This is a genomic window from Bacteroides sp. D20, from assembly GCF_003436255.1.
Classification (GTDB): domain Bacteria; phylum Bacteroidota; class Bacteroidia; order Bacteroidales; family Bacteroidaceae; genus Bacteroides; species Bacteroides uniformis.
In genome coordinates this window covers 288357-346027 of the sequence record NZ_QSOO01000002.1, presented here as the reverse complement: position 1 = coordinate 346027, position 57671 = coordinate 288357, and the positions used below count along the sequence as shown (strand labels likewise).

47 protein-coding genes and 1 pseudogene (2 of these 48 cut by a window edge) are annotated in these 57671 nt (G+C 44.8%); 9 read left to right on the top strand and 39 right to left on the bottom strand.

The window, feature by feature from the left end; all coding sequences use genetic code 11:
• Positions 1 to 1758, top strand: partial view of an ATP-binding protein gene (locus DXD78_RS03300; protein WP_034528742.1) — the 3' portion only. It extends 933 nt beyond the left edge of the window; the window shows 1758 of its 2691 coding nt (coding positions 934-2691); its start codon lies beyond the left edge, outside the window; its stop codon occupies positions 1756 to 1758.
• A 23-nt stretch (positions 1759 to 1781) separates the two neighbouring features.
• Here DXD78_RS03300 and DXD78_RS03295 read toward each other — a convergent pair whose 3' ends face one another.
• On the bottom strand, positions 1782 to 3557 hold the full coding sequence (locus DXD78_RS03295) for a biotin/lipoyl-binding protein (RefSeq protein ID WP_025835515.1): 1776 nt from the start codon (positions 3555 to 3557) through the stop codon (positions 1782 to 1784).
• A gap of 144 nt (positions 3558 to 3701) precedes the next feature.
• The gene (locus tag DXD78_RS03290; protein WP_005828302.1) at positions 3702 to 4205 is read right to left on the bottom strand and encodes an RNA polymerase sigma factor; all 504 of its coding nucleotides are present in this window, start codon (positions 4203 to 4205) and stop codon (positions 3702 to 3704) included.
• 272 nt (positions 4206 to 4477) lie between these two features.
• Between DXD78_RS03290 and DXD78_RS03285 the strand changes: the two genes are divergently transcribed.
• On the top strand, positions 4478 to 7381 hold the full coding sequence (locus tag DXD78_RS03285; RefSeq protein ID WP_009036945.1) for a pitrilysin family protein: 2904 nt from the start codon (positions 4478 to 4480) through the stop codon (positions 7379 to 7381).
• A 191-nt stretch (positions 7382 to 7572) separates the two neighbouring features.
• Here DXD78_RS03285 and DXD78_RS03280 read toward each other — a convergent pair whose 3' ends face one another.
• On the bottom strand, positions 7573 to 8199 hold the full coding sequence (locus DXD78_RS03280; protein ID WP_034528739.1) for a trimeric intracellular cation channel family protein: 627 nt from the start codon (positions 8197 to 8199) through the stop codon (positions 7573 to 7575).
• Between the two features lie 189 nt (positions 8200 to 8388).
• Between DXD78_RS03280 and DXD78_RS03275 the strand changes: the two genes are divergently transcribed.
• The 5 genes from DXD78_RS03275 (at position 8389) to DXD78_RS03255 (ending at position 15794) form a co-directional block, all read left to right on the top strand.
• A complete protein-coding gene (locus tag DXD78_RS03275; protein WP_009036943.1) occupies positions 8389 to 9483 on the top strand; it encodes a UDP-N-acetyl glucosamine 2-epimerase in 1095 nt (364 codons plus the stop codon).
• Positions 9484 to 9782: 299 nt separating this feature from the next.
• The gene (locus DXD78_RS03270) at positions 9783 to 12368 is read left to right on the top strand and encodes a DUF5686 and carboxypeptidase-like regulatory domain-containing protein (protein WP_008663243.1); all 2586 of its coding nucleotides are present in this window, start codon (positions 9783 to 9785) and stop codon (positions 12366 to 12368) included.
• 12 nt (positions 12369 to 12380) lie between these two features.
• Positions 12381 to 13652: a replication-associated recombination protein A gene (locus DXD78_RS03265; protein ID WP_009036942.1), complete on the top strand. Its 1272-nt coding sequence runs from the start codon at positions 12381 to 12383 to the stop codon at positions 13650 to 13652.
• Between the two features lie 90 nt (positions 13653 to 13742).
• Complete coding sequence (locus tag DXD78_RS03260) at positions 13743 to 14699, top strand: D-2-hydroxyacid dehydrogenase (RefSeq protein WP_005836435.1); 957 nt, start codon at positions 13743 to 13745, stop codon at positions 14697 to 14699.
• A gap of 9 nt (positions 14700 to 14708) precedes the next feature.
• Positions 14709 to 15794, top strand: coding sequence for an endonuclease/exonuclease/phosphatase family protein (locus DXD78_RS03255; RefSeq protein WP_009036941.1), 1086 nt, complete (start codon positions 14709 to 14711; stop codon positions 15792 to 15794).
• Between the two features lie 99 nt (positions 15795 to 15893).
• Here DXD78_RS03255 and DXD78_RS03250 read toward each other — a convergent pair whose 3' ends face one another.
• From DXD78_RS03250 to DXD78_RS03075, 36 genes and pseudogenes are all read right to left on the bottom strand, one after another.
• Positions 15894 to 19295, bottom strand: a complete 3402-nt coding sequence (locus DXD78_RS03250; RefSeq protein WP_009036940.1) for a TonB-dependent receptor — start codon at positions 19293 to 19295, stop codon at positions 15894 to 15896.
• A gap of 108 nt (positions 19296 to 19403) precedes the next feature.
• Positions 19404 to 21680: a HAMP domain-containing sensor histidine kinase gene (locus tag DXD78_RS03245; RefSeq protein WP_009036939.1), complete on the bottom strand. Its 2277-nt coding sequence runs from the start codon at positions 21678 to 21680 to the stop codon at positions 19404 to 19406.
• 192 nt (positions 21681 to 21872) lie between these two features.
• A complete protein-coding gene (gene nhaA, locus DXD78_RS03240) occupies positions 21873 to 23192 on the bottom strand; it encodes a Na+/H+ antiporter NhaA (protein WP_005828276.1) in 1320 nt (439 codons plus the stop codon).
• A 39-nt stretch (positions 23193 to 23231) separates the two neighbouring features.
• Positions 23232 to 25013, bottom strand: a complete 1782-nt coding sequence (gene lepA, locus DXD78_RS03235) for a translation elongation factor 4 (RefSeq protein WP_005828274.1) — start codon at positions 25011 to 25013, stop codon at positions 23232 to 23234.
• 124 nt (positions 25014 to 25137) lie between these two features.
• Positions 25138 to 25338, bottom strand: coding sequence for a winged helix-turn-helix domain-containing protein (locus DXD78_RS03230; RefSeq protein ID WP_005828272.1), 201 nt, complete (start codon positions 25336 to 25338; stop codon positions 25138 to 25140).
• Between the two features lie 150 nt (positions 25339 to 25488).
• Positions 25489 to 25959: a C-GCAxxG-C-C family protein gene (locus DXD78_RS03225; protein WP_022401337.1), complete on the bottom strand. Its 471-nt coding sequence runs from the start codon at positions 25957 to 25959 to the stop codon at positions 25489 to 25491.
• A complete protein-coding gene (locus DXD78_RS03220; protein ID WP_005828268.1) occupies positions 25956 to 26720 on the bottom strand; it encodes an exodeoxyribonuclease III in 765 nt (254 codons plus the stop codon). The genes DXD78_RS03225 and DXD78_RS03220 overlap by 4 nt, the downstream gene beginning before the upstream one ends.
• Positions 26721 to 26749: 29 nt before the next feature.
• A complete protein-coding gene (locus DXD78_RS03215) occupies positions 26750 to 28015 on the bottom strand; it encodes an Nramp family divalent metal transporter (RefSeq protein WP_008663224.1) in 1266 nt (421 codons plus the stop codon).
• A 126-nt stretch (positions 28016 to 28141) separates the two neighbouring features.
• The gene (locus tag DXD78_RS03210; RefSeq protein ID WP_005828266.1) at positions 28142 to 28387 is read right to left on the bottom strand and encodes a TIGR03905 family TSCPD domain-containing protein; all 246 of its coding nucleotides are present in this window, start codon (positions 28385 to 28387) and stop codon (positions 28142 to 28144) included.
• Positions 28387 to 29124, bottom strand: coding sequence for a YebC/PmpR family DNA-binding transcriptional regulator (locus DXD78_RS03205; RefSeq protein WP_005828265.1), 738 nt, complete (start codon positions 29122 to 29124; stop codon positions 28387 to 28389). The genes DXD78_RS03210 and DXD78_RS03205 overlap by 1 nt, the downstream gene beginning before the upstream one ends.
• A 45-nt stretch (positions 29125 to 29169) precedes the next feature.
• Positions 29170 to 31632, bottom strand: coding sequence for a phenylalanine--tRNA ligase subunit beta (pheT, locus tag DXD78_RS03200; protein ID WP_117652505.1), 2463 nt, complete (start codon positions 31630 to 31632; stop codon positions 29170 to 29172).
• Positions 31633 to 31785: 153 nt separating this feature from the next.
• A complete protein-coding gene (locus tag DXD78_RS21000; RefSeq protein WP_005828262.1) occupies positions 31786 to 31881 on the bottom strand; it encodes a smalltalk protein in 96 nt (31 codons plus the stop codon).
• Positions 31882 to 31913: 32 nt separating this feature from the next.
• On the bottom strand, positions 31914 to 32414 hold the full coding sequence (locus DXD78_RS03195) for an HU family DNA-binding protein (RefSeq protein ID WP_005828259.1): 501 nt from the start codon (positions 32412 to 32414) through the stop codon (positions 31914 to 31916).
• A 473-nt stretch (positions 32415 to 32887) separates the two neighbouring features.
• Positions 32888 to 34138 carry a DegT/DnrJ/EryC1/StrS aminotransferase family protein gene (locus DXD78_RS03185; protein ID WP_117652504.1) on the bottom strand — a complete coding sequence of 417 codons (1251 nt, stop codon included), beginning with the start codon at positions 34136 to 34138 and terminating at the stop codon, positions 32888 to 32890.
• Between the two features lie 106 nt (positions 34139 to 34244).
• On the bottom strand, positions 34245 to 34868 hold the full coding sequence (locus DXD78_RS03180; protein ID WP_233534005.1) for an MBL fold metallo-hydrolase: 624 nt from the start codon (positions 34866 to 34868) through the stop codon (positions 34245 to 34247).
• Positions 34834 to 35445 carry a sugar transferase gene (locus DXD78_RS03175; RefSeq protein ID WP_117652502.1) on the bottom strand — a complete coding sequence of 204 codons (612 nt, stop codon included), beginning with the start codon at positions 35443 to 35445 and terminating at the stop codon, positions 34834 to 34836. Before DXD78_RS03175 ends, DXD78_RS03180 begins: the two co-directional genes overlap by 35 nt.
• Before the next feature lie 12 nt (positions 35446 to 35457).
• Positions 35458 to 35667 (bottom strand): DapH/DapD/GlmU-related protein, encoded by a 210-nt coding sequence (locus tag DXD78_RS21245; RefSeq protein ID WP_227741087.1) that lies wholly within the window; start codon positions 35665 to 35667, stop codon positions 35458 to 35460.
• A 217-nt stretch (positions 35668 to 35884) separates the two neighbouring features.
• Complete coding sequence (locus DXD78_RS03165; RefSeq protein WP_117652501.1) at positions 35885 to 36130, bottom strand: acyl carrier protein; 246 nt, start codon at positions 36128 to 36130, stop codon at positions 35885 to 35887.
• Positions 36131 to 36144: 14 nt separating this feature from the next.
• Positions 36145 to 37545 (bottom strand): AMP-binding protein, encoded by a 1401-nt coding sequence (locus tag DXD78_RS03160; protein WP_117652500.1) that lies wholly within the window; start codon positions 37543 to 37545, stop codon positions 36145 to 36147.
• 17 nt (positions 37546 to 37562) lie between these two features.
• Positions 37563 to 38306 carry an SDR family NAD(P)-dependent oxidoreductase gene (locus DXD78_RS03155; RefSeq protein ID WP_117652531.1) on the bottom strand — a complete coding sequence of 248 codons (744 nt, stop codon included), beginning with the start codon at positions 38304 to 38306 and terminating at the stop codon, positions 37563 to 37565.
• Positions 38306 to 38935 (bottom strand): acetyltransferase, encoded by a 630-nt coding sequence (locus DXD78_RS03150; protein WP_117652499.1) that lies wholly within the window; start codon positions 38933 to 38935, stop codon positions 38306 to 38308. Before DXD78_RS03150 ends, DXD78_RS03155 begins: the two co-directional genes overlap by 1 nt.
• A gap of 3 nt (positions 38936 to 38938) precedes the next feature.
• A complete protein-coding gene (locus DXD78_RS03145) occupies positions 38939 to 40090 on the bottom strand; it encodes a glycosyltransferase family 4 protein (RefSeq protein ID WP_117652498.1) in 1152 nt (383 codons plus the stop codon).
• A gap of 6 nt (positions 40091 to 40096) precedes the next feature.
• Positions 40097 to 41188 carry a glycosyltransferase gene (locus tag DXD78_RS03140; protein ID WP_117652497.1) on the bottom strand — a complete coding sequence of 364 codons (1092 nt, stop codon included), beginning with the start codon at positions 41186 to 41188 and terminating at the stop codon, positions 40097 to 40099.
• Between the two features lie 36 nt (positions 41189 to 41224).
• Positions 41225 to 42475, bottom strand: coding sequence for a flippase (locus tag DXD78_RS03135; protein WP_117652496.1), 1251 nt, complete (start codon positions 42473 to 42475; stop codon positions 41225 to 41227).
• Between the two features lie 2 nt (positions 42476 to 42477).
• Positions 42478 to 43728, bottom strand: coding sequence for an EpsG family protein (locus DXD78_RS03130; RefSeq protein WP_117652495.1), 1251 nt, complete (start codon positions 43726 to 43728; stop codon positions 42478 to 42480).
• A gap of 284 nt (positions 43729 to 44012) precedes the next feature.
• A pseudogene (locus DXD78_RS03125) lies at positions 44013 to 44825 on the bottom strand (transposase); the annotation flags it as partial.
• Positions 44826 to 44926: 101 nt separating this feature from the next.
• Positions 44927 to 45265 (bottom strand): hypothetical protein, encoded by a 339-nt coding sequence (locus DXD78_RS21240; protein WP_117652494.1) that lies wholly within the window; start codon positions 45263 to 45265, stop codon positions 44927 to 44929.
• 104 nt (positions 45266 to 45369) lie between these two features.
• Positions 45370 to 46428 (bottom strand): sugar-transfer associated ATP-grasp domain-containing protein, encoded by a 1059-nt coding sequence (locus DXD78_RS03115; RefSeq protein ID WP_117652493.1) that lies wholly within the window; start codon positions 46426 to 46428, stop codon positions 45370 to 45372.
• 39 nt (positions 46429 to 46467) lie between these two features.
• Positions 46468 to 47733, bottom strand: coding sequence for a nucleotide sugar dehydrogenase (locus DXD78_RS03110; RefSeq protein ID WP_117652492.1), 1266 nt, complete (start codon positions 47731 to 47733; stop codon positions 46468 to 46470).
• A gap of 8 nt (positions 47734 to 47741) precedes the next feature.
• Positions 47742 to 48755, bottom strand: a complete 1014-nt coding sequence (locus tag DXD78_RS03105) for a RimK family alpha-L-glutamate ligase (RefSeq protein WP_117652491.1) — start codon at positions 48753 to 48755, stop codon at positions 47742 to 47744.
• 30 nt (positions 48756 to 48785) lie between these two features.
• Complete coding sequence (locus DXD78_RS03100) at positions 48786 to 49334, bottom strand: serine O-acetyltransferase (RefSeq protein ID WP_117652490.1); 549 nt, start codon at positions 49332 to 49334, stop codon at positions 48786 to 48788.
• A 4-nt stretch (positions 49335 to 49338) separates the two neighbouring features.
• A complete protein-coding gene (locus DXD78_RS03095) occupies positions 49339 to 50307 on the bottom strand; it encodes an SDR family oxidoreductase (protein WP_044468978.1) in 969 nt (322 codons plus the stop codon).
• An 82-nt stretch (positions 50308 to 50389) separates the two neighbouring features.
• A complete protein-coding gene (locus DXD78_RS03090; RefSeq protein WP_044468927.1) occupies positions 50390 to 51481 on the bottom strand; it encodes a Wzz/FepE/Etk N-terminal domain-containing protein in 1092 nt (363 codons plus the stop codon).
• 37 nt (positions 51482 to 51518) lie between these two features.
• Positions 51519 to 53939 carry an SLBB domain-containing protein gene (locus tag DXD78_RS03085; protein ID WP_117652489.1) on the bottom strand — a complete coding sequence of 807 codons (2421 nt, stop codon included), beginning with the start codon at positions 53937 to 53939 and terminating at the stop codon, positions 51519 to 51521.
• 413 nt (positions 53940 to 54352) lie between these two features.
• A complete protein-coding gene (locus tag DXD78_RS03080; protein ID WP_044468914.1) occupies positions 54353 to 54847 on the bottom strand; it encodes a UpxZ family transcription anti-terminator antagonist in 495 nt (164 codons plus the stop codon).
• A 50-nt stretch (positions 54848 to 54897) separates the two neighbouring features.
• Positions 54898 to 55434, bottom strand: a complete 537-nt coding sequence (locus DXD78_RS03075) for a UpxY family transcription antiterminator (protein ID WP_044468913.1) — start codon at positions 55432 to 55434, stop codon at positions 54898 to 54900.
• 1163 nt (positions 55435 to 56597) lie between these two features.
• On the opposite strand from DXD78_RS03075, the gene DXD78_RS03070 reads away from it, so the two are divergent.
• The gene (locus tag DXD78_RS03070) at positions 56598 to 56945 is read left to right on the top strand and encodes an SH3 beta-barrel fold-containing protein (protein ID WP_022401485.1); all 348 of its coding nucleotides are present in this window, start codon (positions 56598 to 56600) and stop codon (positions 56943 to 56945) included.
• A 40-nt stretch (positions 56946 to 56985) separates the two neighbouring features.
• Positions 56986 to 57671, top strand: partial view of a DUF4373 domain-containing protein gene (locus DXD78_RS03065; RefSeq protein WP_117652488.1) — the 5' portion only. It continues 154 nt past the right edge of the window; only the first 686 of its 840 coding nucleotides appear in the window; its start codon is at positions 56986 to 56988; its stop codon lies beyond the right edge, outside the window.

The following is a 57671-nucleotide window of genomic DNA, read 5'->3' as shown; positions in this document are numbered from 1 at the left end:
GCCAACCGTGTCAAACGTGGAGAGACGAACCACGGATACATCGTCTACCATCCGCTGCCCAAGCGTCCGGAAGTACTCGCCATTGAAGGAAACGCTTATTGGGTGACAAGCGACAAAGGGGAAGGAACCATCTGGACATTCGGAAGAGACGTATCGACACGCATCCGGCATGAGCAGCAAATCAAACAGTTCAACCAGATTTTGGACAAAATCATCGAAAACCTCCCGGCAGGCATTGTTGTGAAGGACATCAACAACAACTTCAAGTACCTCTACCGCAACCGCGAATCGTATAACCGCGAAATCCCCATACAAGAGGCATTGGGAAAGGACGACTTCGATTTTTATCCTCTGGAGACTGCTCAGGAAAAGAGGGCGCAAGACATCGAAATAGCCAGAACCGGCAAAAAGATGCACTGGATTGCGGAAGAACGCGACGGAAACGGAAATCCCATCTATCTGGACAAACGGAAGATGAAGATTGAAAGCAACGACTTCTCCCCCATCCTGCTGAACATCGAATGGGACATCACGGAAATGGAACAGATGAAACGGGAACTGCTCGTAGCCAAGGAGAAAGCCGAGACCTCCGACCGGCTCAAATCTGCCTTTCTCGCCAACATGAGCCACGAGATACGCACACCGCTCAATGCCATTGTAGGCTTCTCACGAATTATTGCCGAAAGTACCGACGAGGAAGAACGGCTAGGCTATTACGAAATAGTGGAATCGAACAACGAACGCCTGCTCCAGCTCATTAACGAAATCCTCGACTTATCAAAAATAGAATCGGGCATCGTGGAGTTCACCATCACGCCCGTACGCCTCCATCCACTCTGCAAGGAGATACATGACGCACATATTTTCCGCTGTCCCGAAGGAGTGGAACTGATATACGAACCCTCTGACGAGAATATCGTGATTGACGGAGACAAGAACCGGATTTTCCAGGTCATTTCCAATCTGATAGGCAATGCCTTCAAGTTCACCACCACCGGGCACATCAGTTACGGGTATCGCCGGGAAGGCAAGTATGTAGCATTCCACGTCACCGATACGGGTATGGGCATTGCACCGGACAAGGTGGACCGGGTATTCGAACGTTTCGTCAAGGTGAACAACTTTGCCCAGGGCACCGGATTGGGACTTTCTATCTGCAAAACCATCATCGAACGTCTGGGTGGCAACATATCCGTCACTTCAGAGGTGGGTAAAGGCACCACATTTACTTTTGTTCTCCCGCTGGAATCCACCAGCAAAACAGAGGCGGAAAAGAAAGAAGAGGACAACCAGGAAACGACAGCAGAGACACACTCCACAGAGCAGAGGGGCAAAAATGCAGCCCCCGGAGATTCCCCGAAGAATGAAGAGGTCGGAGCACTCCCTACCCCTCCTTCCAAGACCATCCTGATTGCCGAAGATACAGAAAGCAACTTCATCCTAATTAACGCCATTTTAGGCCGACTCTATCGGCTGAAACATGCCAAAGACGGCATGGAAGCCGTAACGATGTTCGAGGAAGTCCACCCCGACCTCATCTTGATGGACATGAAAATGCCCAACCTTGGCGGAATCGACGCCACTCGCATCATCCGTGAACTGGTACCGGACGTCCCCATCATCGCCCTTACAGCCTATGCCTACGAGCACGACAAGCAAGCTGCCCTGGAAGCAGGTTGCAACGACTTCCTTACCAAACCCTTCACTCAAGAAGTGCTGAAGGAAACCATCAAGAAATGGCTGGATGATAAAGGATGACTGAAAAACAGTCATCCTCCACTTTATGCAAAAATATCACTTCGCTGGATATAAGCAATCACATCCCCTTTATTGACCACATCCCCTTGCTTGGCACAGACTTCCACCACACGTCCGGTAAATCCGGTCCATATCTTCTCGTATTCGCCCCACGGCGTAGAGATGTAGCAGAACACCTCATCATGCTGGTACTTGCGTCCGATGAAAGGAGCAGAAGAAGGACCTTCGACGGAAACCTCCCAAAGCACTTGCCCCTTGGAAGGCGCGATTATCGGGTCTGCCTTGGCACGCTTCAGCTTCTTGATTTCTTCTTCCGAGTATCCGTTTTTGGCCATCGCCGCATCCTTGGCACGCTGCAGGTCATCCTCAAAACGTTTCTTGGCAACGCCGGATTTATAGTCGCGATACTGTCGGTCGTGCATGGCAAGCTCGAAGAGTTCCTCGTCATCATCGCCATATTCCCAACCGTTTTCGTCCATCTCTTTCCGGTATGTATCCAGAGCATCCGGGTAGTTCAGCTGTGGGTCCGTATCCACGAACTCAAAGCCTTTGGACTTGGCCAGTTCCACTATCTCGGGCGCTAAAGTACCGGGGAGGCGTCCGCTCTTGCCCAGAATCATGTCCCACGTATGGTTGTCTATCATCGTCCAACGCTCCTCTCCCTTTACCTGCTGCATGAGGTTCATCAAAGCCACATTCTTCACATACTGGCTGAAAGGAGTCACCAAAGGAGGATAACCCAGCTTGGGCCATACATATTCCACTTCGTCGAACAGCATGACGAGCAGGTCGTCCAGACTGAGTTCCGGCTCGTTCTTACCGCGCAGTATCATGTTGATGCCGGAATGCACTCCCTTCAAGTCGGCCATCATGGAGCCCATCATGCCACCCGGCAAACCGCACTTCAGCAAGAGTGAGGACATATGTTTATTGGTGGGGTCCATGAAATAACCCAAGAACTCGTCAATGAACTCCTGCGTCATGGCACGGGCTTTCATGTAGGCTTTCATGTTTATGTCGGGCACTTGGAAACCCAGGTCTTTCAGCATGGCCTGCACGGAGATGATGTCCGGATGAACCTTGCCCCACGACATGGGTTCCATCGCCACATCGATGATGTCGGCACCGTTCTCACAGACTTCGAGAATGGAAGCCATGGAAAGTCCGGGACCGCTATGCCCGTGGTATTGTATCAGCACATCGGGGTGCTTCTCCTTAATGGTTCTGACAAGCTGTCCCAGCATACCCGGACGTCCGATGCCCGCCATATCCTTCAAGCAGATTTCAGGTGCCCCGGCTTCAATCAACCGGTCGGCAATACTGGCATAGTATTCCACCGTATGGACGGGAGAATACGTGATGCAGAGCGTAGCCTGCGGTATCATGCCCGCTTCCAGAGCATATTTGATAGAAGGAATTATATTCCGCGTCTCGTTCAATCCGCAGAAGATACGGGTAATGTCCACACCCTGGGCATGCTTCACCTTGTACATCAGCCGGCGCACATCTGCCGGAACGGGATACATGCGCAGTGCATTTAGCCCGCGGTCGAGCATATGCGTCTGTATGCCTGCTTCCCTAAAAGGTGCGGTAAAGGCGCGTACAGCCTTGTTGGGATTTTCACCATACAGAAGGTTTACCTGCTCAAAAGCTCCTCCGTTTGTTTCAACGCGTGCAAAACAACCCATTTCAACTATCAACGGAGCAATACGTACCAACTGGTCTACCCGGGGTTGATACTTACCGGACGACTGCCACATGTCCCGGTAAACAAGACTGAATTTAATTTCCTTTTTCATCATAGTCAATAATAAGAGATTTTCCTTCGGTTAACTTAACATATACAAATATAAAGGATTATTCTGACATATAGTCAAGAATAACCCTTAAAAATTCATCATAAGCAATATGTTATATATCATATTGCTACTATCAAATTATTATCAGATGAAATCTTTCAATTCATCCTGCAACTTCTGGCGCGTAAAGAAGATGCGGCTTTTCACCGTTCCGAGCGGAAGGCCGAGGCGTTCGGCAATCTCGCGGTACTTGAAACCGGACACATGCATGGAGAAAGGGACTTTATAGTCGCGTGGAAGGGCATTGACGATGCGATGCATTTCTTTCAGGTCGTAGGCACCCTCGGTACTGGCAAAACCAGAGTCCTGGGGCATGCTGAGGTGATACTGATTGTCCGTCTGGTCCACAAAAGTCTGTTCGCGAACTATTTTCCGGTAATTATTGATAAAGATGTTGCGCATAATGGTATACATCCAACCTCTGAAATTGGTGTCGGGTTCAAATTTGTCTTCGTTATCCAAAGCCTTGAGAGATGTCTCTTGCAACAAATCATTCGCTTCTTCCCGGTCGGCTGTCAACTTGTATGCAAAGCGAAGCAGTTCTTCTTGCACTGCAAGCAAATCTTTTCTAAAACTGTAAGTATTCATACTTTGCTCAATTTTTAAATAGTTAATAATGGTTTAGGTTTTACGATTGCAAGTATAAGGAAAATTTGAAGCCCCGGGGGACGGAATACGGTTTTTATTAGGGGTGAAAACTATCATTTGACAGTTTACACCCCCCTCTCTGATAGTTTACGGGTGATATTATATGCTGAAAACCATCATTTTTCCGAAGATTTCGTAAATGTTACGTGATTTTTTTATAGCTTTGCCTACATATAGGAAAACACTTTTATTACATAAAAACACTTTATTTTATGAAATCATTTCAATTTAAGTCACTTCTTCTGCTGACTACCCTTATCATTTCCCTGCCCTCCTTTGGACAAGGACTGAAGGCGTTCAAGCTGAAGAACGGTCTTTCCGTATATATATGGGAAGATGAATCCAAATCGGACGTGTTCGGACTGGTAGGCGTACGTGCCGGTTCCATCAACGACCCCGAAGAGTACACGGGACTTGCACACTACCTGGAGCACGTCATGTTTAAAGGAACAGACAAGATAGGCGCGCTGAACTGGACGGAAGAAGAACCGATCTACAAGGAAATCATCGCCAAGTACGACCAGATGGCCGAAGAAGCCGACCCGGTAAAAAAAGAAGCCATCAGCAAGGAAATCAATGAGCTGACCGTCAAGGCCGGAAAGCTGGGGCTTCCCAATGAATACTCCAACCTGATGGAAAGCATGGGCGCCAAAGGGGTAAATGCAGGAACCTACTATGACTGGACCTTCTATCACAGCTCCTTCCCTGCCTATCAGATAAACAAATGGCTGGAGATTTCCTCACAACGTTTCCTGCATCCCGTATTCCGTTCCTTCCAGTCGGAGCTGGAAAACGTGTACGAAGAATATAACCGTTCACAAGATGACCAGGGACGTGCACAGAACCAGTTCGTGATGGAGAAAGCTTTTGAGGGACATCCTTACTCCCGTTCCATCATCGGCCTGCCCGAACATCTGAAGAATCCCCGCCTGAGCAAGCTGATTGAATTCTACGAACAATGGTATGTACCCGAAAACATGGTACTGGTACTCGTAGGAAACATCAAAGCCCAACAAATCAGCGGACGCATCAATGCTGCCTTCGGACGTCTGGCTGCTAAGCCCGCACCCGAGCGCAAGGTCTACCAGAACCTCGAAATAAAGGGCCGCAAACAGTATTCGGCTAAAGTGGGATTCTACCCGCAAGTGGCAATGGTATTCAATGGAGTACCTGCCGGACATCCCGACGAAGACGCTCTGAACATCGCCCTGGCACTGCTGAACAACAACAGTCAGACCGGAACTATGGACAAGCTGGTACTGGACGGTGAACTGACCAGCGCCGGAGCCTACACCCGTACTTTCCGCGAACAAGGACGCGCCATCGTAGCGGCCATTCCCCTCTACGACGAAAACCAGCGCCGTTTCGAGTCTACCAAGAGCGCCGAAAAGAAAGCTTTGAAAGCCATCCAGCAAATCGCCAACGGAGAATTCGAGGATTGGAAAATTGATGCCATCAAAGCCGAGAAATGCCGCCAGTTCGACCTGGAAATGGAGTCGAACGAGGACAAGGCCATGATACTGATGAACGCCTTCTACAACGAGCAGGATTTAGGCGACATACTCAACTACAAGGACAAGATTATGGCCATCACTACTGACGACATCAAGCGGGTAGCCAAGAAATACCTGTCGGACAACTACCTGGCCCTATATATCGAAAAAGGGAAACCTGACAAAAACGCCAAGATTGAGAAGCCGGGGTACAAACCCGTAGAACCTCCGGTAGGCAAGGAATCGCTTTATGCAACGCAATTCAAGAACCTGCCCATCGGACAGATGGAAGAGAAATTCGCAGACTACGGCGAAGTGCAAATCAAGCAGCTGAACGACCGTTCCAAGATGTACTACACGCCCAACAAGGAGAACAACGTATTCCAGTTGGTTGTACAATACGGAGCCGGTGAACGCGAATTCCCAAAACTTGGCTATGCCGCCCAGTTGATGAACAACGCAGGCATCATGGGGGCCTACGAACCGCAAGAGTTGAAAGAAGAACTCAGCAAGCTGAACGCAACCTGCCACGTGACAGCCGATGATGACAACCTCTACATCATCATGGAGGGCTACGAAGCCACCCTGCCGCAAGCCTGCCAGCTACTTTCACGCCAGATTCTGATGCCGAAATTGGACGAAAAGCAACTGGCACGTCTGAAAGGTTCGGCAATGGGTATGCGCCAGCAGCGTAAAGACAACGTCAGCATCCTGAACGAAGCGCTGCGCCAGTACATGCTCTACGGAGAGAAATCAGACTACATCAAGGAGCTGACCGACAAGGAGATTTACGAATTGCAGATTTCAGAACTGACGGGCGACATCAACCGTGCCTCCAACTACGAGGCAAAGGTATTCTTTACCGGAACACTCCCCTTCGACCAAGTATACGACATCCTGAGCAAGAACCTCCCGTTGGTAGCCAACGAACGCCCGTCCAACTCCCCGCAGGCAAAGGAGATGATGCCGGTAACCGAAAACACCGTCTACTTCCTGCCTAACAACGATGCAGAACAAGCCCAAATCCACCTCTACATCCCGATGCAGAAGGCTGACAAGAAGGACGACGTGCTGCGTAGCGCATTCAACCAGTACTTCGGTCTCGACTTCACCGGCATCGTTCTGAACGAAATACGCGAAAAACGCTCCATGGCCTATACAGCCTACGCATTCGTCGGCACGCAAGGCATAGCCGGAAAAGCAAGCTACCTGCGCGGCTACATCGGTACCCAGAACGACAAGGCAAACGATGCATTGGACGTACTGATGAGTCTCGTCAATGACATGCCGAAGAATCCGGAACGTATCGGCAACATCAAGAGCTACCTCCGCCAAGCCATGCTGACCAGCCACCCCAGCTTCCGCAACAAAGCTATGGAACTGGTAGACTTGGGCTACAGAGGCTACACGGACGACCCAGCCAAAGAAAACCTGCCGAAAGTAGATGCACTGACCTTTGACGACATCGTGAAGTTCTACGAAGAGAACATCAAAGGCAAACCTTACTGCATCTCCATCATGGGCAACCCGAAGGACATCGACCTGAAGCGGCTGGAGAAATTCGGCAAGGTAGTGAAACTGAACGAACGCAAGCTCTTCAACACGAAGGATGCATTGTTCTAACCTAGTCTTATCTCTTTAGCAATCCTATCCTCGCTCCCTTTAATAAGGGGAACGAGACATATGAAAAATTCCCCGACATTTCGGTTTGAAAATGCCGGGGAATCTTATTTTAAAACATCTGGGAAGTGCTTCTCCGGAATGTCCGAGTTTCACCGGAAAATCCCTGAGGTTTTCAGACTGCAAACAACGGACTACATTTCCTGCTCCTCTTCATTACCCGAAAGGATAGGAAGGCAAATCCTATACTTTACTGCCAGTATACGGGTAACGAACACCGTCACACCACCCACAATCTGGCACACGAAAGACTCCATCCCCAAAAGGTGGCACATCCAGTAGAAGGTTCCTCCCACCACACAAGCCATCGCATAAATCTCCTTCCGGAATATCAGCGGAATTTCGTTGATGAATACGTCACGTATCACACCTCCCGCAGCCCCGGTAATGCTGCCCATGATGATGGCCACCCAGAAGGGATAGCCCAGCGCGATGCTCTTGCCCACACCAACGACCGTGAACAGTGCCAGGCCGATACTGTCGAATATGAAGAATGTATTGTGCAGATGGATGAGATGCTTACCGAAGAGGATGACCCACAACAAGGCCAGTCCGGTACAAATCAAATAAATAGGGTCCGTCATCCAACCCGGGGTGACGTCCAGCAGCAGGTCGCGTATCGTACCGCCTCCGATGGCCGTCACAAAACCCACCACATACGCTCCAAACCAGTCGAACCGCTTGGCCGAGGCCAGACGTATGCCACTAATGGCAAAGGCAAATGTGCCAATGAAATCGAGTATCTGAACAAATGTTGGCATTATCACTTTGAGAATTAAAAATTAAAAATTAAACAAGTGCTTCGAGTATCCAAAATTAAATCCGAGTATCCAAAACCGAAAAAGATAATACATATTTCAACAGACACTCTGAAAATAATAGGCAAAGTAACAAATAATTTCCCTAAGAAAGCGTATTTTTGTATCGACATTTTTTTACCAATTACGACAATGAAAATAACAATCGTATCGGGCGCACGCCCCAACTTCATGAAAATAGCCCCCATCTGCCGCGCCATCGACGCCGCCAGAGAGGCAGGAAAGAACATCTCCTACCGCATCGTCTACACCGGTCCGCAGGATGACACCAGCCTGGATGCCTCGCTCTTCTCCGACCTCTCTATGAGGAAACCGGATGCCTGCCTCGGCGTCACCGGACATGACCACTCGCAGGTGGCAGCCTCCATCATGCTTGCCTTCGAGCGCGAGTTGGACGGGCACCCAGCACAAGTCGTACTGGTGGTAGATGACATGACCGCCACCATGAGTTGCTCCATCGTCGCCAAGAAGCGCGGGCTGAAGGTGGCGCACGTCATAGCAGGCACGCGCTCCTTCGACATGAACATGCCTCGCGAAGTGAACCGAACCATCGTGGACGCCATCTCCGACTATCTCTTCACTGCCGGCATGGTGGCCAACCGCAATCTCAACCAAGAGGGTATGATACCCGACTATATCCACTACGTGGGCAACATACTGATTGACACCATCCGCTTCAACCGCCACCGCCTGGTGCAGCCCATGTGGTTCTCCAGCCTCGGCCTGCGGAAAGGAAACTACTTGCTACTCACCCTCAACCGCCGTGACCTACTGGAGAAGAAGGCAGTGCTACACTCCCTGCTCCAGACCGTCATCGAAAAGGCCGACGGCATGCCTATCGTCGCCCCTCTGCACCCCTATGTACAAAAGGCAGTGAAGTCACTGGGACTGGATGCCCCTAACCTGCACATCCTGCCTCCACAGAGCTACCTGCACTTCGGATTCCTCATCAACCAGGCACGGGGCATCGTCACCGACTCGGGAAACATCGCCGAAGAAGCTACCTTCCTCGACGTCCCCTGCATCACCCTCAATACCTATGCCGAGCATCCCGAAACCTGGCGCATCGGTACCAACGAGCTGGTAGGCGAAAATTCCTTCGCTCTCTCCGCCTCGCTCGACAAGCTGCTGCACGGAGAATGGAAGCACACCACCCTGCCCGACCGCTGGGACGGACGAACGGCGGAACGCATCGTACAGACACTACTGAACGGCAACAATTCATAATCCTCCATAAATTCTATCCCAAGCTTGCAAACGTCTATCCCAAACCTACGGACGCTTATCCCAAGCTTGGGTCTTTCTATCCCAAGGCTTGGGATAGAACTTTCTCCATACGTTGTGCAACTTTATCCTTTATATCCGGCAACTTTTCTATAAGGATTCTGTACGTTTTTTATCTGTATCCGGCAAACAAGACATACGACTTTCACGTTCATTTAACCATATCTCCCGTTTCTTTAGTCTATATTTGCTTCTTGATTAACCTTAATTTGTTAACTTTGCGCCCGAATTATCTGTAACTTATGAAGCAAAGATATACAATTTACGCCCTTTTCCTGCTGTCACTGTTCGTCTCCATCAGCGCATCCGCCCAGATAAAGGGTGTCATCACAGACTCCCTCACGAACGAACCGCTGATGTACATCACCGTACAGTATGAAGGGAAAGGTGTAGGCGGCATCTCCAACGCAAACGGTGAATACCAGGTGGAAACCCGCAAAGGCTGGGATGAGCTGACGTTCTCCGCCGTAGGCTACATCACCAAGAAAGTAAAACTGAAACCCGGCACCCGGGTGCTGAACGTCAAACTGCAATCGGATGACATCATGCTCTCTGAAGTCGTGGTGAAGCCCAAAAAGGAGAAATATTCTCGCAAGAACAACCCCGCCGTGGAGTTCATGAAGAAGGTCATCGAGAATAAGAAGGCACTGAAACTGGAAGAGAACGACTACTACCAGTACCAGAAGTACGAAAAGATGAAGATGTCGCTCAACGACGTCACCCCTGACAAAATGGAGAAAGGCATCTACAAGAAATTCTCCTTCTTCAAAGACCAGGTGGAGGTATCGCCCAAGACCAACAAGATGATTCTACCCATCTCCATCAAGGAGACGGCCAGCAAGACCATTTTCCGTAAAAGCCCCAAGAGCGAAAAGACCATCATCGAAGGTATGAACTCCACCGGTATCGAAGAGTTCTTCAACACCGGAGACATGCTGGGGACCATCCTTACGGACGTATTTTCCGACATCAACATCTACGACGACGACATCCGCCTGCTGCAACGCCGCTTCGTCAGCCCCATCGGCCGCGGAGCCATCAGCTTCTACAAATACTACTTGATGGACACGCTCATGGTGGATAGGCAGGAGTGCGTGCACCTCACCTTCGTTCCCCAGAACCCACAGGACTTTGGTTTCACGGGGCACCTCTACGTGGTGAAGGACTCCACCTATGCCGTGAAGAAATGTACCATGAACCTGCCCAAGAAGACGGGTGTCAACTTCGTGGAAAACCTCGACATCGTGCAGCAGTTCGAACAACTGCCCGACGGAAACTGGGTGCTGACCGATGACGACATGACCGTGGAACTGCACTTTGTGAAAGGCATCCAAGGCCTGGAAGTACAGCGGACCACCAAGTACAGCGACTATCAGTTCACAGAGATAGAACCCCGCCTCTTCCGCCTGAAAGGAAATGTCATCAAGGAGGCGAACATGCTTGCCAAGAGCGACGAGTATTGGGCGAAAGTGCGCCAAGTGCCTCTCACCAAGAAGGAGAGCACGATGGACGTATTCATGAACCGTATCGAACAGATTCCCGGCTTCAAGTACGTCATCTTCGGAGCGAAAGCCTTGATTGAGAACTTCGTGGAAACGGGCAGCAAGAAACATCCCAGTAAGTTCGACTTCGGTCCTATCAACACAATGATAACCAGCAACTACGTCAACGGCACCCGTTTCCGTCTGAGCGGTATGACAACCGGTAACCTCGACCCGCATTGGAGCCTGAGCGGTTACGGCGCCTACGGAACCAAGGACAAGAAATGGTTCTACTCCGGGCAGGTGGCCTACTCCTTCAACAAACGCGAATACGTATTGTGGGAGTTCCCGAAGCACTACATCGCCTTCAAGTACACCTACGACGTGATGTCTCCCATGGACAAGTACCTCGCCACGGACAAGGACAACTTGTTTGTCGGCTGGAAATGGACTACGGTAGACCAGATGTCCTACATGCGCGACGCCACGCTGACCTACGAGCTGGAGACCAATACCGGCTTCTCCGTACAGGCCATGGCACGCCACCGCAACGACCAGCCTGCGGGGCAACTGCAATACTGGAAGAACAACGGAGAAACACCCGGACAGTGGGATGAAAAGAATACGCTGGTGCACGACATCACCACTACCGAGCTGGGTGTGACCCTGCGTTACGCTCCCGGTGAAACCTTCGTCAACACCAAACAGCGCCGCGTGCCCGTATCGTTGGATGCGCCCACCTTCACCCTCTCCCACACCGCCGGATTCAAGGGCGTGCTGGGTGGAGAGTACAACTTCAACTTGACGGAAGCCAGCATCCGGAAGCGCTTCTGGCTCGGCTCGTGGGGCAAGCTGGACGTAACGGCACGTGCCGGTGCGCAATGGAACACCGTTCCCTTCCCGCTGCTGAACCTACCGATGGCAAACCTCTCGTACATCACGCAGAACAACGAGTCCTTCAACCTCATCAACAACATGGAGTTCCTGAACGACCGTTACGCCTCCCTCAACCTAAGCTACGACATGAACGGAAAACTCTTCAACCGCATCCCGCTCATCAAGAAGCTGAAGTGGCGCGAGATGTTCCGCATCCGTGGTCTGTGGGGCACGCTGACGGACAAGAACAACCCATACAAGAGCAACAATCCCGACTTGTTCCTCTTCCCCATGCGCGACGGTGTACCCACCAGCCACGTCATGGGCAAGACTCCCTATGTGGAAGCCAGTGTAGGTATCTACAATATCTTCAAGCTGCTCCACATAGAATATGTACGCCGACTGACCTATACGGATATACCGGGAGTGAAGAAGGGCGGTATACGCTTCATGATATTAATGATTTTTTAAGAGTTACATACTATGCAACCATTAGCAGAACGGCTTAGACCAAGAACATTAGATGAATATATCGGTCAGAAACATTTAGTGGGACCGGGTGCAGTGCTACGTAAGATGATTGATGCAGGACGTATCTCTTCGTTTATCCTATGGGGTCCTCCGGGAGTGGGAAAGACAACCTTGGCGCAGATTATCGCCAACAAGCTGGAAACTCCTTTCTATACGCTCAGTGCCGTGACCAGCGGCGTGAAGGACGTGCGCGACGTGATAGAGCGCGCCAAGAGCAACCGTTTCTTCTCGCAAGCCAGTCCCATCCTCTTCATTGACGAGATACACCGCTTCAGCAAATCGCAGCAAGACTCACTGCTGGGAGCCGTGGAGCAAGGCACCGTGACGCTGATAGGCGCCACCACGGAGAACCCTTCGTTCGAGGTCATCCGCCCGCTGCTGTCCCGCTGCCAGCTCTATACCTTGAAGTCACTGGAGAAGGACGACCTGCTGGAACTGCTGCAACGCGCCATCACCACAGACACCGTGCTGAAGGAACGGAAGATAGAACTGAAAGAGACCACTGCCATGCTCCGCTTCAGCGGAGGAGACGCCCGCAAGCTACTCAACATCCTCGAGCTGGTGGTAGACTCCGAAGCCGCAGACCCTGTCCTCATCACCGACGACATGGTGACCGAACGCCTGCAACAGAACCCTCTTGCCTACGATAAGGACGGCGAGATGCACTACGACATCATCTCCGCCTTCATCAAATCCATTCGCGGCAGCGACCCGGATGGCGCCATCTACTGGCTGGCACGCATGGTAGAAGGCGGTGAGGACCCTGCCTTCATAGCCCGCCGCCTCGTCATCTCCGCCTCCGAAGACATCGGACTGGCCAACCCCAACGCGCTGCTGCTTGCCAACGCCTGCTTCGACACGCTGATGAAAGTGGGATGGCCCGAAGGACGTATCCCCCTGGCAGAAGCCACCATATACCTCGCCACCAGTCCTAAGAGCAATTCAGCCTATATGGCCATCAACAATGCCCTGGAACTGGTACGCGAAACGGGCAACCTCCCCGTCCCCCTGCACCTACGCAATGCGCCCACCAAGCTGATGAAGCAGTTGGGCTACGGCGAGAAGTATAAGTACGCCCACGACTACCCCGGCAACTTCGTCAAGCAGCAATTCCTGCCCGACGAACTGAAAGACCGCCGCATCTGGGAACCACAACTCAACCCTGCCGAGCAAAAGCATAAGGAACGGATGCAGCAACTCTGGGGAGAGGAAAAGAAATGGTAAACTATCAATTCAAATTAAAAATTAAAAATTAGAGATTAAAAGTCGGATACAGAAAATCCCCACAACAAATAACTCATAACTCATAACTCCATGAATATAGTAGTATTAGACGGCTATGCCGCCAACCCCGGCGACCTCTGCTGGGACGAATTGCAAGCCTTGGGCGAGTGCACCATCTACGACCGCACCGCCCCTGCGGAAGTATTGGAACGCGCTGCTGGTGCAGAAATCCTGCTGACCAACAAAACTGTACTCACCGCTGAACACATGGCGGCACTGCCCGAACTGAAGTATATCGGTGTGCTGGCCACCGGATATAACATCGTAGACACCACTGCCGCCAAAGAACGCGGAATCATCGTCACCAATATTCCCGCCTACAGCACCGACTCCGTAGCCCAAATGGTCTTTGCCCACATCCTAAACATCACCCAGCAAGTGCAACACCACTCCGAAGAGGTGCACCGGGGCCGCTGGACAGCAAGCAAGGACTTCTGTTTCTGGGACACGCCGCTCATCGAACTGCGCGAAAAGAAGCTCGGAATCGTAGGCCTGGGCCACACCGGTTTCACCACCGCCCGCATCGCCATCGGCTTCGGTATGAAGGTATGTGCCTACACCTCCAAGACCAACTTCCAGCTTCCTCCCGAAATCCGCAAGATGGAGCTGGACGAGCTGTTCCGCGAATGTGACATCATCAGCCTGCACTGTCCCCTCACCGACTCCACCCGCGAGATGGTAAATGCAGAACGGCTCCGACTGATGAAGCCCACCGCCATCCTCATCAATACCGGACGCGGCCCGCTCATCAACGAACAAGACCTTGCCGACGCACTTAACAACGGTACCATCTATGCCGCCGGCGTAGACGTACTCTCGCAAGAACCTCCCCGTGCCGACAATCCGTTGCTCTCCGCCCGCAACTGCTACATCACTCCGCACATTGCCTGGGCAAGCACCGCCGCGCGCGAACGCCTCATGCAGATTATGCTCGAGAACATCAAGGCCTACCAAGACGGCAAGCCGGTGAACGTAGTGAATAAATAAGCAAACAACATGGGAAAGTCCGCCGTAAAAGGTCTGTTCTACATCTGTCTGATAGCAGCGACATTCGTCTTGGCCACCATCACCATAGTGGCAGCCTTCTCAGGAAATGTAGCTCCGGTCGATTCCGTCATCATGCCATTACTGGGGCTGGCAGTGCCCGTACTCCTGATTGTCAATCTGATAACGGCACTCTGCTGGGCATTGGCCCGTAAGCGCTGGGCACTGGTTCCGCTGGTGGCATTCTTCTGCAACTGGGGATATCTGACGTCTGTCTTCCAGCTCCACCTGCCGAAAGACAAAACCCCGGCAGGCAAGTATCTGAAGATAGCCACCTACAACATACACAACTTCGGAGGTGAGATTACCGGTTATTCCTGCAAGGAGATAGCCCGGTACATGCAGCAGGAAGGCGTGGATGTGCTGTGCTTCCAGGAGTTCGGAGACAACAGCGACTTCCCCACAGACAGCATACGGCGCGTACTCTCGCATTGGTCACACGCGCTCATCCCTTCTGAAGACTCCGTCAAGGGCGTACTGCCTATCGCCGTATTCAGCCGCTATCCATTGGCGAACCACCGTTTCATCACTTACCAGCAAAGCTCCAACTGTAGCATGATGTGCGATGTAGCGATGGGTACGGATACCATACGTCTGATAAACAACCACCTGCAGACCACCAGCGTCAGCCAGAAGCGCAGGAAGTGGGAACGCGAGCTGGCCACCGACGACACCCGCCGCGAAGTCCAGGCAGCCAAAGATGCCGCAGGCACCCTGCACGAAAACTTCATGAAGCGGGCCACGCAGACTTACGTCATCAGCCACTACGCCAAGACCAGCCCCTATCCCGTGCTGCTATGCGGCGACTTCAACTCAATACCTTCCTCCTACACCTACCATCATTTGAGGAAAACCCTCAAAGACGGATTCCGCACTGCCGGAAACGGATACATGTACACCTACCGCTATGCCAAACGCATGTTGCGTATTGACTACATCTTCCACTCCCCCAGCCTGAAGGGTATTGCATACTACTCTCCAGACCTGGATTTGTGCAGCGACCACAATCCAGTGATTATGGAGGTTGAAATACAATAAAGTAAAGAAAGCCAAAAACAATAAGGGCTGTCCCGGAAATCCCGGAACAGCCCTTGCCTTATCATATTCTGCCATTCAACGGAGGTTATCTGCACCCGATTAGTTGAACACGTAACGGATACCGACTTGCAACTTCCAGCATTCGCTGTAGTTCTGATAGGTGTCGTAAGTCTTGGTAGGATATTCACCGTTCACCTTATACATGGAGAATACCGGAGTCAGGTCAGTGGCGCTCTTCACCCCTTCATACTTCAGGATTCGGTTGCTGTTGGAAACGGTATTGGTCTTGGAGATACCCCATTTGGAGTTGATGAGGTTACCCACGTTCATGATGTCAAAACTCAACTGGAAGCAATGCTTGGTCTTGCCAATCTTGAATTCGAAATCCTCCAGCAGACGGAAGTCAAAGCGGTGCACCCACGGAGCGCGGGCAGCATAAGCCTCGGCATACTGTCCTTTGTGATTCTTCAAGTACGAATCCTGCTCTACGAATTTCCAGAAGGCAACGCGGTCTTCCTCTGTCTTGAAGTTGATTTCACTATCGTCCTTCGGAATGTACATCAAGTCGTTGTTGATACCATCGCCGTTCATGTCGTTGGTGTAGCAGAAGCTGTAACCGCCGGAAGAATAGCCGGAATAGAACAGATTCAGGTGTGTGCCGCGAAGCAGGCCTTTGTGTCTGAAGGGGATGTAGTAGCCCACAGAAGCAATCACCTTATCGGGAACCACATACTGTGACCGTTGTGCATCCACATAATTGGAACCATCAATCGTGTTCAATCCCTGCCAAGTGGAGATAGGGTCGCTGCCCGGAAGACCGGAAACTTCTTTGGACTCCGTGTGCGTATAGGCCAGCATCAGCATCAAGTCATCCACCGGCTGGGCATTCACCGTGATGTTTGCCGTATAGCCGTAGCCTTTGGATGTATTGTCGAGTACCACGGCATTCTTGCCATTGTAATGCACGAAGTCGCCTGCATATTTCACATTCTTGTCGGGGTTGTCATAAAGAGAATAAGAGTACACCATGCGGTTATCCGCACCATTGAAACGTTGCATACCCGTATGCAACAGTTCCGTAGTTGTCACGTCTTTTCCATCAGCGCCCTTGACGGTGGTCAGCTTATTGTACTTCCATTCGTCGGGGTTCTTGATATTGATGTTGTTGATGGTAACGGCATTCACATTCTTCGTGAACATGAACTCTCCCGTCACGGTCAAGGGGAAAGATACGGGTACCTGATAGTCCACCGCGATAGACGACTTCCACACCTGCGGCATCTTGAAGTCCTGAGCCACACCGGAAATCTTGCTTCCCGCCACGTGTTTCTCAATCGTGGTGGGGAGGTTGAACTTGTCGATTATCTGGTTCATGTCCGTAATCATGCCGCCTGCCAACTGGTCCAGACGGGAATCATGGCCCACCACCTTTCCATTGTCATATTGGGTCTTAAAGGTAACGGAGTTCTGTACCATAGAAGCATTGGTCGGCATATTGGTGAAGAAAACCAACGGCAGACGTCCGGTAAACACACCCGTACCTCCACGTACTTTCAGCGACTTGTCCTTGAACACGTCCCAAACGAAACCTATACGGGGAGAAATCTGCCATCTGGAATCCGGCCACTTGCCAGTGTCGATGTGCTGCCCGTCGAAGTCAAGCTCATAGATGGCATCGTTTCTCTGGAGGTCGTCGTTGTCGAACATCAAGTTGTCGAAACGGATACCGTAGGTCAGTTTCAGACTGTTGCCGAGGTTCCATTCATCCTGGGCATAGAAACCAAGCTGGTTGAAGGTAACCTGAGCATTGGGGTTGGCCACACCGTTGAAGCCATAAGTCAAAGCGAATGATTCGGGAGCTGCGCCACTCAGGAAATCTTCCAGACTGTTATAGCGGTAATATCCCGTACCGTTACGCATATAGGCGTTGTTGGCAAACTGGTGCTCATAGCTAAGACCTGCTGTCAGCTTGTGGTTACCGGTGAAGAAGGTGAAGTTATCGGTAATGTTCGTAATCTTGTTCTTCACACCGTTGTTGTAGGTGAACAACTCGTAACCGGCGCTCATGTACGGTTCCAGAATCTGGTTTCCATTCTCGTCCTTGCCTGCCATGATGTCGATGAAGGGGAAAGGAGAAGAATTGGTGCCGCGCATGTCCTCTATATTGGTGTAGGTGAACAGCAACTGATTGGAAATCTTATCGGTGAAGCGGCTGTTCAAATCTGTCGCCCAAGACTGCACCTTGTTGTCCATGGAATACATGCTGTTGGCAAACGCCATAGACTGCGTACCTACGCGATAAGTATTGTTCAAGCGATATCCCGTATCGGAAGAGTTACCGTTCGGGGCATTCCAAGCCGTATTCTTCGTATTGTTGTAGCGGAGGCTCAAGCGATGGCGGTCCGTGATGTTCCAGTCGATGCGGGCCAGAATCTTGGTGTTCTCCTCGTCAGCAGGAAAACTTGTGTAAGAGCCTGCGTCGTAGCCGTACTTGTCCTTCAGATGGTTGTACACCTTCTCCATATCCGACTTCAGCGTACGGGACACCATACCTTTTGCCTCTTCACCGTCCTCACGCGCGCGATACTTTATAACCTCTCCCGGAGTCTTCTCCTTTTCGTAGTTTACGAAGAAGAACAGTTTGTTCTTGATGATAGGACCGCCCAGCGTGAAGCCGTAGGTAGTCTTGGACTCGTCGGAACGTGCTCCCAGGTCCTCGCCGTTGATGCGGTTACCGCGCATGTCCTGGTTGCGGTAATAGGTATAGGCAGTACCTCTGAACGTGTTCGTACCACTCTTGGTAATGGCGTTGATGCCGCCGCCTATGAAGTTCGTCTGGCGCACGTCGAAGGGAGCCACCACTACCTGCACCTCTTCGATGGCATCCATGGAGATGGGGTTGCCGCCGCCGGGAAGGTTGGAGCTAAGTCCGAAGTTATTGTTGAAGTTGGCACCGTCGATAGTGAAGTTCGTGGAACGTCCGTCACCGCCGGCAAAACTCATGCCGTTAGCATAGGGAGAAAGGCGGGCAATGTCACTGATGCTGCGGTTCACGGTGGGAAGCTGCGTCATCTGTGCAGACGAGATATTGGTAGTGGCACCCGTCTTTTCAGCGGTGAACTTGGTCTTGGCAGCCGTCACAATCACTTCGTTCAGCAACTCGGAAGATTCACTCATCTCTACGTTCAGGTTGTATACCTCACCCAGCTGAAGGGTGATGTCCTTATAAATAACCGTCTGATAGCCGATGTAGGAAATCTCCACCCGGTAGGGACCACCGGTGCGCATACCCTGGATGGAATAGCGTCCGTCAACGTTGGTCACGGTTCCGTAGCGCGAACCGGAAGGCTGGTGAACAGCCTGGACAGTGGCGCCGATAATGGGCTCATTACTTGCATCCGTCACCTTACCTGCCATAGAGGCAGTGGTGACCTGCGCATCTACACCCACGGTGGCCAGTAACAGCAGCACCGTCAGTATAATTCTTACTCTCTTTAACATAATGTCTTTTAAATTAGTTTCTTAAAACGTTATATTTCTTAAAACATTGGCAAAGATACGCAAAATTATATATAAAGGCATTACAACGCGATTACATTTTTTAAGGATTTATTCAATACAAGGCAGTACCACTGTGAAACGGCTTCCACGGCCTTCCTCGGACTGGAGTTCGATGCGTCCTCCCATCTTTTCGACAATGAGCACACAGATGGACAAGCCCAGCCCGACGCCTTGGGAAAACTCGCTGCGCTTGTAGAAACGCTCGAAAATCATCTTCTGCTCGCTGTGCGGAATGCCTATGCCGGTGTCTTCCACATAAAGATGTACCTCGCTCATGCCGGACGGACAACAATACCCCAGCTGGATGCTGCCTTCTTTCGTAAACTTGTTGGCATTGTTCAGGAAGTTGGTGAGTACCTGTGTCAGTCGCATGGGATCTACATTCACCTGCACATCTTCGGGAGGGAAATCCTTGAGGAACTGCAACGGCGGCTGGATAAGCAGGCTATGCGTCTGATAGACGTCATCGAGCAGCTGGCGCACACTCTCCCGCTGAAAGATGAACGAGAGGTTACCCGACTCGATGCGCGACAGTTCCAGCACATCGCCCACCAGTTTCAGCAGCAGTTTGGTATTGGTGTTGATAATGTCCACAAACTCCTGCCGCTCTTCGTCGGAGAACTCCGGCTCGTTAGCCAGCATGTCCGAGAAGCCGACAATGGCATTGAGCGGAGTGCGTATTTCGTGACTCATGTTATTGAGGAACGACTGTTTCAGTTCGGCTTGCTCCGCAAGCTCGCGGGATTCTATCAGCTCCTGCTCGTGGTCTTTCAGTTCCTGGATATTCTGCAGCAGTCCGGCTATGATGGGTGCGTGTCCGGGGGTGTGGATGGTATTGTAGCTGAACTCCCACCACTGGAACTCGCCGGTGAAGTTACAGCGATACTGCCCCTTGTGGTGCGTGCGTTCATGCCTTGCCGCTATGTTCTTGCGGAAGGCGGGTAAGTCGTCGGGATGGATGTAGGGAGTGATTTCATCGAGCAGAAGACGGCCGGGGCAATGATGAATAAGCTCGCAAAACTGCGAGTCGCAGGACACGGAATCTCCCTCCAGTCGCCAGGCGTAGGTAGAATTTCCTTCGATGGCCAGGCAGAGGGTCTCATGCTCGTAGAGGAGGTTTCGCAATGCCTCACGCTTGCGCCTGCGTTCGCGCAGCAGGCTGAAGGAGAGCAAGACTATCACCGTCAGCACGAAGACTGCGCCCAAGATGGAACCGATAAGTATAGGATAGCGGTAGCGCTCCGAAAAAGGGATATACATCACAGTGTACTCTGCCGGAATGCTCTCGAGCGGGATGCCATACTTCTGCAGCACATGCCAGTTCAGCACGTACTGCTTGGCGCATTCCGTCACCTGCTGCCGGGGCATCCGCCCTTCGAGGCGTTCCTTGATACCGGTCGCCATGTATCTTATCTGGCTTTCCAGTGGAGTGAAATATCCTCCCAGCAAGTAGTCGGCAAAGCCGAAGCCCTCGTTGATGGTCTGAAACGTGGGATTGTCGAAGAGCATGCCCACACGCTTGGTGGTATAGTCTCGCTTGGTGTAGAGCAGCAACGTATTGTCGCCGCGTCCCAGCCACATCAGATGGCGTATCGCTATGGAGTCGCTCGTCATGCGCACAATCTTCGTGGTGTCCAGCAACACGTCTATGTTCTGCCGTTTCAGTATAGGGCTGATAGTCTCCCTCTCGCGCACACGGTGATAGGAGGAACCGGCAAAGTAAGCACCCTCGGTAGAGGTCACGATGGCGAACCCCTGCCCACGACACTGCTCATTCAACGCATGCCATATCTTGCGGTCCAGAAACACTTGTCCGTTCATCAGGCAGATGCGCGACTTTCCCATGATACTCTCTATCATGCGTATGGTACGCAAGTAATCGGGCGTGTCGGCATAGCCCGTGATGTTGGGGTATTGCAGGAGCAGAGATATGTTGGGATAGTTCACACCGCTGAACACAACGGGTATTTCATGCGCCAACGGGTGTCTGCATGCCATCAGCGCATAGGCAGCCTGGTCGTCGAGCACGGCTATCAACTCGGCTCCCCAGGCAGAGAGGTCGTCCACGAAACCGGCCATACGGAGGTTTTCTGCCTCCTCCATGTAGCGGTCGCAGTCCAGATAGTATTCGCGTACATCGCAGTCCAAGCCGAGAAGGCTGAACTCTTTTTGCAACAGTTCCAGAGCCTTCGCAGCAGGCGGATAGCCCGGCTCGAAAGAGTGTATCAGCGCAATACGCCGTGTCTCCGCATGGGCAGGGTGTGCACACACGAGGCAGAGAGAAAGAATCAATATGTATCCGGCAACTGCCTTTATGTGCTTCATATCCGGAAGGTCCTTTTCGACTTGTATCAGCAAAGATACGAATGTTTTTTAAGAATAATGGACTATTTCTTCTGTTTCTGTAACAAAGAATACGTTTTCTTAAATCATTGACACATCCCAACTTATCTTTCAGAGGATTTACCGAATATCCCTAAAGAACCGATTCTTCGTCCAGTATTCCAAAGTGGAGATCTATTTGTTCTTAACCTTCGGCAACACCGCATTCAGTACCATATATCCCAACATACCGGCAACAATCGTTCCCAGCAATACACCAAACTTCGCCTGGTTCAGCAGATCCGGATATTCTCCTGCAAAAGAAAGGTTGGCTATAAATAAAGATACCGTAAAACCGATCCCCCCCAACAAGGATACTCCGGCAACACTTCTCCAATTCATTCCCGGAGGCATTGAGGACAAACCACTCTTGACCGCCAGCCAGGTAAACAGAAAAATACCGATAAACTTGCCAAGAAGCAATCCTGCAGCCACCGCTATACTAACAGCTCCAACAACGCCACCGCCTCCACTGAACACCACACCGGCATTGGCAAAGGCAAAGAGCGGCAGTATCACAAAGTTTACCGCACCATGCAAATTGTCTTCCAAGGATTGCAAAGGACTAATTACATGATCAGAAGCGCGCTCCACTTGTTTTAGAGTGGCAATCTGCTCATTGGTCAATATAATATTATCTGATTTGGTAACCGGAAAATCACCGATAATGTCGCGGATGCGTTTAATGTATTTCCCGGCATCCAAACGGGGACGGGCCGGTATTACAAAGGCCAGTATCACTCCGGAAATAGTGCTGTGAATGCCCGACTGAAGGAACAAATACCAAATAATTACCCCGATAAGCAGGAAGAATATCTTCTGTGTCATACCGAATTTCCCCATATAGTAAAGGAAGAAATAAAGGACAGCAGCTACAATAAGATATCCGTATGCCACTTCGGAACTATAGAAAATGGCAATAACCAGAATGCCGCCAATATCATCGACCACTGCAAATGCCGTCAGGAAAATTTTCAGACTCAAAGGCACCCGTTTACCCAGCAGACTGAGTACACCCAATGAAAAAGCAATATCCGTAGCCATCGGTATAGCCATACCGCGCGTTTCCGGAGTACCCTGAACGACCAAAAGTGAATAGACAATGACCGGCACCAACATACCGCCACATGCCGCTACAAAGGGTAAAGAAGCCTTACGAAAGGAAGAAAGTTCACCCACCAGCAGTTCCCGCTTTATCTCCAACCCCACAGCCAGAAAGAAAACAGTCATCAAGCAGTCGTTTATAAACTCAATCATTTTCAACGGATGACCGCCATGGGAGAACAAATTAAAGTCTCCGATGCGCAGATGCAGTTCCTGCAAAAGAAAGCCCTGATACAACGGAGCCATTGGTGAATTAGCAATAACGGCCGCCAAAATAGCCATCAAAAACAGCAAGATGCTCGCCGCTATATTCAGCGACGAGAAGTTTTTCACAGTACGCAAAATAATCATAAAGAAGTATATTTGATTTAAGATTTCATCCTTTCGACATCAATCCAGCTTCAGGACTGCCAGGAAGGCTTTCTGAGGTACTTCCACATTACCAATCTGTTTCATACGCTTCTTACCTCTCTTCTGTTTCTCAAGTAATTTTCGTTTACGGCTCACGTCACCACCATAACATTTGGCCGTTACGTCCTTACGCACAGCTTTAATCGTTTCCCGGGAAATAATCTTGGCACCGATAGCAGCCTGAATGGCGATATCGAACTGCTGTCTCGGAATCAGGTCTTTCAACTTCTCGCACATCCGGCGTCCCAACTCGTAGGCATTGTCAAAGTGTGTCAAGGTAGAAAGAGCATCCACCGGCTCACCGTTCAGCAAAATATCCAGCTTCACCAGTTTGGAAGGACGAAAACCGTTGGGATGATAGTCAAAAGAGGCATATCCCTTAGAGATACTCTTCAATTTATCATAGAAATCGATAACTATTTCGCCAAGAGGCATGTCATAGTATATTTCTACACGGTTACCTGAAATATATTCCTGCTTCACCAGCTCGCCACGCTTGCCCAGACAAAGAGTCATGATAGGGCCGATGTAATCAGTGGTGGTAATCACCGAGGCACGGATATAGGGCTCCTCAATACGGTCTATCATGGTAGGGTCGGGCATGCTGCCGGGGTTATGCACTTCGGTCATATTTCCCTGCTTGTCATAGATATTGTAGGAAACGTTGGGCACGGTGGTGATAACGTTCATGTCAAATTCACGGTCAAGGCGTTCCTGCACAATCTCCATATGGAGCAGCCCAAGGAAACCGCAACGGAAACCAAAGCCCAAAGCTAATGAAGACTCAGGCTGGAAAGTCAGCGAAGCATCATTCAACTGCAACTTCTCCAAAGAAGAACGCAAGTCCTCGAAATCTTCTGCCTCGATGGGGTACACACCGGCAAAAACCATCGGCTTCACCTCCTCAAAACCGGCGATGGCCTCTTCGCAAGGACGGGCAATATGCGTAATCGTATCACCTACTTTCACTTCCTTAGAGGTTTTGATACCCGAGATGATATAGCCCACATCCCCCGTACGCAACTCCGGACGTGGCATCATTTCCATTTTGAGCACTCCGATTTCATCCGCATCATATTCCTTGCCTGTATTGAAGAATTTCACTTTATCCCCTTTACGAATCACACCGTTCACTATCTTGAAATATGCAATGATACCACGGAAAGAATTGAAGACAGAATCGAAAATCAACGCCTGCAACGGAGCTTCCTCGTCACCCTCCGGATGAGGGATACGCTCAATGACCGCAGCCAGAATCTCTTCCACTCCCATGCCTGTTTTGCCGGAAGCACGGATAATCTCATCACGCTTGCAGCCCAACAGTTCAACGATTTCGTCCTCCACTTCCTCGGGCATGGCGCTTGCCATGTCACATTTGTTGATGACGGGGATAATCTCCAAATCATGCTCAATCGCCATATAGAGGTTTGAAATGGTCTGCGCCTGCACTCCTTGCGAAGCATCTACAATAAGCAACGCTCCTTCACAAGCGGCGATGGAACGTGACACCTCGTACGAGAAGTCAACGTGTCCCGGAGTGTCTATCAAGTTCAGAATATACTTTTCGCCTTTATATGTATACTCCATTTGTATGGCATGGCTCTTGATGGTGATACCTCTTTCCTTCTCAAGGTCCATGTCATCCAGCATCTGTCCGTTAGTTACTTGTATAGTATTGGTAAATTCCAGCAGACGGTCTGCCAAAGTTGATTTACCGTGGTCGATATGGGCAATAATGCAAAAATTTCGTATATTCTTCATTGTCAATAACTATCTATTAATTGGGTGCGCAAAGATAATGAAAACAGAGCAAATAAAAAAAATGCGTTGATAACATATTCATGTACCAACGCATCTTTTTATAACATTCCAATCAATTCCTCGCTTAGTTCAGCTTTACAAACAATTCGCCTTCCACTTCAGAAGTAGAAACCTTGTCTTCTCTTAACAACCAGCCCAATCCCAGGAAGAAGTCCTTGTCGATCAGTTTAGTTGCTTTCTTGATTTGCTTGTGAGTCAAGCCATCTGTGCCATTCAGTGCAGTCCAAATCTGTCCTGCAACATTACCAGCTTTTTCTTTTAACATTTCTATTTGCTTTTAGTTAAACGTTATCCTCATCTCCAAAGATAGAGATGTCGGTGTTTTTATATCGCTGCAAAGATAGGTATATTTATGTTATACAACACGTTATTAGGCACTTTTTTTCTTACTAAGGAGTAAAAAAGTTCTTTTTTCTTACTTTGAGGACGTTTTTTCCAGGTATTCGGTCCAAATTTGGGCAGCTACCTCTACCATCCTGGCACACGGGCGTTTAGCATAATACTGCTCGGTACGGGCTTCCGGAACGGACGAACCTTCCGGTTTTCTCAATCCCAACAGTTCAGCACATATCAAAGAGCCATTTCGTTTCTTGAATTCAGCAGCCAGCTCCTGCACCAACGCATAGTTTGCCGCCTTACCTTCACGGTCCTTGCCTTCCACAGCTCCTTTTTCCAATCCGGCCAATAGGAACATGCCGCATGCAGCACCGCATGTCTGCCTCATACGACCTATGCCACCACCAAAAGAGGCGGACATCCGGAAAGCCTGCTCTTCTGTAAAACCATACATATCTGCAAAAGCTCCCACTACCGATTGCGAACAGTTATAGCCACTCTTGAAAAGCTCCACAGCTTTTTCGATTCTGTCTTTTGTTTCCATAATCATTCTGTAATTTCCAACAACATCGGGCAATGGTCCGAGTGGACAACGTCACCCAATATTCTCGCCTCCTTCAACATCGGACGCACCGGCTCACTCACCATGCAATAATCAATACGCCACCCTTTGTTCTTGGCACGTGAGTTAAAGCGATAGCTCCACCACGTGTATTCCTGCTTGTCGGGATGAAGCCAACGGAAGGAATCTATGAATCCCGCATTGAGAAAGCGCGTCATCCACTCCCGCTCTTCAGGCAGGAAGCCACTGTTAGTGGCATTCCTGATAGGGTCGTGAATGTCTATTGCCTCATGGCAGATATTATAATCGCCGCAAAGAATGAGTTTAGGACGCGTACGTTCCAGCTCCAATACATATTCCTGGAATTTCTCCAACCAGACCATCTTAAAGGCCTGGCGTTCATCACCGCTGGTACCGGAAGGATGATAAACACTCACAACGGACACATCGCCGAAGTCGGCACGGATAAAGCGCCCTTCGTTATCGTATTCTTCAATACCCATACCATATTCCACATGGTCCGGTTCTTGCTTGCTCAAAATAGCGACTCCGCTATACCCCTTCTTCTGTGCAGAATACAGGTAATGCTTATACCCCAAAGCATCCAGCGCCTCTGCCGGATACTGTTCCGGTTGCAGCTTTGTTTCCTGCAAACAAAGCACATCCGGCTGCTCTTGTGCCAGCCACTCGGGAAAACCTTTTGTCACGGCAGCCCGTAGCCCATTTACGTTATATGTAATAATCTTCATACTTATTTGATTTCTTAGAAATGAATTATTCAAGATGTCAACTCGGATACCAGCAGCATGATATTCAGCACAGTGACCACCGCAGCAATGGCATAAAGTACAAATGTACTCCATTTGCTGTTTACATACTGCCCCATCACTTTGCGCGAAGAAGTCAGTCCTACTTGCAGGAAAACCGTAAACGGCAGCTGGATGCTCAGTATCATCTGTGAAATCAGCAGTCCTTTGAACGGGTCTCCGATAAAGAAAATCAGCAGCAGTGCAATACCCAATGACAGAATCACACCCACCTGCGAGTGACTGTCTTTGATATGATAGGATTCTCCGAAAATACCGGCAAAGATAGAACCTGCCGCCATACCGCTGGTTATCGTGGAAGATATACCCGCCATCAGTAATGCCAATGCAAAAACCACGGCAGCACTGCTCCCCAGCAACGGCTCCAGCAAGGATTTGGCCTGCTGCAACTCTTCCACCTGAATACCGCTTTTAAAGAAAGTTGCCGCTGCCAGCAGTATCATGGCACTGTTGATGGCCCATCCCACAATCATAGAGAACAGCGTGTCGAACAATTCATATTTCAACACCTTACGGATGGATGCATCATCTTTCTTATTATATTCATGGCTCTGTATCACTTCCGAGTGCAGAAACAGATTATGCGGCATCACCACCGCACCGAGCACACTCATGATAATCAGCATGCTCCCATGCGGGAACGAAGGTGTCACCCACCCTTGTGCGGCCAGCGGCCAATCTATCTTCACCAGAAACAGCTCATAGATAAAGGAGAGCCCGATGACCGAAACAAAAGCAATGATGGAACGTTCTATCTTCTTGTAGGAATTAGTGAAAAGCATGACGACTACAAATACGGTAGTCAAGATAGAGCCCCATATGATGGGAATGTCAAACAGCATCTGCAAAGCGATGGCACCTCCCAATATCTCTGCCAGCGAAGTCGAGATGGAAGCCAATACCGCTGTACCCAATATGGGACGCGACACCCAGGAAGGAGTATATTTGGTAGCGGCTTCGGACAAGCACAAGCCGGTTACAATTCCCAGATGCGCCACATTATGCTGCAATACAATCAGCATGATAGTGGATAAAGTCACGACCCACAGCAATGAATAGCCAAATTCAGACCCTGCCGCAAAATTAGATGCCCAGTTCCCCGGGTCAATAAAGCCCACAGTCACCAGCAGTCCGGGACCTATATATTTAAAAACGTCCAGACCGCCCAGATAGCGTTTGTGGTCTCTCCGTTTCAAGTCTTTAAAAATATTCTTCATTGTATCTGTTCAATTAAGAGCGTAAAAATACTCAAATAATAACAAATACCTCCATGTTAGGTTCAAAAAAAGCCCCTGGCATCTTTCAATGTCAGGGGCTCTCATCCATTCTTTCAGGCAGGAGGCTCAATACCCCATCTCGTGCAATGCCTTGCACAATTGGTCGGGGCAGGAAGTGGAACGTCTTCCGCAGCGAATTCCTTCCAAACGGGCAATCACCGCATCTACCGGCATGCCTTTCACCAAACGTGAAAGTCCTTGCAGGTTTCCATTACATCCACCCCAAAATGCCACCTCTTTCACAATACCATCTTCCACATCCAGTTCGATGTTACTGCTACACGTACCTTGCGTCTTGTATGTATATGTCATTATTCTCCGCCTTCTTCCGGTTTCATGTTAGTATAAACCGTCTGTACATCATCAAACTCTTCGAGACGCTCTATCATTTTGTCGATGGTTTCGCGTTGCTCGGGAGTCACATCCTTCATATCGTTCGGGATATAGGTAAACTCACCGCCGACATCTTCAAAACCGCACTCTTCCAAATGTTTCTGGATAGCTGCATAGCTTTTCGGATCACCATAAATAGTGATAGTACCTTCTTCTTCATCCTCTTCGTAGTCTTCCTCTACGTCATAGTCTATCAAGTCAAGAATGAGTTCCTCCATATCGATACCGTCTTTCTTCTTGAAAGTGAACACACACTTGTGGTCAAACAAGAAAGCCAGTGAACCCATTGTTCCCAAGTTACCGCCGAACTTGTTGAACACGGAACGCACATCGGCTACTGTACGGGTAGTGTTATCGGTCAGTGTATCCACAAAAACAGCTACACCGTGAGGACCGTATCCTTCATAAGTCATACCCTTATAGTCGCTCTGGTCCTTACCCATCGCATTCTTGATAGCACGTTCAATATTATCCTTCGGCATGTTTTCACGCTTACAAGTAGCGATAACCGAACGCAGTGTCGGGTTGTTTTCCGGCTCCGGACCACCGGCCTTCACCGCAATAGCAATTTGTTTACCCAGTCTTGTAAAGGTCTTTGCCATGTGACCCCATCTTTTCAATTTGGCAGCTTTTCTATATTCAAACGCTCTTCCCATTGGAACTGTATTTTAAATTATGAATTATAAATTCTGAATAATGAATCAACGCAGCTTGGCACCCAACTTGTCCTCCAGGTTCTTCACCAGTTTGGACATAATCTTGTCAATCTGCTTATCGTTCAACGTGGCATTCTCATCCTGCAACAGGAAACTCACCGCGTAACTCTTCTTACCTGCTTCCAGATTCTTACCCTCATAAACGTCGAAGAGAGAGACCTCCTTCAGCAGCTTTTTCTCCGTCTCGTAGGCAATCTTCTCAATTTCCGCAAACTGCACTTTCTTGTCAAGCAGTAACGCCAAGTCGCGTTTCACGGCAGGGAACTTGGAAATTTCCGTATAGCTCACCTTCACATTGCGGATAGCCTTCAGCAATTCTTTCCAGTTGAAATCGGCATAGTAAACCTCGTTGTCAATATCGAATGCCTTCAGCAGCTTCTTTGTTACAATACCGAAAGTAGCCAACCGCTTTCCACCCCTTGTCTGTACGGATAAACCGGCAGCATAGATATCATCAGTCAGATTGCCGACAACCAAATCATGCATGTGCAGCCCCAATCTGGCAAAGACATTCTCAACATATGCCTTCAGCTCATATACCGAGCTGTTCTCATCCGGATGAGCCCATGAGTTGGTCACCCTCTTGCCAGTCACCCACAAACCAAGATGATAGTCTTCGGAATAAGCGGCAAGCACTTTCTCCGGATTCTTCTTTTCCTCGTTGAAGTGATAACAATTACCGAATTCAAAGAATTTCAGGTCTGCATTCTTACGGTTGGCGTTGTGCGAGATGCTTTCCAATCCACCGAAAAGCAGTGTCTGACGCATGGCATTCAAGTCTGCACTCAACGGATTCAGCAACATTACCAGATTCTTCGACGGATAAGACTCCAAGTTGTCATAGTAAGCGGCACGCGTCAACGAGTTGTTCAGAATCTCATTGAAACCACAGCCCACCAGCTGCTCGGCAACCAAGTTCTGCAGTTTGTTGGATTTATCATATTCACCCTTGGTAGTCAGACAAGACTTCAAGGTAGTCGGAATCTCCACATTATTATATCCGTAGATACGCAGAATATCCTCTATTACATCGCAATCGCGCTGCACGTCCACACGGTAAGGAGGAACATCCAGTGTAAGCCCTTCGGCTGTCTCGTCTACAATCTTCATTTCCAGACTTGTCACGATGCTCTTGATGGTATCCACCGGAATAACTTTACCAATCAGTGAGTTCACTTTCTCATAGGCAAGTTCCACACGGAAATCCTTGGCAGGAGCGGCGCACACATCTTTTATTTCAGAAGAAATGGTACCTCCGGCAAGATCCTTTACCATCAAAGCTGCCAGCTTCAGGCAGTAAATAGTGGCATTCGGGTCAATACCCCTTTCAAAACGGAAAGAAGCATCTGTGTTCAATCCATGACGACGGGCTGTCTTGCGCACCCATGTGGGATGGAAGTAAGCACTTTCAAGGAATACATCTTTGGTGGTTTCCGTAGAACCGGAATCCAGACCGCCGAATACACCGGCAATACACATCGCCTCTTCCTTGTTGCAAATCATCAGGTCGCGTTCGTTCAATTTACGCTCCACGCCATCAAGAGTTACAAACGGAGTACCTTCCGGCATGGTCTTTACAATCACCTCACCGCCTTTAATCTTATCTGCATCGAAGCAGTGCAGCGGCTGGCCGAAAGCATGGACGATATAGTTGGTAATATCCACCACATTATTGATAGGACGCAGGCCGATAATACGCAACTTGTTCTGCAACCATTCGGGGCTTTCTTTCACTGTAACCCCTTTCACCGTAACGCCGGCATATCGGGGACATGCCTCGCTGTTCTCTACAGTTACTTTAATATCCAAGTCGTGATTTTCTACCGCAAAAGCATCTACCGAAGGTTTCTTTAAAGTAGCCGGCTTACCGTTCTGTATCAAGTAGGCATACAAGTCGCGTGCCACCCCATAATGTGAGCAAGCATCGGCACGGTTGGGGGTGATGTCCACTTCCAGCACGTAATCGCTCTTGATGTTATAGTAGTCCTTGGCAAGCGTACCCGGAACAGCAGTCTCCGGCAGTACGATGATACCCGCGTGGTCCGTACCGATACCTATTTCATCTTCAGCACAAATCATGCCGACAGATTCCACGCCACGCAGCTTTGACTTCTTGATGGTAAAGCATTCGTCACCGTCATACAGTTTTGTACCCAACGTGGCTACTACCACTTTCTGTCCGGCAGCTACATTCGGAGCGCCGCATACAATCTGCACGGGTTCACCTTGTCCCAGGTTCACCGTAGTGACGTGCATATGGTCCGAGTTGGGATGAGCTTCGCATGTCAGCACTTCGCCGATGACCAGTCCTTCCAGTCCGCCTTTAATGGTTTGCACCTCTTCCACACTTCCCGTTTCCAGTCCGATGGAGGTCAGTGCCGCAGCAACTTCATCCGGTGTCAAATCGAAATCGACATACTCTTTCAACCAATTATAAGAGATATTCATATCATTATATTTTTATTGTTTCCAAAAGTGACCTGCAAAGGTAATAAGATTTTTTGGTTGGCAGGGAATTATAAATGAAGAAAATAACAAAAAGGCGATGAAGTGCTTTTCCTTCACCGCCTTTCTCCTAATATTACTACATGAATCTACAATTTATACATTCATTGCATTGGCACCTAAAGCTCCCAATATGGCAGAAGCAACAGCTATCACTACCTTCAAAATTTTGTCCCAAACGTTCTTTTTCATAGTTTTAATCTTTCTAAATCAGTAAATACATCTTATCCTAACGGGTTCTCTCCCTGGTCACCGTCGGAACCGCCACCGGAATTACCACCATCACCGGCATCATCCTTACCGTCAGTCACCACTCCCGTCCATTTCTCAAACTCCACACCCTGGAGCAGGGCACGCGTAGTGCCGATGGCAGCCGGGCGCGTGTATTCCGGAGTAAACTGGCAGCGCAAAGCAGTCACCTGATTGGGATTCACGTCTTCAGATTTGACCACTCCCTTACCTCGCGTACGGGCCTTCATGGTGAATGTGCCCAAGCCATCCAGACGCACCGTACGGCTGTTCAGCAACTGGCTCCTCATTACCGTCATCAGGTTACGGATTACATTATGTACGTCACCCGGAGTCAGGGAAGACTTCTCGGCAATCACCTCAGCCAGCTGTTGTGCATCCACGGCTCTTCCCACTTTCTTCAAACTCAGATGCCAAAGTTTGGCACCCTCTTTCGTCGCCAGAGACGACTGTCTTGCATAATAAAATAAAGGCATACTTTCTTTCTCCTTTTTACATTTTTAATTCAACATGGTTTTTAATCTCGTTTTGTTGATCAACAATGCAAAGGTGAGGATATATTTGCCTGTAAACAAAGAAAACAGCCTCGCTGAAGCTGTTTTCTGAGATAAGTTTATAAAGTATTGATTTACAATCTAACAGATTAGGCAAGCCAACTTAATCAAGATATCCTACGATGATGATTGCCTGTACTGCCATATAGGTCGAAGATACTATGACATGGGGAATCTTCAGTTCATTCGCCATAATCTGATAAGATGTTTGCGATGCGGTAGTCCAATATTCTCATGAAGCATCAGGCGGTGAATATTTGGCACGCTTGCAGAAATTGAAGAAGCAGAAGACTAGAACGGAACAGACAACGTATAGATGAAATCCGCATTGACAAACGTATTGGCAACCGACAGCGTTGTCAAGGTCGTAGTTAAAAAAGCTGTATTTTCATCTATTATTTTACTATGGCCTCTTTTATACACTCCACAATATAATATACATCTTCATCAGTCACCCACGGCCCGGCAGGAAGGCACATACCGATTTTAAAAATAGCTTCGGATACCCCATTGATATAAGCCGGAGCATCCTTATAGACCGGCTGCTTGTGCATCGGTTTCCATACCGGGCGTGCCTCTATTTTTTTGCCAAGCATAAAAGCACGCAAAGCCTCCACATTCTCGTTGGGCTGGCAATCTGTTGTAGCACATTCTACGGCATGAATCACACCAGCAGCACCACCTACGGCAGTCTTGACAACATCCTTATAAGCATTTTCCTGCCCTTTGATGCGAAGTGAAGAATCCAGAGTGATTGTACAAAGCCAGAAATTAGAGTCATAATCAGCCGAAGGAGCTTCATGCAGCAATACCCCCTTCACATCCTTAAGCAGTTCCTTATAGAGAGCCTGCACATGCCGGTGATGTGCAATATGCTTATCGGCAACGGTCATTTGACCACGACCAATACCTGCACATATATTACTCATGCGATAGTTATACCCTATCGCCTCATGCTGGTAATAAGGATAAGCCTCACGAGCCTGCGTGGCATACCACATGATTTGATTCTTGCTTTCGGCATCTTTACAAATCAACGCACCACCGCCACTGGTAGTAATCATCTTGTTACCGTTAAAGCTCAGCACCCCGAACTTGCCGAACGTCCCCAGTACCTGTCCCTTAAAACGGGAGCCAAAACCTTCGGCAGCATCTTCCACCACTGGAATAGCATACCTATCGGCTATCTCCATGATACGTGTACAGTCATAGGGCATGCCGTACAATGCCACAGGAACAATAGCTTTTGGCTTTTTGCCAGTCTTGGCAATGCGGTCCTTGATGGCTTCTTCCAACAGTTCCGGAGACATGTTCCAAGTTTCTTTCTCAGAATCCACAAATACCGGAACAGCCCCCAGATAAGTGACCGGATGCGAAGACGCACAGAATGTGAAGCTTTGTACAATCACTTCGTCACCCTGTCCCACTCCGCAAGCCAACAGAGCCAAATGTACTGCCGCCGTACCGGCCGAAAGTGCCACCACTTCCTTGCCTTCGCCTACAAAACGTTTCAAATCCTCTTCAAAAGCATTCACGTTAGGACCGAGAGGAACCACCCAGTTCGTATCGAAGGCTTCTTTTACATATTTCTGTTCAATACCCTCCTCGCTCATATGGGCAAGGCAGAGATAAATGGTTTTATCCATAAATATATATGTGATTATTTAATGATCAGACTTCGGATTCCTCACATAGTGGGGAATAAAAAGAAAGGAAACGGCTTTATAAATCCTTTCCAGATATCGGAATAATTTACTCATAAATGTTTCCATGACCGGGATACAGACTGCAATCCTTTGTTAATTCCATGATACGTTCTTTCGAGATCCGTGCATCTTCCCTATCGCTATTAGGGAATGAGGCAATGACTTTAACACCCGGGATATATGAATCACCCGAGAAAACATTGTTCTCGACTTTATAGGTAAGGCAGCTTTTATCATGTCCGGGAGTTTCAAACACTTCCACGAAAATTCCCGGAAATATTTCCACTTTATCATTCTCATGTAAAACCGTCACATTATCTCCCATCCATATTACAGGATCATTGTGATAACGGGAAAAATTAAGTCTATCCGAACCTAAAGCCTCCTTACCGAAAGAGGAAGTGTAAACTGTGCAATCAGGATACAATCGTAATAAATCTTTTATACCATAAATATGGTCGTAATGAGTATGAGTCAGAAACAAGGCTTGTACCGTTCCGCACTTTTCCTGAACACACTGCTTTATAGGAGCAATATCCCCAATATCTATCAATACATGCCCATCTTTCCCCTCAACAGACAGTATATAAGCATTGGAGGTGAAAACAGAATTGACAATCTGATGGATGTTCATTTCAGTTATGACCGTTGAAAGGCTCAGTGGTAGCATTACCTTCCTTATTGATCCCTTCTCTAACGAACACTTTCTTTATGGTTAGCATAATAATCTTCACGTCCAGCCAGAAAGAAATATGATCCACGTACCACACATCCAGTTCAAACTTACGTTTCCAACTGATATCATTCCGTCCGTTTACCTGTGCCCACCCCGTAATTCCTGGACGTACTTCATGGCGACGGAACTGTTCCTCTGAATATAAAGGAAGATACTTCGGCAATAAAGGACGGGGGCCAACCAATGCCATATCCCCCTTTAATACATTAATTAATTGTGGCAATTCATCTATGGAAAGAGAACGGACTATTTTACCAATCTTTGTCAGGCGTTCAGCATCCGGCAACAAGTTTCCTCCAGAATCCCGCTCATCTGTCATTGTCTTAAACTTTATGGCTTTGAATATCCGGGCATTTTTTCCAGGGCGATCCTGGGTGAAAAAGACACCGGCACCCTTATTGGTGAAATGGAGGAAAATTATCAGAAGAAGTAATATGGGCCAGATAACTGCCAAAACAAAGAAAGCAACAATAAAATCAATCGTACGTTTTAAAAAGCAAGAATATAGCATAACATTCGTTAATCAATTCATTAATATTTTTCCATTTTGAACATTTACATTCTCTTTCAATATCTTTGCAGGATTTCCTGCTGCAATACAATTCGAATGAATATTTTTTGTAACCACGCTACCCCCTCCTATAACCACTTGATTACCAACATATAAGCCTGGCATAATTATTGATCGAACTCCTATCACACAATTTTTACCAATATATGTATCAGCTTTCAAACTTCTACAATGATCATGTGCCAATATCATAGCACCAGAAAGCACCCAAGTATTATCCCCAATATGGATACCTTTAGGGTTAATGACTTATCTAAATGAGCTTTCCATGAAATTCTGCAATTTTTACCTATATCCATTCCGTATCTCCAACGGAGATAACGAGGATATAAATCAACGAGAATCCCCCACAGAATTCTTCTTATTTGCATAGCACAATTCAAAGTTTCAAATCAATACCATACCTATTCAAAATCTCAATTCCTTTCCCATAAGAAGTTAACTCCATAATTTCTTCAGGCTCGAACATTACATCAAAAGAGTCTTCCAAGATAGAAATTATATTCAGTTGATGAACCGAGTCCCATCCTTCTACATTTTCTTTTGAAAAACTGTCATTCAAGACCTCTTCTGTCACACCAAACACTTCTACAAAAGCAGCGTTATATTTCTCAATATTAGTCATTTCTATTACAACTTTTATATATTAAACTTACTATACAATATCTTGCCTGCTTCATTTCTGGGTATTTCATCAATTATTCGTACATCGAAAACAGAAGCTACCAATTTTGTTTTCTCTACCAACAATTCTTTCACTTGTTGAGCATATTGCCCGTTTGTGAGATAAATAACCATTCTTTCATCCGTTCCTACACAAGCACACTCTATAGGAAATTTTCCTTTGATTATCTGTTCACATTCATCCAGTCCAATACGCATCCCAAATAATTTCAAGAAACGTCCTATACGACCTACAATGTAATAACATCCATCCTCATCACGATAAGCCAAATCACCGGTACGCATAAATCCATTGCGTTCATCTCCCAAAAGTAAATCTTCTCGTTTACGGGCATATCCAAGTGTCACATTTTTACCGCGATAACACATCTCACCTTCGGTATTTGCCTCTTCAATAAGATTCCCTTCACTGTCCATTAGCGACAATTCGGCATTAGGAACTGCTAATCCTATACTACCAACTTTCTCAACGGCCCACTCCGCAGGTAAATAAGCCATACGGGCTGTGCCTTCCGACTGTCCATAAGTAGCAATCCACTGCTTGCCATTGTCCCTACAATATTCTGCAAACTTTAAATTTAACTGACGAGGCATTTTACCGCCTCCCTGTGTCAACAATCTCAAATCAGGCAAGTCCATACGAAAGAAACGCATCATATTCAGAATCTCAAAACTATAAGGAACCCCTGTAAAACTAGTAGCCCTTTGTTCCCTTATAAAATTCCAAAAAGCTCGGTCAGTCATGTTCTGATTAGTTATAAGTATCGTAGCACCTACATAGAGATGGCTGAACACAACAGAAAGCCCCATAGTATAATAAAGAGGCAATACCAATAACGGCCGGTCTTCCTTTGTTAATTGGAAGAATGTGGATATATTAAGTGCCGCGGCCTCAATATTTTCATATTTATGCCTCACTAATTTAGGGCTTCCCGTAGAGCCGGAAGTAGGTAATAAGTGGGATAAATCCTCATACATCGGACAAGCTTCTAAGCCTATCCTCAACAACACATACCCATAACGTTCCGTTACCACTTCATAGGAGGTTAAAGAAATAGCCATTACAACAGGTACACATAAATAAGAAGGTCGGTATATTTCAAACAGATTCTTATATAATCCCTCTTCAATATGCGCATTCAAAATCAAAGGAACATTTCCTGAATTAAGACATCCTATACTCCAGGCCACACCACCCACATTGTTCTCTGTCAACAAGAAAAGTAAGGAACGAGAAGGTATAAGAGTGCCTATCTCATTAGAAAAATCCACCAACTCTCCGTAAGTCAGGATGTTTTCCATTGCATCAATAGCAGCAATTGCTTCCTGCGGATGTTTATTCAATTGTAATATCATAACCAAGAATTATTTCATTAAATTGAAGCGCAACCATCTACCCCCAATATCTGACCAGAGATATATGAAGAACGATCCGAAGCCAAGAAAGAGCACGCATTAGCTATATCATCAGGAGATCCCAAACGCCCCAAAGCAATCTTAGCGATGCGCATATCTATTTTTTCTTTACTATCTTCATAAAGCTCGGCAAAACGCTCTGTTTTCACGATACCGGGTGCTACAGCATTGACACGTACACCTATCGGAGCCAATTCTTTAGCAGCCGACTTTGTAAAAGAAATGATAGCCCCTTTTGTAGCCGAATAAGCCGATTGTCCCGGAGAGCCCAATACAGCCGTAACAGATGCAATATTTACAATGGAACCTCCGCCATTGCGAGCCATCAGACGAGACACTAATTGCACCAACTCAATCACGGCAATCACATTGACACGAAACATCAATTCAGTCTCTTCCCTAACAATCATACCTATTTTCTTATTGAACACTACACCCGCATTATTAACCAATACATCTATGTGCCCCTGCTCCTTTTTAACTCGCATCATAGATTCTTTAGCAGCTTGTGCATGGGTCACGTCAAAATACAATGCATGAAATCTTTCAAACTCAAGCTCTAAAGCGCTCATGGAACCTTCCAAACGATCACAGCCATATACTATTGCACCATCTTCAATCATTTTCAAGGCAATAGACTTACCTATGCCTTGAGCTGCACCCGTTACGATACAGACTTTATCTTTCAGTAATTCACTCATCATTTTAGCCTTCTTGCAGGTGAAGAAAATAAGGTTGATCCCGACTCAACATCCATCGTTACAAACGAACATGCTCCGATGGTACAATTGTCACCAATATGTACATTATGGTTTATCATTGCTCCTGTATGAATCATATTATGATCCCCGATTGTAGTGGCTCCTACCATCATCACTTGCGAGTCAATCCTATTCCAACTACCAATTGTCACATCATGACCAATAATAGTTAACGATTGGATAAAATTGTAATCACCAATTTTAGCATCAGCTGCTATAGTTGTAAATGCACCTACTAAATTACCTTTTCCCATCACCACATTACTTCCTATACGAGCTGTTTTATGTATTAAAGGAATAAATTCTCCCCCACGTGCTATAATCTCAGATATACATTTTACTCTAGAAGCGCCACCAATAGAACATATAAACACATCATCTGCGCAAGGTAAATAACCTGATATAGTTTCTACAATAGGAGGATAACCTTCAAAGCCATTCAATGCTTTTACGTTATCATCAATAAATCCTTTAACGACAAATTCGGTTTCATGTCCCCAAGACTCTCGTGCCATATCGAACATAGTACGTCCCATACCACCAGCACCAATAATTACCAACTGTTTCATATTTCAACGATTTATAACCTCATTCAAAACATTTTCTATCTGTTTTCCTATGGCTACAGAAGAATACTTAGATAAACATTCATTTGAAATTTCCATATTGTTATATTCATCAATATGCTCATACATATATTTTATAGCTTTTTCCAATTGGTCTATATCACCAACTTCCACAAGAAGACCATTATTTTCATTTATGCACTGGGCTGCTCCACCACATAATGTAGCTATCACTGGCAATCCAGAAGCAAGTCCTTCAAGTATGGCAACTGAAAAATTTTCTCCTCTAGATGGATGAATGAATAAATTACATGAGTCCATTATTTCAATGATTTCATGTTTATTTTTCTGCCCCACCAACCGAATTGACCTTTCAAGCCCTAATCCATCTATCTGCGCCTGCAATTTTGTTCTTTGACCACCTTCTCCTACAATAGTGATTTTGCAACCAAACTTCGACAGCCCTGTCTTTGCAAATGCTGATATCAAAATATCATATCCCTTTCCATAAAACAAACTTCCCAATGCTATAATATTTAGTTTTCCAGAAACAATCTTTTTTCTATCAACTATTTGCCTATTAGTAAACTCCTCTCCAATCATATTGTGTATAACAATAGAATTTACACCAAAATGATTATAAATATTACATTTCAAAGAATCAGATACAGCTATAAGTTTATCAGCAATCCTATATCCTATATTTCCCATTATAGATACATACGAAGGCAAGAGCTTTCTATTCAGCATACTCCAATGCTCTATTCCCACCACAGGTATATTATAGTGCTGCTTAATTATTGCAGCAGAATATATATTGGTCAGATAATGGGCATATATAACATCTGGAATCTCCCTTTTTTTTATTTCCTCATATAACCTATTGGTCTGCCAACTTAATACTTTTAAGAAAAACTTACTACCCAATAATCTTAGAATAACAAAAGGACAGTAAAACATATTATAGACATTAATACCATCATCACTTATTTGAGTAATGCCTAACCTTCGTTTATATAGCCTAAATCTACCATCTATGGACATTACAGTTACTGTATGCCCTAATTTTTGTAAAGCCTTAGCTTGATCACGCTCAAAACATCCCCACTGAACATCTCTATTAGAAGGATATCCTCTAGAAATCAATAAAATATTCATAAAAGTCTAAAACATTTTTTCGTAATCACCTAAGATACGGGACTTATTAAATAACTCTTCAGCTTTCGTGTTATTCCGTTTTCCCATATCAGACAATTCGACCACAGAACACTTCACCAGCAGAGTCAAAGCATGCGAAATAGAAGAAGGAGAGTTTGCCTCACACAAAAATCCATTCACATTATCCTCCACCAACAAAGGAACGTCAGACACACGTGTGGCAACAATCGGTTTCCCCATATACATCCCTTCACAAATAGCATTAGGAAGCCCCTCAAAAAAGCTAAACAAACCAACCGCATCAGCTTCCCTCATATAGTCATAAATATTCAATGTCTCCTTATGAAAAGAAAAGATATCCTGCAAACCATAAGATTGAATTTTTTGAAGCCCATCTTCCAAAGAAGTGTCAAACCTACTATTCCCAAACCATGAAATTCTAAGATTATCACGATATTGAGAATCCATTAAGTGGACACCTTCAATCAATCCATTTAAATTCTTAAGATATCGATGGCTGGAAGCAACCAGCAAATTCAATTTTCCGTTCTTTCTATATGTAAAATTTTCATTAGGTAATAATCTTTCCTTATCAAGCATATTATATATGACATTGAACTTCCTTGATAATATTCCAGGTGCCACTTCTTTTACAATATTGATATTCGCATAAGAATTAGCAACTATATAATCTGCAAATCTATGAAACTTTAAAAAAAGCCTCAACTTAAAAGATGAGCGTTTGGCAGGATCCGCACTTCTCTCTCCGACAATAAGTTTCCATTTCCTACTAGGGAAGCCTGATAATTCTGCCATAAAAGAGGGAGCTTCCAGAAAAGCGATTACTACGTCAAACTTATGAGAACGAATATACCTACGTACTTTATAAATACGTTTTAAATAATTATCCTCGTAAATTCCATCTATCTCAATACCATGATTGACTATATATTGATAATAAAATTCACTCCATTTTTTTTGATATATCAAAAAACGGACATTATATCCCATACCTTTAAAGCCAACAGCCAATTCCACAATCTGCCTTTGTGCACCGCCGGAGCCCAAACCACTAATAAAGAAAAGAAGATGCTTCATTCTATTCAAATTTTACCAAAATCCATTTCAATATATTTATTTACACTGATTTCTTTTCACTTTTATAGCAAAACAAGTAGACAATGTTCCCAACATCATACTCGTAAATAAGAAAGTCAAAGAAGCACCGATATATCCCCAATAATAAATTAATGGAAAGGAGATTAAAAATCCTGTTAAGGATGCTACAACAACTATATTTCTCAATAATTTGTCACAGTTATGAATCAACAAATAGTTTGTCCCATAAACATTATTTAATGTTATAAATAATAAAGATATTGAAGTAATTCTTAACACCTTAATAGAATCGGAAAAATCCTCTGTATAAAATAGATGGATGATAAATGGAGCTAAAACAAATAATGCAACCACAACTATTAAAGTAATGCATATACTAATTTTAGCATAGATACGATGCTTATTCTCTTTTCGGGAAAGATAAGGAAAAAAAGTACGAGATATAATCGCTAACATTGTATTAGAAACTGATACGAAATTTTTTCCTGATGAATAAATGCCAACCATAGTTTCACTAGAAAAAAAACCTAATAATATGGTGGCCATACTATTATACATATTAGGCATTAAATTATTTATAAATACATTTGTACTATCTTTTATTGTTTTCCTTATATCTGTCCAAACTGGCCTAGTCAACTGTATCTCCCACCTAAATAGGATAATATATAAAGCTATAAAGCCAGAGGATATAAATCCTAATGACACAAACAAAGGCTGTAATATATAGTCATCTTTGTCTTTTACAAAAAGAAAAATACAAATAGTAAAAAAAAATTTAGCTAAAAGATTTAAAAAAGTTATATATTTCATTTTTTCAATGCCTTGAAAAAACCATTCAGAAAACATGATATTCCCAGGAATCATCAAAAATGTCACCAAAATAATATCTGCATTTTCTTTGAATTCAGATATTATACAAAAAAGTAATACTAACAAAAATAAAGAGAAGATCATAAGAACACAACGAGCCCAAAAAACTGAAGAAAATATTTTTGAAACGATCTGTTTATCATCTCTATTTCTAGCAATATTTCGGGTAGCTGTATAATTAAATCCCCAATCAGAAATAGTCTGCAACCATATAATTACAGCAGAAGCAAAAGCAATACGACCAAACCCATTAGTTCCTATAATTTTAGCTAAATAAGGCAATGTCAACAAAGGAAAGATAAAGCCTGCAACCTGCATTAAGGTTAAATACAGGAAATTTGAGACCAATATCTTACCATCTTTACTCCCTATTAGCCTACTATATTTTATCATGCTTACAACCAAAAAATATATTTATTTACTAAATAAAGTGGGCTTGCATAAAAGAAACAAGTTTCCAACAATGACAAATAATGTTGAATGCACGGAAATTGATAAATATTAAAAGGAAGAAGAGCATGTACAATGAACATACATCCCAATCCATATATATATATATTATTTTTCCTAATTAAAAGACACCGCAACCAAACATAAGCAATAAATGGAAAAGCTAGCATTACAAATCTGCTACCTAACGAAGGAATTACTATAGTAAAATTAACAAAGGACATCAACACCAATAAAAAAATATAAATTACAGTACAATCTGTCCCCTTTATATGTTTTTTATAATTAATTATCAACACTAGGATAAGTAAATTAATGTACCCGATTGAACACCTTTCCAAAAAACGTACAACCCAAATATGACCGCTTCCTCCTTCATTTATCCGATACACATAATTTTCATCCAGATATCCTTCAAAATGGTTTGTCAAAAGAGGTATGAATTCAGCACTTTCCCTAAATAACTCTAAAGATAATTCTCCTACAAAAATGCTAATGATAAAGCATATTTCCCAAATCCTTTTCCATTTTACAGTTAAATAAAATAATAAAAACAGTGCATAAATGAGCCAAAATGAACCGTGAAAAAAAGGAGTTAACAATAATAAAAATAAATATTTTGTTTTATGTAAAACAAAAACATTCAACAAAGCATATACGGTAATCCACATTGCCGTATAATACCGAAACATATTTAGATTCAAGATCTGATTAGAAAGAAAAAGATATAAGAGGATATAGCAACATAAAGACCTATCAAAATGTTCGTCTAACACAAAAAATCTCAACGATTTCAACAAAAAAAATGAAAAGACCAATGCAGTCACCATAAACATTATATGATAGTTTCCCGAAAATCGAGAAACCAAAAAATATAAAGTGTCCGCATAAAAATCCGATTCTCCTTCTAACGCTACCCAATCTTTTAAATTAGAGAAAAATATATTTGTATCATACTTAGTATAAGCCTCAAAATTCTGCCTATAAGTAATGGCATCATAGTTACATTTATCTGTCCTGATTTCAGGAATTGTTAAAGAAAAACCTATGCAAATAAAAAATAAGAAGAGAATGATAAAAGAAGATTTTGTTTTCAAGTCGACCAATGCACTCAAGAAACCTAATAAAGGATTAATTCCCAACAATACAAATTTTACAGATGTATTGTTTTTATTTTCTTTATACCATTTTTCCATTGTCAAACAGACTACATACAATTATGTAAGCTACAAACCAAATCTTACAATATATTAAAATCCAAATTAATACTCAATTTAGGGGTTAAAACTCAAATTAGAGCATATCCTTTTTATAAGGCACCAGAATAAGTATCTCACAAAAAAATGTTATCAAATTCGATTGTTTTTTAACTATCGGCATACAGCCAAGTTCATAAGCACTCAATTTAAGGCATCCCCCCCTTCGAAAGGGCACTTTTCAGTGCCTCAAACCGAGTTTTGTTAATCAATTAGTCTTGAATTTAACATTGGCTGGTAGTCAAAGTGATTTTGTCAGGAACCATGTTAACATAATCCCTGCACCCGTTAAAGATATTTTTGAAAAAAGTTCCGATGAAGTTCCAGATAGAACTGCCATGAAGCTTTACCGTTCCTATCACACTGTGATAAGTTGCAGCCATCTCTGCTCCGGCATCACTACCATAATGAAGTGAATTGTTGCGTTGAGTAGTCAGCTTTCGAATGGTTCGCTCAGCTAGATTGTTGTCTATCGGTAATTCACCATCATCCAAGTAAGCAAAAATCTCTTTCCAGAACCGGTTCAGATAATTGAGAGCTTCCTTATAATACTGACTTCTAAATTCTGAATCCTTTGACAGTTCACTGTCCAACAAACAGCGCAACTCTATCAGGAGTTCCTTCGTTTCCAAGCTTTGCCTTTCCCGCAACCTTTCTTTGGAAGTGAGTCCGGCATCATCGTATTTACGCCCCCTCATAAAGAACTCCTTTAAAATTTCGGAAAAGCGTTCTGCTGTCGGTTCACTACCCTGATTGGAAGCCTTGACAAACTTGTTTTTGGCATGAGACATACAAACTTGGTGTACAGTATCTTTAAACCGGGCTGATTTCAGCTCATTGCCGATAAATACATAAGCATTGTATCCGTCGGACATAATACTCTTCAATTCTGCATCACCCAAAAAGTCTGTAAGTACATCACGACCGCGCGAGCCATTCTCATAGAAGAAAATAGCTGTTTTCTGAGCCTTGTTGACCAGCACCCAAATGTAGCACTTCTTATAGTGATCATATTTACGCACTTTACACCAGGTCTCACGGTGAAGTCGTTCACGAATGATTGACAACACACGGCTGTGTTTACAACGCATATCGGTAAAGTCACGGACATAATAAAAATGATTCAGACCGGTAACACTCAACATAAACCCTCCAAATTCTCTACCATACGAACTAAATCTTGATAGCTTAAATTCTTTCGGGACAAATGTAAGCCATTGCTTATACGAATGGCAACCAAAATACGAACTGGGATATCATTTCTGCTTTGTGATACTGATTGAGATTGAACACTAGTCTTGGATTTTTCCTCATGACCTATTTCAGGAGCACCATTAATCTGGACTTCAATTACTTTTTTCCGGGTATCCTTGAACCATTTCTGAAAGATGTTATAAGGAACTTTGTTCCTAACACAAAATGATTGGAGAGATTCTCCATGAGGCAAGGCCTCGGTCTGGTATTGAAAGTAAAATATACATAAATCCTAAAATTTTTGTTCGCAGCGAAGATAGAGTTTGCAATCAATAGCCATTTTTTGACTGCTTACCATAATTGTTGTGATTTGAGTGCTTACAACACTTATTTTTTCTTTTTCAAAAAAGATATCACTTCATCAGTATATTGCCCAAAAGCACTTCCATTGGTATATTGAAACAACCAAGCAGAAAAGCCTCCTACATTAACTTCTATAAGTTTAGGATTTCCCTGTTCATCAAGCATTATATCCAGTGCTAATAATCTATGATGCAATACCTTATCAGCAACCTCTTTTGCAAATTCTTTCACTCTATTATAATTAGGAATACAAAAATCAGAATTCGAATAATCTACTCCATTAAAACTCTTTTTCTTATTTCCCAAATAATCACACATATATTTCCCTAATACACCATTAGCTGATATTCCACAAAACATACCACCAGCATGAGCATTATCAACATCCTTCCCTTCAGCTCCAACACGAAGTATAGCATTAGGAATTACAACCTCATTTGTTGCCAAAGATCTGTATGTCATTACTCTAATAGTATTCACAGAAGTATTATTAAACTGTGCCATATATGGATGTTGGCTTAAACATTCTTGAACAATAAAGTTTTCACCGAATTGGAGTTTTAATGATTCCAAATGAATATTTCCATTACCTTTTTGTAACTTTACAACCCCTCTACCAGACTCCCCATCAATAGATGGTTTTACTATTATGCACTTAGAAGCAATAGATAAGGATAATATTTTTTCCTTATATATTTTATAATCAGCTGTATAATAAGAACCATCAATATTTCGAATTATCGTTTTAGGCAAAATATCTGTTCCAAATATCTTATCAAACATATTTTTATCATTATAATATGCCCAAAACTGCTTAGGATTAAGGAATGGTTCAATAACCGTAGCACAATACTCTAAAGGCAAAATATTGATATCTTCTCCTACATAGCGAGAAAATATTCGATAAGAATCAATCTTTATATGAGAATCTAAAGACTTCCATTTTTGTAACCATTTCTCTTCAAAAACAGCTTTCTTTTTCAACAGAGGATTATTATGATAAATAACCTTATACAACTTATAATAAGATTTCCGCAAAAGATAATTTCTAACAGACTGTTGAATTTGATAAATAAGTTTCATTATGCCAACAACATATAAAAATAAAATCTACCGTTCTTTTTAGAGTCTTCCATCCACAAAATGCTTATCCCAAATCCCCTTTACATCATAAAGAACAGAATTATCCTTTCTTAAAGTATTTACTTGGATATCCTGAAATGCATCATGACACACAGCTAATATAACTGAATCAAATTTAGAATCAGGAAGTTCATTTACAACGGATATTCCATACTCTTTATCGACTATTTGAGGATTTGCCCAAGGATCAAATACGGTTATATTCAAATTGTATTCTTGTAAAGCATTAAATATGTCAATGACTTTTGTATTACGTACATCCGGACAATTCTCTTTGAAAGTGAATCCCATTATTAAAATATTCGACCCCAACACTTGTATTCCTTTTTTCAACATCAGCTTCACCACTTGGTTTGCAACATATTCCCCCATACTGTCATTCATTCTTCTACCTGCTAAAATGATTTCTGGATTGTATCCATAACTTTGCGCACATTGAGCCAAATAATAAGGGTCAACACCAATGCAATGCCCGCCAACTAATCCCGGTTTAAAAGGTAGAAAGTTCCATTTTGTTGCAGCGGCAGCCAAAACATCCTGTGTGTCAATATCCATTCTGGTAAATATTTTAGATAATTCATTCACAAATGCTATATTAATGTCACGCTGTGAGTTTTCTATTACTTTAGCAGCCTCTGCAACTTTTATCGTGGGTGCTAAATGAGTTCCGGCAGAAATTACTGAAGCATAAACTTCATCTATTTTTTTACCAATTTCTATTGTAGAACCAGAAGTTACTTTCTTTATTTTTTCTACTGTATGAAGCTTGTCACCCGGATTAATACGCTCAGGAGAATAACCTGCAAAAAAATCCATATTCAATTTTAATCCAGAAACCCGTTCTACTACCGGAATACACTCTTCTTCCGTCACACCTGGATAAACCGTTGATTCATACACTACAACATCTCCTTTTGAGATTACCTTACCTACTGTAGTACTTGCACCATACAAAGGAGTTAGGTCCGGATTGTGATGTTCATCTACAGGAGTAGGTACAGCTACTACATAGAAATTACAATCACGGATATCTTCTATATCAGCCGTACATTTAAAACCATTTTTTATAGCAGATTGTAACAATTCATCCGATACTTCAAGTGTTGAATCGTGTCCAGCCATCAAAGCATCAACCCTCGCTTTATTCATATCAAATCCAACTGTTTGATATTTTGTAGAGAATAAACGAGCCAAAGGAAGTCCTACGTAACCGAGACCGATTACGGCAATTTTTACAGAATTCATATTAATATTTAATTAGAACTATTTTGTATAAAGGATTCTATTATCATCTTAGGTAAATTAATGGGTGCTGATGTAAATTGGAGTCTTTCATTCCAATATCCTTCACATTCTGTATAATCAGGATCTGTACCATAACTCACTTCTACGAGCAAAGGATTATCTTTATCATGTACAAAATCAAATACACCTATTTGCAAACCTAGTTTTTTGGAAACATTATATGCCAATTGTACACATCGCATATCTACCTTCGAAGCATCAGGAAGAAGAATATGCGAACCAGATGCTCTAAAATCTCCATTTCTAACACCTCTCCTTTCACCTATTATTTTATCCCCAATAACGACAATACGAGTATCCGTATCATTATTCGGAATAAAATCTTGAAAATAAACATATCCTTTTTCCAGAGGAAGTAACTTTATAGCAGAAGAAACTATAAACAAACGAAAAAAAGACTTTAAAAGCACAAAAAAGGGACATTTTCCACTCCTATAATCCCTCCAACGATCTTTTAATGAAGCCAATGGATCATAGGCTGAAAAGCCTCTACTAAAAGCTCTACTTATTAAGGATACAGCCTCCTTCCTTGTGTCTACTAGCTTTACATTTGTAGATCCAGCTCCACCTCTCAATTTAAAAACTTTAGGAAAAGAAGCCTTATTGGCCCAAAGCAGAGCTTCCTGCTTTGTATAAAAAGCATAAGAAGTGACTAAGGGAGCTTTTATTGACTCAAACAAATACTTCTGACCTAACTTATCATCAAAATGCCAAACAGTTTTAAAATTAGGAAAAACAGGCTTACCAGAAGCCTCAATAGAATAGAGAAGTTGTTTTGCAAAAACCTTATCTTTGTAATCCAGATGACTGAAATGCCACATGAAAGCATCACAATCCTCTATCTGTTTCATTATATCAGATTGATATGCATCCACTTTCTTATAAGATATGCCATTCTCTTCACAATAGGTTAACCAATAATCTGAGAAAGAACCTTTCCGACAGCATATAGCTATTTTCATTACATATTTTATTTTAGTTCCTATAGTTTGTTATACTTTCCTATTCACATACCCATCCGATCCATTCATAGACACAATTTTTGCTGGAATTCCTGCAACACACACATTATCTGGTACATCATCCAAAACAACAGCATTAGCTCCTATAGCAACATTGTTACCAACAACAATATTCCCCAATATTTTCGCGCCTGGACCAATATAAACCTCATTACCAATAACCGGAGTTCCCATACGCTTTCCCCTATTCAATTGCCCTATTGTGACGCCTTGCGAAATATTGACATTTCTACCAATTTTAACTTTCTCATTTACAACTATTGTACCCCAATGACCTATAAAAAATCCTTCACCTATTGTACAACGAGCAGGAATTAAAATGCCATACTTCCGCTGCATCATAATAAGTTTTACTTTTAGAAAAAAAACAATAGGTTTCAAATACCATACTTCCTTAAATGATTGGATTAATCTAAACACACATAAATATTTGAAACCGGGAAAAGTAAAATAACTTCGTATCAAATTTCCACCCCCAACTCTATATAAATCCTTGTATATCAAATCAACACATTTCATTTTATTAAATATTTTTCCAATACCATTTAATAGCTTCTTTTAGTCCGTCACGCATGCTATACTGAGGATTGTAGTGAAGCAATCTTTTAGCCTTGTCTATGCAAGCCAAGGAGTGAGGGATATCCCCCACACGGTTAGGTCCATGAACGACTTCCACCTTAGCTATTTCTGTATCAAACTCGCTAAGAAACTCTTTGAGATAGCCAACCAATTGATTCAAAGTTGTACGCTCACCAAACGCTGTATTATAAACTTGGTTTACAGCTTCCGGATTAGTGGAAGTCATAGCAAGCATATTCATTTGCACCACATTATCAATATAAGTAAAATCACGACTATATTCCCCATCCCCATTTATCACGGGGCTTTCGTGAGCCATCAGCTTCTTCACGAATAACGGAATAACAGCTGCATAAACCCCAAATGGATCTTGGCGACGCCCAAACACATTGAAATAGCGCAAACCGATACAATCCATATGGTATGTGCGAGCAAAGACATCCGCATATAGCTCATTGACGTATTTTGTAATGGCATAAGGCGACAATGGCTTACCTATAACCTCCTCCACTTTTGGAAGAGATTTACTATCCCCATAAGTAGAAGAACTAGCTGCATATATCAAACGTTTCACACCTGCATCACGGGCAGCTATTAGCATATTCAAGAAACCGCCAATATTGACATCGTTGGTAGTTACTGGGTCTTTGACTGACCGAGGTACGGAACCTAATGCCGCTTCATGAAGCACGTAATCAACGCCTTCAACCGCCTTCTGACAATCAGAAATATTGCGAATGTCTCCCACTATCAACTTGAAGGTAGTGGAATATTGATTCAACAATGGAAGAAGATTCTCAATCTTTCCCGTAATAAAATTGTCCAAGCAGACAACCTCATAATCATGAGCAAGCAGATGCTCACAAAGATTAGAGCCTATAAATCCAGCTCCACCCGTAACTAATACTTTCATTGTAAACTACAAATATTAATCAATAAATATCTATTTTGAGCCCCTCACTAACAAGTTCCAACTATCCTTATATACTTATTTCTCATTTCTTTTTCAAAATGAGAAATAAGTTCTTTCCAAACAATATCCAACCTATACAAACAACTCCTGTTATGAAAATAATGCCAGCCAATATCATTACTTTACTAGGTTTTGATGCACGAATAGGAATAGTCGCAGGCTCAACTACTGTATAAACAGGAGTAATTTCCTGTACTTTTGCCTCAGCCATTTGCAACTGCTGTGCAACGGATGTATAGACTTGATAGGCAAGATTCATCTCATTTTCCAAACGGACTTGTTCGGCACGATAACTCTGAAGAATAATGTTTTTATTAGCATCAGAGAACTTTGCATAATTCTCCTGTGCTATTTCATATTCTTTCTTCTTACGTTCAAAAAGTCCCTTCTGAAACTCAAAATATTGACAAGCTTTATTTGTGCGGTAATCTGTAACGTAATCCTGTAAACGACACATCACACTATCTGTCAAACAAGCAGCAATACAAGCATCCTGCATCGTAACAGACAAAGTAGTAAGTCCAGTCTTCTTATCGACTGAGATACCAATGCGCCCACTCAATATTTTCATTATATTAGATTGCTCCTTAGTCAAATGAAAAGGATCAAGTTCACTTTTACTAGTATTTTCCTTTTCACTCTTAAATAAAGAGGCCATCCATCCAAGAGTCTTGAAAGGAGCAGATGTTACCACACTCCACCAAGGAGAACGTAGATGTTCATCTAAATAGCAATAAAGTGTAGTATCTATTTTCCCCTCCAGGTCTTTCACCGGAATATTGAAAAGATCGGTAATAAAGGGAGTGGAACTCACAATATCCGGATATAAATCAGGGTAAATAGCATCAGCACTAGAAGAAGCATTCATATTAATACCTGCCATGGCAGCAAGAGAAGACAATCCTCCCCCACTCTTTCCATCCGACAACTCCGGAGCAATCGTAGCTGTAGCTGTATATTCTTTCGGAATACTGAAAGCAATCACCAACCCCACAATCACTGCATAGCCACAACACTTCAATATCCACTTGCGCTCTGCCCAGACCTTCAAGGCAAGCTCTAGCAAATCAATCTCCTCTTCCTGTGGATGTTTATTCTGCTGTCCGTCATTCATATCAGCATCCTTTCTTTTTATATCTTCCACTTGTTTCTTATTTAAAAGCATTAGTCAACGTAGCCACCATCGCCGCAATCGTTGCAGTCATGGAGCTCATACCCATAATCTCAGAAAGCTGGAGACGCTTCCTCTCAGACTTCGTGGGAACCACAATCTCACAACCCGGCTGGATTAAATCACTGTCACTCTTCTTAGCACGGGCTACCGTACCATTCAGATAAATGATGTATGCTTTCTTCTTTTTCGCATTTTCGCCATAACCACCTGCCATATTGATATAATGTTTCAGCTTGGCATCTTTCTCCCAGGTTACTGTATTAGGATACATCACTGAACCGCTGATCTTCACCGTATTGACGTATTCAGGAATATAAACGATATCTCCCTCACGCAGGACAATGTCATAGTCACTTCCCGGATTAAACAGAGCCTTTTCCATATCGATGCCTACTGCGTAAGTCTCAGAGATGGCAAGCTTGTCCACAGAGATGCTATCCTTCCCCTCACCACCCTGAGCTATGCGAAGCACATCCGTCTCACGCCGACGTTCCTCATCATTGCGCTTGCGAATCAAACGTCCCCCCTTTATATATGCCGCCGGAGTAATTCCGCCTGCACGACCTATCACATCACTCAGACGTTCATTCTTTTTCAACAACGAATAGCTGCCGCTGAAAAGTACCTCACCCGCAACCGTCACCATGCGCTGAACTTGGTAGGCAGGACTGCGACGAACCTGGACTACATCGAAAGGTTGCAGGTAGAAACTATCGGCAACCGTCAGAAGACCGTCCTTGATGTCAAAGGTGAATGTCTCCGCAAGCTTGCTGCTGTAGGCAGTACTCTTGGGATCCTTGATGCGGCGCGTCACGCTCACACAGGTAGTGGCGGCAGCCTCGGTAAGACCTCCCGCCTGGACAATCATATCCTCTATCGTTAAGTTGTCGGAGTATAGGAAAGTACCGGGATTGAGCACCTCACCATAAATGGAGACCGTCTCGCTCTCCTTCAGGTCATGGATACCGGGAACATACAGATGGTCGTTCTTCTGAAGGGGTATATCAGAAACCGTACCGTTCATAATACCCTCCAGATCAACGGCAACCATTTCGTGCGTAAGATCTTCACGCTCACGGTCTAGAAGGACCCGGGCAAGGAAAGCATCTCCCCGGAGTCCCTCAGCCTTCTTTATCAGCTGCTTCACCGTATTCACCTCACCGTCCAACTGATAAAGCCCCGGACGATAGACGGCACCACTGACCTCAACCTTGTTCTCAAAACGGTCGAGTACGGCGTCAACCGTCATTAAGTCACCGTCGTCTAAACGGAATACGGAATAGTCCATCTCATCCACATTATATACTTGATGTTCACGTCCGCTTTTACGGATGATGCGTACAGCCTTCTTATAGGCATCTCCCATAAAGCCACCCGCATACTTCAGTAAGGAAGCAACCGTCTCGGCAGGCTTCATTTCATAATACATGGGACGTTTCACCTTACCTACTATCTCGACCAACGACTGGTAGGGACTCACGATAATCACATCGCCCTCCTGCAGACGGACATCGTCATTCATCTTGCCCTGCATGATGAACTCATAGACGTCCAAATGCTCTATCGTCTCTCCGTTACGAACCAGACGGATGTCACGCAAGCTACCGATATTATTCACACCACCGGCACGGTACAAGGCATGGAAAACCGTGGAAAAGGCCGAAAGTGTATAAGTACCCGGCACCGTGACCTCACCCATGATATGAATCTGAATGGTACGTATATCGCCTAAAGTCAGACGGATCTGTGAATTGGGATCCCCCCCTCCGATACCGGAATAGATCTTGGACAGTTCCCGTTGCAGATAAGCGTTGGCTTCTTTAACAGTCATGCCGTTCAGATAAACGGGACCGAGGTCTTTCACCTGGATACTCCCCTCGGGACTGATGGTCTGGCGGATAGTATTCTCGGAAGCTCCCCAGATATCTATGATCACCTCGTCACCGGGCCCCAGCCGATAATTTGCTGGAGTAGCCAGATTCACACTAGGTTCAAAGGAGAGATTACGGTTCTGGAACAGATTATGACCGAAAATCTGTATTCCGGCAGCCTCAGGGGCGGACTGGCTTTCAAGTCTCTCATCAACAACCGCTTTCTGGTCATCCAGTTCGGCAGCCTCGTAGGATTCTCCCACAGCAACCGAACGCTTGCGCATCTGTGAGGGAGCTTCGGAACCCGGGACAGCAACACCCGAGTTCTCATATTTATCCTTGATGCGGAGCACCTGTTCGCGGGTCACACCACGGCGCAACAGTTCGGCAGTCATCTGCTTCTGAGATTTTCCGGCAGCCTGTGCTTGTTTCACATATTCAACCACTTGCTCGTCGGACATGCGCTGGGCATAGGCAGAACCGAAGACAATGAAAAGACATAAAATCAGAAATAAGATTCGACGCATAGTTTAATGTTTGTTAGATTCTTATATGTCACACACTGAAAAAATCAAACTAATCCGGGAAGGTGGAACCAAAGGTGATTTATATTTATTACTTCGCGTAGTAATGAAAGAGTTAGTACCACGCTTCCCGGATATTCAATAGATATTGGGCATCTACTAAAGAGGGTATAACCCACTTTGAGTTATATTTTTAATCAAATAATAAGTTATTTTACTATATTCATTGGCAGAAATGCCATATAATCCGTTTCTCTGGAGGCTATTTTTCGTAATACAATGCGTGGAATCCTTTTCACTCATTACATGAATATATCACTTGTATGTTTAGTTCTATATGCCTTTAACTTTTCCCGTGTCTCCTGCATTCTCCACTCCATTTCTTTTTTTGCCTTTCGAGAAAACTTTCACCTGTTTTAGTCCTCAAGATATTCCCACGGATAGGGATTGTCAACTACATTCCGGAATTCCTCGACAGCTTCCTGCTGTTCGGCAGTGAGCGATGCGGAGTCCCAGGAAGAAATAATCTTCCAGGCTTCGTCGGCCAGGAGCTCATCGAACACTTCTCCATAACAGGCAGTAAGCAGACGGAGTTTCAACAGCGAGGCGGGAAGGGTATCAAGGAGATTCCAACAACGGTTTAATATCTCCTGGAGGTGATCCTGCTTCTCGCCATGGTCAATGAACGATGCGTTATAACCCATCAAGAGAGCAAGACAGACGTTTGCCTGTTCTTCCGTAGTAGTACCTCGGGCACTGGAACCATACAAAGCCGCAGTCAAGCGGTAAACCTCACCGTTACGGCGGGAAAGGTCATCACTATAGATAGGACTACCGTCCATACCTAAATACATCAGTTCGTGCGCAGCACGCTGGAGATTAATTGCTTCTTCGAAAAGGGAGGAGGACATTTTTTGAATTATGAATTGTGAACTATGAGTTGTAAATTATGAATTATAATTCAGCCGATCACTTCTATAAGATCCGGATGGATAGTGGCCATGGCAAGAGCAATGACACCTTGTATCTCTATAACCACACGGCGGTCACGTGCCCCCTTTACTTTCAGAAAAATACCCTCCTGACCTGCAAAGTCACCACCCGTAATACGGACTCTAGTTCCTTTCGACAGATTCAACTCTTCGGGCTGGAAATAAAGCAAATGGTCGTTATAGGTTCCGGCAACGGCGATGAAGCGCTGCATCTCATGGTCGGGAATAATTATCTTCTGACCACTGCGAGTATCGGTTATATATTGCAAATAAGTAATTTGAGACTTAACACGCTGTACGTCGGAAGGACGTGCATGGACAAAAACCAGATTACGGATGACGGGAACCAAAGTACGGACTTTCTTACCCTTACGGATACTTACCTTATATTGCATGGGGACAAAACAGCCGAGGTTCTCCTTCTCGAGAAGATACACCGCATCAAGCTCCCTGCGGTATGTGGCACGCATGGCATGCCAGACTTCAACCTCGTTATCCGTTTCCATTTTCGTTGTTTTGTTCACAAAAGAGTGTTCCTCTGGGGCTTTGAACCCTCGGTATATACCTGGTATCCAATCATTTGCGAGCACCTTATGTAAAATACAGCAAGCATTGTGCCCTTCTTGCCAACAGTTTTTTTGCAGTTCGTCATTACCTTCTGGTAAGAGACTATAAACGAACGGATTACAAACAAAAAGCGTTTTTTAAACGTTCGTTTAATGGACGCAAAGATAAGACTGTTTTTTATATCCTCAAAATGTTTAATAAAAATATTTTGGAAAACCCATCGTGTCTCAGTTTAATCTACAGTAATTCAATATATTAAGTATCTTATTTAATATTTAAAATTTCCATTCCCTTTTATTAACTCATTCCCTATTTCATTTCCTGAAATTTGACGTCCATTAAACGAACGTTTAAAAAACACTTCCAAATCAAAGTCATTTCCATTTATATATCAACACATTAACCCATCATAAAGATAAAACCCAGCTTTTTATCTCCATCCTTACTCCACAAAAACAAAAAACTTGATATACCTTTGCATTTATTTTACAAACTACAGTAATTTTAATTATTAACCCAAAAACATTAGAAAATGAAGGCAAAAGAGACACTCCAAAGTAAGGAAAAAAAACAAAAAGAGACACCCTAGAAACGAATGTAAAGCACGGCATATCAGCTCCGAAAGCGGGAGTAGGACGTCCCTCAAGTGGGGAGGTTATAGGAATACTGCCACAATATAGGAAAGAAGTCATTAAAGACATCATCCTATGGAAAAAATCAAGATACTTTATAGAAGAAAAGCCGACAAGCAACAAGGCATTGGCACAATGGGCATACTCACATTTCGACTTTAGAACGCCAGACTATAAAAGACTGTCAGAAAACACTATAATACAAGAGTTCGGTGAAGTGTGGCGGGAAATGAAGGTAGCAGGAGAGATATAGGGAATAAAACAAAAAAGGGCAGAAACCACGAAACTTATTGACAATAATTAAATATAAACAACTTAAGGAATAAACCACTTATCTTTGCCGCCACTTTGGTAAGGATGAAGCCACACCGCCTATAGATGCCGCTTTCTCAACGAATGCGGCATCTTTTTTTATATACAAGCGTACCTCCTGCCAAACTAATACAATTATTAATTTTAAAGACAACAAGATGAGAAAGTCGACAAAGAACGCTTCACTTCACGAAGCACTGAGAAACCTATGGAAAATACGTATCATGCTGGAAAAGAACTACACGGAAACATGCGCCACATGGATGGCCCGACGGATAGAAAGCCTGATAGACCACATGCAATACGGACACGCACTCATAGCCTACCACAAGCAGGACGGGACATTCAGGCTGGCGAAAGCCACCTTACTGCCCTACAAGGCTGACTTCAGAAGAGATTATGACATCACAAGAGTGACAAGCACCATAGCCTTCTGGGACGTGGAACTGCAGGCATGGAAAACTTTCCAGCTGGAGAACTTCCTCGAATGGAGCCCCATATGCTAACCATTAACCATTAATCACTAATCATTAAACACTAAAAACAATGGCCATGATGTACGGGGGAATGCTATACTTCCCCCTCAAAGTAAATCTATTCGAAGAGATAGCAGTGGAACTGGTGGAAGCCAGGTTCGGACTGAAAGGCACAGCGGCGGTAATGAAACTGCTGTGCAAGATACACAAGGAAAACGGATATTACCTGAAATGGAACGCGGAGCAATGCACACTGTTCACAAACAAGGCGGGAAAGGACATCAACGAGCAGGAGATGCAGGGAATCGTGGACATCCTGGTGGAGAAAGCCTTTTTCGACCCCAAAACCTATAAGGAGCAAGGGGTACTGACCTCTACCGAGATACAGAAAGTATGGCTGGAAGCCACCAAACGAAGAAAAAGGGATCTCACCACCCTGCCCTATCTACTGGTAGAGACGGAGGAAGATAAACCGGACAAGGACAAGACTTGTACGCAAAACCGAGAAAATTGCACGCAGGATGCGGACATTTTCCCCGAAAATGCATGCAATTCCAAACAAAGCAAAGAAAGCAAAGTAGAAGAAAGCAAAGCAAAAGAAAGTAAAGCACTTCCCCCTCTTACTCCCCCGGGGGAAAGCGGAGGAGCGCAGGGAAATCCTGATTTAGACATTCCCGGATATGCCTACAACAGGAATACGCACAACCTGGAATGCCTCATGCTGAATCTGGAAAAGCTCTACATCACCGACCGGGA

Bases quoted from the DNA above. Each gene is read 5' to 3' on its own strand.
- DXD78_RS03230 (WP_005828272.1), bottom strand. From the start codon at position 25,338: ATGTTAAAAGAAAAAGCTGGTAATGTTGCAGGACAGATTTGGACTGCA.
- DXD78_RS03265 (WP_009036942.1), top strand. From the start codon at position 12,381: ATGCAACCATTAGCAGAACGGCTTAGACCAAGAACATTAGATGAATAT.
- DXD78_RS03135 (WP_117652496.1), bottom strand. From the start codon at position 42,475: ATGATAAAATATAGTAGGCTAATAGGGAGTAAAGATGGTAAGATATTG.
- DXD78_RS03155 (WP_117652531.1), bottom strand. From the start codon at position 38,306: ATGAGTGAATTACTGAAAGATAAAGTCTGTATCGTAACGGGTGCAGCT.
- DXD78_RS03215 (WP_008663224.1), bottom strand. From the start codon at position 28,015: ATGAAGAATATTTTTAAAGACTTGAAACGGAGAGACCACAAACGCTAT.
- DXD78_RS03255 (WP_009036941.1), top strand. From the start codon at position 14,709: ATGGGAAAGTCCGCCGTAAAAGGTCTGTTCTACATCTGTCTGATAGCA.
- nhaA (WP_005828276.1), bottom strand. From the start codon at position 23,192: ATGATTATTTTGCGTACTGTGAAAAACTTCTCGTCGCTGAATATAGCG.
- lepA (WP_005828274.1), bottom strand. From the start codon at position 25,013: ATGAAGAATATACGAAATTTTTGCATTATTGCCCATATCGACCACGGT.
- DXD78_RS03290 (WP_005828302.1), bottom strand. From the start codon at position 4,205: ATGAATACTTACAGTTTTAGAAAAGATTTGCTTGCAGTGCAAGAAGAA.
- DXD78_RS03260 (WP_005836435.1), top strand. From the start codon at position 13,743: ATGAATATAGTAGTATTAGACGGCTATGCCGCCAACCCCGGCGACCTC.
- DXD78_RS03165 (WP_117652501.1), bottom strand. From the start codon at position 36,130: ATGACTAATATTGAGAAATATAACGCTGCTTTTGTAGAAGTGTTTGGT.
- DXD78_RS03280 (WP_034528739.1), bottom strand. From the start codon at position 8,199: ATGCCAACATTTGTTCAGATACTCGATTTCATTGGCACATTTGCCTTT.
- DXD78_RS03205 (WP_005828265.1), bottom strand. From the start codon at position 29,124: ATGGGAAGAGCGTTTGAATATAGAAAAGCTGCCAAATTGAAAAGATGG.
- DXD78_RS03095 (WP_044468978.1), bottom strand. From the start codon at position 50,307: ATGAAAGTATTAGTTACGGGTGGAGCTGGATTTATAGGCTCTAATCTT.
- DXD78_RS03250 (WP_009036940.1), bottom strand. From the start codon at position 19,295: ATGTTAAAGAGAGTAAGAATTATACTGACGGTGCTGCTGTTACTGGCC.
- DXD78_RS03270 (WP_008663243.1), top strand. From the start codon at position 9,783: ATGAAGCAAAGATATACAATTTACGCCCTTTTCCTGCTGTCACTGTTC.
- DXD78_RS03275 (WP_009036943.1), top strand. From the start codon at position 8,389: ATGAAAATAACAATCGTATCGGGCGCACGCCCCAACTTCATGAAAATA.
- DXD78_RS03150 (WP_117652499.1), bottom strand. From the start codon at position 38,935: ATGAAACAGTTGGTAATTATTGGTGCTGGTGGTATGGGACGTACTATG.
- DXD78_RS03115 (WP_117652493.1), bottom strand. From the start codon at position 46,428: ATGAAACTTATTTATCAAATTCAACAGTCTGTTAGAAATTATCTTTTG.
- DXD78_RS03070 (WP_022401485.1), top strand. From the start codon at position 56,598: ATGAGAAAGTCGACAAAGAACGCTTCACTTCACGAAGCACTGAGAAAC.
- DXD78_RS03220 (WP_005828268.1), bottom strand. From the start codon at position 26,720: ATGAAGATTATTACATATAACGTAAATGGGCTACGGGCTGCCGTGACA.
- pheT (WP_117652505.1), bottom strand. From the start codon at position 31,632: ATGAATATCTCTTATAATTGGTTGAAAGAGTATGTCGATTTCGATTTG.
- DXD78_RS03110 (WP_117652492.1), bottom strand. From the start codon at position 47,733: ATGAATTCTGTAAAAATTGCCGTAATCGGTCTCGGTTACGTAGGACTT.
- DXD78_RS03295 (WP_025835515.1), bottom strand. From the start codon at position 3,557: ATGAAAAAGGAAATTAAATTCAGTCTTGTTTACCGGGACATGTGGCAG.
- DXD78_RS03175 (WP_117652502.1), bottom strand. From the start codon at position 35,445: ATGCTATATTCTTGCTTTTTAAAACGTACGATTGATTTTATTGTTGCT.
- DXD78_RS21000 (WP_005828262.1), bottom strand. From the start codon at position 31,881: ATGAAAAAGAACGTTTGGGACAAAATTTTGAAGGTAGTGATAGCTGTT.
- DXD78_RS03140 (WP_117652497.1), bottom strand. From the start codon at position 41,188: ATGAAGCATCTTCTTTTCTTTATTAGTGGTTTGGGCTCCGGCGGTGCA.
- DXD78_RS03245 (WP_009036939.1), bottom strand. From the start codon at position 21,680: ATGAAGCACATAAAGGCAGTTGCCGGATACATATTGATTCTTTCTCTC.
- DXD78_RS03285 (WP_009036945.1), top strand. From the start codon at position 4,478: ATGAAATCATTTCAATTTAAGTCACTTCTTCTGCTGACTACCCTTATC.
- DXD78_RS03210 (WP_005828266.1), bottom strand. From the start codon at position 28,387: ATGACATATACATACAAGACGCAAGGTACGTGTAGCAGTAACATCGAA.
- DXD78_RS03085 (WP_117652489.1), bottom strand. From the start codon at position 53,939: ATGCGTCGAATCTTATTTCTGATTTTATGTCTTTTCATTGTCTTCGGT.
- DXD78_RS03225 (WP_022401337.1), bottom strand. From the start codon at position 25,959: ATGATTATGGAAACAAAAGACAGAATCGAAAAAGCTGTGGAGCTTTTC.
- DXD78_RS03105 (WP_117652491.1), bottom strand. From the start codon at position 48,755: ATGAAAATAGCTATATGCTGTCGGAAAGGTTCTTTCTCAGATTATTGG.
- DXD78_RS03195 (WP_005828259.1), bottom strand. From the start codon at position 32,414: ATGCCTTTATTTTATTATGCAAGACAGTCGTCTCTGGCGACGAAAGAG.
- DXD78_RS03090 (WP_044468927.1), bottom strand. From the start codon at position 51,481: ATGAATGACGGACAGCAGAATAAACATCCACAGGAAGAGGAGATTGAT.
- DXD78_RS03075 (WP_044468913.1), bottom strand. From the start codon at position 55,434: ATGGAAACGGATAACGAGGTTGAAGTCTGGCATGCCATGCGTGCCACA.
- DXD78_RS03100 (WP_117652490.1), bottom strand. From the start codon at position 49,334: ATGAAATGTGTTGATTTGATATACAAGGATTTATATAGAGTTGGGGGT.
- DXD78_RS03185 (WP_117652504.1), bottom strand. From the start codon at position 34,138: ATGGATAAAACCATTTATCTCTGCCTTGCCCATATGAGCGAGGAGGGT.
- DXD78_RS03180 (WP_233534005.1), bottom strand. From the start codon at position 34,868: ATGCTACCACTGAGCCTTTCAACGGTCATAACTGAAATGAACATCCAT.
- DXD78_RS03080 (WP_044468914.1), bottom strand. From the start codon at position 54,847: ATGTCCTCCTCCCTTTTCGAAGAAGCAATTAATCTCCAGCGTGCTGCG.
- DXD78_RS03145 (WP_117652498.1), bottom strand. From the start codon at position 40,090: ATGAATATTTTATTGATTTCTAGAGGATATCCTTCTAATAGAGATGTT.
- DXD78_RS03130 (WP_117652495.1), bottom strand. From the start codon at position 43,728: ATGGAAAAATGGTATAAAGAAAATAAAAACAATACATCTGTAAAATTT.
- DXD78_RS03160 (WP_117652500.1), bottom strand. From the start codon at position 37,545: ATGATATTACAATTGAATAAACATCCGCAGGAAGCAATTGCTGCTATT.